This is a genomic window from candidate division KSB1 bacterium (assembly GCA_022562085.1).
Taxonomy (GTDB): Bacteria; Zhuqueibacterota; Zhuqueibacteria; order Oceanimicrobiales; family Oceanimicrobiaceae; genus Oceanimicrobium.
Window position 1 is genome coordinate 1 of record JADFPY010000004.1, and the last position, 46659, is coordinate 46659.

Annotated in this window: 45 protein-coding genes; 32 read left to right on the forward strand and 13 right to left on the reverse strand. The window is 43.0% G+C overall.

Annotated features, from left to right (window positions below; genetic code table 11):
- The 29 genes from recG to rpiB all read left to right on the forward strand — a co-directional run.
- A partial coding sequence (gene recG / locus IH879_00655; GenBank protein MCH7673443.1) for an ATP-dependent DNA helicase RecG occupies positions 1-1501 on the forward strand: 1501 nt, incomplete at its 5' end.
- 18 nt (positions 1502-1519) lie between these two features.
- Complete coding sequence (locus IH879_00660) at positions 1520-1720, forward strand: hypothetical protein (GenBank protein MCH7673444.1); 201 nt, start codon at positions 1520-1522, stop codon at positions 1718-1720.
- The gene (locus tag IH879_00665) at positions 1702-4545 is read left to right on the forward strand and encodes a DUF2723 domain-containing protein (GenBank protein MCH7673445.1); all 2844 of its coding nucleotides are present in this window, start codon (positions 1702-1704) and stop codon (positions 4543-4545) included. Before IH879_00660 ends, IH879_00665 begins: the two co-directional genes overlap by 19 nt.
- Before the next feature lie 20 nt (positions 4546-4565).
- A complete protein-coding gene (locus IH879_00670) occupies positions 4566-5606 on the forward strand; it encodes a glycosyltransferase family 2 protein (protein MCH7673446.1) in 1041 nt (346 codons plus the stop codon).
- 5 nt (positions 5607-5611) lie between these two features.
- Positions 5612-6580 carry a class I SAM-dependent methyltransferase gene (locus IH879_00675; protein ID MCH7673447.1) on the forward strand — a complete coding sequence of 323 codons (969 nt, stop codon included), beginning with the start codon at positions 5612-5614 and terminating at the stop codon, positions 6578-6580.
- Positions 6567-7622, forward strand: a complete 1056-nt coding sequence (locus IH879_00680; protein MCH7673448.1) for a DUF4837 family protein — start codon at positions 6567-6569, stop codon at positions 7620-7622. Before IH879_00675 ends, IH879_00680 begins: the two co-directional genes overlap by 14 nt.
- A gap of 1 nt (position 7623) precedes the next feature.
- A complete protein-coding gene (gene purE, locus IH879_00685) occupies positions 7624-8097 on the forward strand; it encodes a 5-(carboxyamino)imidazole ribonucleotide mutase (protein MCH7673449.1) in 474 nt (157 codons plus the stop codon).
- A gap of 27 nt (positions 8098-8124) precedes the next feature.
- Positions 8125-8529: a carboxypeptidase-like regulatory domain-containing protein gene (locus IH879_00690; GenBank protein MCH7673450.1), complete on the forward strand. Its 405-nt coding sequence runs from the start codon at positions 8125-8127 to the stop codon at positions 8527-8529.
- A gap of 37 nt (positions 8530-8566) precedes the next feature.
- The gene (locus IH879_00695) at positions 8567-9490 is read left to right on the forward strand and encodes a carbohydrate kinase family protein (protein MCH7673451.1); all 924 of its coding nucleotides are present in this window, start codon (positions 8567-8569) and stop codon (positions 9488-9490) included.
- 12 nt (positions 9491-9502) lie between these two features.
- Positions 9503-10435 (forward strand): dTDP-4-dehydrorhamnose reductase, encoded by a 933-nt coding sequence (gene rfbD / locus IH879_00700; protein MCH7673452.1) that lies wholly within the window; start codon positions 9503-9505, stop codon positions 10433-10435.
- 16 nt (positions 10436-10451) lie between these two features.
- Entirely contained in the window at positions 10452-11174 is a 723-nt protein-coding gene (locus IH879_00705) for a polyprenol monophosphomannose synthase (protein ID MCH7673453.1), read from the forward strand.
- A gap of 25 nt (positions 11175-11199) precedes the next feature.
- The gene (locus tag IH879_00710) at positions 11200-13347 is read left to right on the forward strand and encodes a glycosyltransferase (GenBank protein ID MCH7673454.1); all 2148 of its coding nucleotides are present in this window, start codon (positions 11200-11202) and stop codon (positions 13345-13347) included.
- Positions 13340-14296, forward strand: coding sequence for an acetyl-CoA carboxylase carboxyltransferase subunit alpha (locus tag IH879_00715; protein MCH7673455.1), 957 nt, complete (start codon positions 13340-13342; stop codon positions 14294-14296). The genes IH879_00710 and IH879_00715 overlap by 8 nt, the downstream gene beginning before the upstream one ends.
- A 17-nt stretch (positions 14297-14313) precedes the next feature.
- Positions 14314-14478: a Trm112 family protein gene (locus IH879_00720; GenBank protein ID MCH7673456.1), complete on the forward strand. Its 165-nt coding sequence runs from the start codon at positions 14314-14316 to the stop codon at positions 14476-14478.
- Between the two features lie 213 nt (positions 14479-14691).
- Positions 14692-15414 (forward strand): segregation/condensation protein A, encoded by a 723-nt coding sequence (locus IH879_00725; protein ID MCH7673457.1) that lies wholly within the window; start codon positions 14692-14694, stop codon positions 15412-15414.
- Positions 15414-16046 (forward strand): SMC-Scp complex subunit ScpB, encoded by a 633-nt coding sequence (scpB, locus tag IH879_00730; protein MCH7673458.1) that lies wholly within the window; start codon positions 15414-15416, stop codon positions 16044-16046. The genes IH879_00725 and scpB overlap by 1 nt, the downstream gene beginning before the upstream one ends.
- Positions 16030-16737: an rRNA pseudouridine synthase gene (locus IH879_00735; protein MCH7673459.1), complete on the forward strand. Its 708-nt coding sequence runs from the start codon at positions 16030-16032 to the stop codon at positions 16735-16737. Before scpB ends, IH879_00735 begins: the two co-directional genes overlap by 17 nt.
- Complete coding sequence (locus IH879_00740) at positions 16737-18446, forward strand: short-chain dehydrogenase (GenBank protein ID MCH7673460.1); 1710 nt, start codon at positions 16737-16739, stop codon at positions 18444-18446. Before IH879_00735 ends, IH879_00740 begins: the two co-directional genes overlap by 1 nt.
- A gap of 13 nt (positions 18447-18459) precedes the next feature.
- Entirely contained in the window at positions 18460-19140 is a 681-nt protein-coding gene (locus tag IH879_00745) for a (d)CMP kinase (GenBank protein ID MCH7673461.1), read from the forward strand.
- Positions 19141-19322: 182 nt separating this feature from the next.
- Positions 19323-21479 (forward strand): 30S ribosomal protein S1, encoded by a 2157-nt coding sequence (rpsA, locus tag IH879_00750; protein ID MCH7673462.1) that lies wholly within the window; start codon positions 19323-19325, stop codon positions 21477-21479.
- Positions 21480-21529: 50 nt separating this feature from the next.
- Entirely contained in the window at positions 21530-21859 is a 330-nt protein-coding gene (locus IH879_00755; GenBank protein ID MCH7673463.1) for a LapA family protein, read from the forward strand.
- A 9-nt stretch (positions 21860-21868) separates the two neighbouring features.
- Positions 21869-23017, forward strand: coding sequence for a tetratricopeptide repeat protein (locus tag IH879_00760; GenBank protein MCH7673464.1), 1149 nt, complete (start codon positions 21869-21871; stop codon positions 23015-23017).
- Positions 23018-23132: 115 nt separating this feature from the next.
- A complete protein-coding gene (locus IH879_00765) occupies positions 23133-23951 on the forward strand; it encodes an SPOR domain-containing protein (GenBank protein ID MCH7673465.1) in 819 nt (272 codons plus the stop codon).
- An 18-nt stretch (positions 23952-23969) separates the two neighbouring features.
- The gene (locus IH879_00770; GenBank protein MCH7673466.1) at positions 23970-25205 is read left to right on the forward strand and encodes a molybdopterin molybdotransferase MoeA; all 1236 of its coding nucleotides are present in this window, start codon (positions 23970-23972) and stop codon (positions 25203-25205) included.
- Positions 25206-27002: an N-acetylmuramoyl-L-alanine amidase gene (locus tag IH879_00775; GenBank protein ID MCH7673467.1), complete on the forward strand. Its 1797-nt coding sequence runs from the start codon at positions 25206-25208 to the stop codon at positions 27000-27002.
- Between the two features lie 12 nt (positions 27003-27014).
- Positions 27015-27437 (forward strand): hypothetical protein, encoded by a 423-nt coding sequence (locus tag IH879_00780; GenBank protein ID MCH7673468.1) that lies wholly within the window; start codon positions 27015-27017, stop codon positions 27435-27437.
- 27 nt (positions 27438-27464) lie between these two features.
- Entirely contained in the window at positions 27465-28403 is a 939-nt protein-coding gene (locus IH879_00785; GenBank protein ID MCH7673469.1) for a histone deacetylase, read from the forward strand.
- A gap of 109 nt (positions 28404-28512) precedes the next feature.
- On the forward strand, positions 28513-29127 hold the full coding sequence (locus IH879_00790) for a protein-L-isoaspartate(D-aspartate) O-methyltransferase (protein ID MCH7673470.1): 615 nt from the start codon (positions 28513-28515) through the stop codon (positions 29125-29127).
- A gap of 6 nt (positions 29128-29133) precedes the next feature.
- Positions 29134-29778, forward strand: a complete 645-nt coding sequence (gene rpiB / locus IH879_00795) for a ribose 5-phosphate isomerase B (protein ID MCH7673471.1) — start codon at positions 29134-29136, stop codon at positions 29776-29778.
- A gap of 17 nt (positions 29779-29795) precedes the next feature.
- On the opposite strand, the gene ftsZ is transcribed toward rpiB, so the two are convergent.
- The 11 genes from ftsZ to IH879_00850 all read right to left on the reverse strand — a co-directional run bounded on the left by ftsZ (position 29796) and on the right by IH879_00850 (position 42104).
- Positions 29796-30980 (reverse strand): cell division protein FtsZ, encoded by a 1185-nt coding sequence (gene ftsZ / locus IH879_00800; protein ID MCH7673472.1) that lies wholly within the window; start codon positions 30978-30980, stop codon positions 29796-29798.
- Between the two features lie 71 nt (positions 30981-31051).
- Positions 31052-32284, reverse strand: a complete 1233-nt coding sequence (gene ftsA / locus IH879_00805) for a cell division protein FtsA (protein MCH7673473.1) — start codon at positions 32282-32284, stop codon at positions 31052-31054.
- A 35-nt stretch (positions 32285-32319) separates the two neighbouring features.
- Entirely contained in the window at positions 32320-33117 is a 798-nt protein-coding gene (locus IH879_00810) for an FtsQ-type POTRA domain-containing protein (GenBank protein ID MCH7673474.1), read from the reverse strand.
- Between the two features lie 17 nt (positions 33118-33134).
- Positions 33135-34247 carry an undecaprenyldiphospho-muramoylpentapeptide beta-N-acetylglucosaminyltransferase gene (gene murG / locus IH879_00815; GenBank protein ID MCH7673475.1) on the reverse strand — a complete coding sequence of 371 codons (1113 nt, stop codon included), beginning with the start codon at positions 34245-34247 and terminating at the stop codon, positions 33135-33137.
- Between the two features lie 2 nt (positions 34248-34249).
- Entirely contained in the window at positions 34250-35395 is a 1146-nt protein-coding gene (locus tag IH879_00820; protein ID MCH7673476.1) for an FtsW/RodA/SpoVE family cell cycle protein, read from the reverse strand.
- Positions 35396-35403: 8 nt separating this feature from the next.
- Positions 35404-36489, reverse strand: coding sequence for a phospho-N-acetylmuramoyl-pentapeptide-transferase (locus IH879_00825; GenBank protein ID MCH7673477.1), 1086 nt, complete (start codon positions 36487-36489; stop codon positions 35404-35406).
- A gap of 125 nt (positions 36490-36614) precedes the next feature.
- Entirely contained in the window at positions 36615-37997 is a 1383-nt protein-coding gene (gene murF / locus IH879_00830) for a UDP-N-acetylmuramoyl-tripeptide--D-alanyl-D-alanine ligase (protein ID MCH7673478.1), read from the reverse strand.
- A 93-nt stretch (positions 37998-38090) separates the two neighbouring features.
- The gene (locus tag IH879_00835; protein MCH7673479.1) at positions 38091-40259 is read right to left on the reverse strand and encodes a PASTA domain-containing protein; all 2169 of its coding nucleotides are present in this window, start codon (positions 40257-40259) and stop codon (positions 38091-38093) included.
- Positions 40228-40554: a hypothetical protein gene (locus IH879_00840; GenBank protein MCH7673480.1), complete on the reverse strand. Its 327-nt coding sequence runs from the start codon at positions 40552-40554 to the stop codon at positions 40228-40230. The genes IH879_00835 and IH879_00840 overlap by 32 nt, the downstream gene beginning before the upstream one ends.
- Before the next feature lie 7 nt (positions 40555-40561).
- Positions 40562-41518 (reverse strand): 16S rRNA (cytosine(1402)-N(4))-methyltransferase RsmH, encoded by a 957-nt coding sequence (rsmH, locus tag IH879_00845; protein ID MCH7673481.1) that lies wholly within the window; start codon positions 41516-41518, stop codon positions 40562-40564.
- A 139-nt stretch (positions 41519-41657) separates the two neighbouring features.
- Complete coding sequence (locus tag IH879_00850; protein MCH7673482.1) at positions 41658-42104, reverse strand: hypothetical protein; 447 nt, start codon at positions 42102-42104, stop codon at positions 41658-41660.
- 252 nt (positions 42105-42356) lie between these two features.
- Between IH879_00850 and IH879_00855 the strand changes: the two genes are divergently transcribed.
- The 3 genes from IH879_00855 to IH879_00865 all read left to right on the forward strand — a co-directional run bounded on the left by IH879_00855 (position 42357) and on the right by IH879_00865 (position 46105).
- Positions 42357-44399 (forward strand): S9 family peptidase, encoded by a 2043-nt coding sequence (locus IH879_00855; GenBank protein MCH7673483.1) that lies wholly within the window; start codon positions 42357-42359, stop codon positions 44397-44399.
- A 62-nt stretch (positions 44400-44461) separates the two neighbouring features.
- Positions 44462-45145 (forward strand): dienelactone hydrolase family protein, encoded by a 684-nt coding sequence (locus IH879_00860; GenBank protein MCH7673484.1) that lies wholly within the window; start codon positions 44462-44464, stop codon positions 45143-45145.
- 39 nt (positions 45146-45184) lie between these two features.
- The gene (locus IH879_00865; GenBank protein MCH7673485.1) at positions 45185-46105 is read left to right on the forward strand and encodes a hypothetical protein; all 921 of its coding nucleotides are present in this window, start codon (positions 45185-45187) and stop codon (positions 46103-46105) included.
- Here IH879_00865 and IH879_00870 read toward each other — a convergent pair.
- Together IH879_00870 and IH879_00875 are read right to left on the reverse strand one after the other, a co-directional pair.
- Positions 46102-46314 (reverse strand): type II toxin-antitoxin system HicB family antitoxin, encoded by a 213-nt coding sequence (locus IH879_00870; GenBank protein MCH7673486.1) that lies wholly within the window; start codon positions 46312-46314, stop codon positions 46102-46104. The genes IH879_00865 and IH879_00870 overlap by 4 nt on opposite strands.
- A 4-nt stretch (positions 46315-46318) precedes the next feature.
- Positions 46319-46498 (reverse strand): type II toxin-antitoxin system HicA family toxin, encoded by a 180-nt coding sequence (locus IH879_00875; GenBank protein ID MCH7673487.1) that lies wholly within the window; start codon positions 46496-46498, stop codon positions 46319-46321.
- Positions 46499-46659 lie beyond the last annotated feature (161 nt).

Sequence of the window (46659 nt, forward strand, 5' to 3'; positions counted from 1 at the left end):
CGATTTGAGGCAGGCAATTGAAAACGTACATTTCCCGAAGGATAAGGATTTTTTGAGAACTGCACGGAAAAGGCTAAAATTTGACGAACTTTTTTATCTCGAACTGATGCTGGCTTATCGGAAAAAAAGTGTTGAAATCAAACGGAAAGGCATCGAATTTCTCAAAGTTGGCGAGCGGACAAAAAAGCTGATTGAGTCGCTGCCATTTGAACTTACCGCCGCGCAGAAAAAAGTTATTCGGGAGATTCGTGACGATATGAAAAAAGATTCTCCCATGAACCGGTTGCTGCAAGGTGATGTCGGCTCCGGGAAAACCATCGTGGCATTGATTTGCATGATGATGTCTATTGAAAACGGCTACCAGGGCGCGCTGATGGCGCCAACGGAAATCCTGGCCGAGCAGCACTACCTGACTATTCAAAACCTCCTTGAAGAGTTGGGAATAAAAGTGGTCCTCCTTGTCGGCGCGCAAAGAAAAAGTGAACGCGAAGAAGTTTTGAGGTGTATTAAGGCGGGAGAAGCCGAAATCGTGGTCGGAACTCATGCTTTGATTCAGGAGGGGGTGGAATTCAAGCAGCTTGGTCTGGTCGTGGTTGATGAACAGCACCGTTTTGGAGTCATGCAGCGCGCGACTCTGATCGAAAAAGGCTTGACCCCGGACGTTTTGGTTATGACGGCAACTCCGATCCCAAGAACGCTGTCACTGACGCTTTACGGTGATCTCGATTTTTCAATCATCGACGAACTGCCGCCGGGAAGAAAACCGATCAAGACACACTGGCGCAGCGACAAAAAACGCAGCGAGATTTACAAATTTACCAAGGAGAAAATTGAAGAGGGCGCCCAGGTTTATATCGTTTTTCCACTCATCGAGGAGTCGGAGAGAATAGATTTAAAAGCAGCGATTGAAAATTATGAAAACCTGAAAGAAGGAATTTTCTCGAATTTTTCAGTGGGCCTGCTGCATGGTCGCATGAAAAGCGCTGAAAAAGAAGAGGTCATGTCGCAGTTTAAGGCCGGTGAAATTCAGATTTTGGTTAGCACAACAGTCATTGAAGTTGGCGTGGATGTCCCGAACGCGACCATCATGATCGTCGAAAATGCAGAGCGTTTCGGTTTACCGCAAATGCACCAACTGCGTGGACGAGTCGGCCGGGGAGAAAAAGAATCTTATTGTTTTTTAATCGCGACCTACCCAATTTCCAAGGAGGCTAAAACCCGCTTAAGCACTTTAGCAGAAACCAACGACGGCTTCAAAATAGCCGAAGTCGACCTGCAAATTCGCGGTCCAGGCGAATTTTTTGGCACTCGGCAGCACGGCTTGCCGGAACTGCGGATCGCGGATATTGTTAAAGACACCGAGCTTTTGCTAAAAGCCCGCGACGAAGCTTTTGATTTGGCGCGAAAAAACAAGCAAATTCTGAACACGGAAAATATGCCGGCTCGAGTGCAGTTTTTTAAAAATTATCGGGATAAGATGGAATTGTCGCGGGTGGGGTAACTGGATGCTCGATGCTCGATGCTCGATGCTGGATGCTGGATGCTGGATGCTGGATTCTGGATGGTTGTTGTATTTTTCGAGCATCAGGCAACCAGCATCGAGAAACAAGCAACCAACATCGAGAAGAAACAAGCAACCAGCATCAATTACAAGATTGAGGGTTTACCAATACAACTAAGATTTTGGAGGTACTTACCTAAATGGAACATCAGAAACTAAATAAAATAATCGGATTCGCGGTATTGGTCATTTCATTAATTGTTTATGGGAAAACCGTTGCACCGACAACCTCTTATTGGGACTGCGGCGAATTTATTAGCAGCTCATATATTCTGGGGGTTCCACATCCCCCCGGAGCGCCGCTTCATGTATTAGTGGGTCGAGTGTTCACTATGATTCCGGATTGGCTAATTTCAGACATCGGTTTGCGGGTAAATATAATTTCTGTTTTAGTGAGCGCCCTTTCTGTAATGTTTGCTTATTTGATCATCGTGCGCTTGATTAGAGAATTTAAAGGCATCCCCGAAACAGTTGATCAGAAAATCAATATTTATACCGCCGGTGTCATTGGGGCCTTAGGCTTTGCCTTGACCGACTCGCAGTGGTTTAACGCGGTTGAAGCTGAAGTTTATGCAGTTTCCATATTTTTTACAACTATTGTTGTCTGGCTGATTTTGGTCTGGTTGGAGAAAGCCGAAAACCCAGTGAGTGACAAAATTTTAGTGTTAATCGCTTATTTGATCGGCTTAGCTACCGGCGTGCATTTGCTCAATATTTTAGCAATTCCCACCTTGTTTTTGATTGTTTATTTTAAAAAAGCGGAGTTAAATATAAAAACATTCTCTCTTTGGGCGGCGGGTGCTATCGCTGCTTTTGCCGCCATTTACCCAGGCATCGTCAAAGGAATACCATGGCTGCTGAATAAGTTCTCCTTTCTGGCGATTGGATTGGTCACGCTTGGTGTCTTATTTGCCATCGTTTATGCCGTCCAAAATCAAAAGCGGTTAGTAAGTCTGGCCTTAATGAGCATCTTACTTGTCACTGTTGGCTATTCTACCTACACGGCTCTCTACATCCGTTCAGACATGCATCCGGCGATCAACGAAAACCATCCTAATACTCCTAAAAAATTTGTTAGTTACCTCAACCGTGAGCAGTACGGTGAGTTGACTTTTTTCCCCCGTCGATATCCAGGTCTTCCATCGAAACAAGCTTTTGAAGCTACTCGATCCGGTAGCTACGCCAAACATGATTTTGGCAAGCAGGTGAAGCATTTGTGGAATTACCAGATTAAGAAGATGTATATCCGTTACTTTGGCTGGCAATTCATTGGAAAGGGCACAACGCTTGGGCCTGACAATTATATCGTTGAAGTCCTTTCTGGCAAAGGTTTAATGGGTTGGCCATTTTTGATCGGTTTAATCGGCATGTTTTTTCACTTTCGCCGGGATTGGAAGCGTGCGTCCTCGATTCTGACTTTATTCATTATGACCGGTATCGCGATCACAATTTACCTCAATCAGGAGGACCCGCAGCCGCGGGAACGAGACTACGCTTATGTCGGCTCGTTTTTCGCTTTTTCAATTTGGATTGGCATGGGCGTAAGTGCGATTCTGGAATTGGTACAAAACGCATTTAGACAAAACTCTCCTTTGAGAAAAGTGGGAATTGGCCTGACTATTCTTCTTTTAATTATGGCAGTACCATCCAACTTGTATTTACATAACGCCCACCCGCATGACCGAAGCGGGAATTACGTTGCCTTTGACTATTCTTACAATATTCTACAGTCTTGCGAAGCCAATGCAATTCTTTTTACAAACGGGGATAACGATACCTTTCCTTTGTGGTATTTGCAATACGTGGAAGACATTCGCCGGGACGTTCGTGTGGTCAATTTGAGCCTGCTGAACACCCCCTGGTATATAAAACAGCTTCGTGATGAAGAGCCGAAAGTTCCGATTGCTTTAACCAATACTCAAATAGATCAGTTGGGACCGGCATTGTGGTCTGAACCAAAGATGGCGAGAATCGAGGTGCCGCGTGACAAATTAATTGGACAGTTCGAAAAGGCCGAAGACAATGCCTCTTTCTTAATTGAAAATGTTCCTCAAAACCCGGCTATCGAGTTTGAACTTGTACATACCAAAATTATCCAGGGCCACAAGGTTCTACTGGTGCAAGATCGCATGATTATTCATATTCTCGCTGCCAATAAATTTAAGAAGCCGGTTTATTTTGCAGTGACAGTTTCGCCGACAAATATGCTCAACCTGGATAATCGTCGAAATGTCAAAGATTCGAAGAACTATTTGCGTATGGACGGACTGGCTTTTCGGGTTATGCCTTATGGAGGCCCCAAGAATGATTTTATCTCGCCGGTAAAACTCGAGGCCAATTTATTCGAGCATTTCAAATATCGCAACTTAGACAATCCGGAAGTTTATTTTAATAATAATATCCTTGGCCTCTTGCAAAATTATCGCTCTGCGTTTTTGAGACTCACCAATTATTACCGGACTCAAGGTCTGACTCAAAATAACAAAGAAAAGGCTTTAGCCGTTTTACAAAAAATGGATGAAGTTATGCCTGAAGAAGTCATTCCACTAAGGGACTTCCGTCTCTCGTTAAATTTTGGCCAGATGTATTCGGATTTCGGCAACCCCCAGGGTTTGGAAGATCGTCTTGACAAGATTTCGAAAATTTATAACCTGCGGACGATTGACCAACTTTACATAGCGGAATTTTATGCCCAGATTTTGAAAAACGATGCCAAGGCGGAATCACTTGCGGTTTCATTGAGGGAAGAAAACCCGGAGACCAGAGAGATCTATCTCTGGCTGGCCAGCCATTATACAAGATCCAGGCGTTTTGATGACGGAATTCAGGTCTTGGAAAAATGGATGAATGATCACCCGGAAGATCTTATTGTGAAAAAGGAACTAACAGAATTGCAGGCTTTTGCCAGCGCAAATGACAGTTTGAATATTTCGAATAGCAGCAGCGATTCCAGTTCTGCAAAAGATTCAAATGATAACCCTTAAATTGCTTTGAAGCTTTTTCTATGACGGGGAAGCCGCTGGTTTCTATAATCATACCTCATTTTAAGGGGAGGGAAATTCTTCGTAACTGTTTAGAAGCGGTAGAAAAAACGAAGTACCAAAATAAAGAAGTAATTATTGTAAATAACGCTTCGACCGACGGCAGCGTGGATGATATTCATCACTCTTTTCCCTGGGCGCTACTGGTCAATAATGAAAAAAATCTGGGGTATGCGGGCGGATGCAATTCGGGGCTGGTAAGTGCTTCCGGCGAATATATTCTTTTTCTGAACAACGACACCGTTTTTGAACCCGACTGGCTTTCTGTTCTCGTTGAGGTTTGTGAGGAAGATGAAAAGATTGCTGCCTGCCAGCCGAAAATTCGCTCTTTGGTTAACCGGGAAATGTTTGACTATGCAGGCGCTGCCGGCGGCCTGATCGATATTTTTGGCTACCCGTTTGCAAAGGGAAGACTCTTTTTTACCTTAGAAAAGGATGAACAGCAGTATGATGACACTGGCGATATTTTCTGGGCGTCGGGAACCGCGACTTTGATTCGGAAATCCGTGCTTGATGAGGTGGGTTCTTTTGATGAAGATTTTTTCGCCCACATGGAGGAAATTGATCTGAATTGGCGCATGCATCTTGCCGGTTACCGGGTTGTGGCTGTGCCAGAGGCTATTGTTTATCACAACGCAGGTTCGACGCTGAAGCCGGATTCCCCTAAAAAAATTTACTTGAATCATCGCAATAGCCTGGTCATGATTTTGAAGAATTATGGGCTGAAGAATTTGCTTTGGATTATTCCGGTTCGCGTTAGTCTTGAATTTTTGTCGATAGTTTATGCTCTTCTAAAGTTAGACTTTGTCCGGCTGAAGGGCGGCTTTCTCGCTCTGATTTATGTTCTCTTCAATTTTTTTAGAATTGTTGGAAAGCGCAAGCAAGTTCAGCGTCTTCGAAAAGTTCCGGATTCCGAAATCTTCAAGAAGATGTACCGGGGCAGCATAGTTTTTGAATATTTCGTTCGGGGTATTCGCAGAGCCAGGGATTTGAAACTTAAATAGAATCATTGAGTTTAGAATTTGAAAAGATAAATTGTCCGCTTTGTGGTTGTGAGAAAAACGAATTATTTCTCAAGACTCAGGATCGCTTTAAATTAAATGGTGAATTAAAATTCGAAATTGCAGCCTGTTCTGAGTGTAAGTTTACATTCTTAAATCCGAGACCCAAACCCGAATCGATTTCAGCGTTTTATGAAAGTGAGGATTACCAACCTTTTTTATCGATTCAATCAGGTTTAAATTTCTGGGATAGAATTTACCTCACAGTTAGAAGTTTCACTTTAACGAATAAACGCCGTAAAATTTCCAAGTTAAAACGCGGCGGCCGACTTTTGGACATCGGGTGTGGCACCGGAGAATTTTTGCATGAAATGCAAGACCACGGCTGGCAGGTTGAAGGATTGGAGATGGACGAAAAAGCTGCTGAGTTTGCGAGAACCGAAAATAACCTGAGTGTCCAAACGCTGGAACTGCAGGATTGTGATTTTCCCGATCAGAGTTTTGATGTGATTACATTGTGGCACGTTTTGGAGCATCTTTACGATCCGAAAGAAAGTTTGAAAAAAATGCGAAACTTTTTAAAAGATGGTGGATTTATTCTAATAGCGGTTCCAAATATTTCAAGTTTTGATGCTCGATTTTACAAAACCAATTGGGTCGCTCTGGATGCGCCGAGACACCTTTTTCACTTCACTCCTGAAACGATGAGTGTTTTTTGCAAAAGGGCTGGCTTAGGTATTCAAAAATTTTACCAGTTGCCTTTGGATGCATTTTTTAATTGTTTAATGAGTGAACGAATTATTTTAAAAAACAGAATTTTGGGAACGCTGCTTTTCCCTTTGCATTTTCTCCGTGGGTTTTTGATTGCGAAAATTTCAATTTTTCAATCATTACGTCTGAGCAGACAAAAAAATCGCCTGGGGTCTTCAATTCTATATTTTGTGCAAAAACAGGAAAAATCTCATGACTTTATTTAAGTACGTAAAATGCTATTTGGCACCACTGCTCGCTGTTTTACTCTTTGCATGTTTTGGGAAACCTCCGGCCTCCGGGGAACACAATCAACTTTTTGTAGTGTCCGATCCGGATAATTGGGAGGTTCTGGAGTCATCTATAAAGGATGTTTTTGAAAAAGTGATCAAAACGCCTCAACCCGAAAAATTATTTGAAGTACACTGGATTCCCCCCGAAAAATTTAGCCAATTTGCTACAAGAAAAAATATCGTCATAATTGGCATCTTGAATTCAGAAGGGGAAATTAATGAGAAAGTCTCGGGCATGCTGTCCGCTGAAGTTAAAGCTAGGGTGGAGGATGGGTCCGCGTTTGTGTTTCCAAAAGAAAATCCCTGGGCAGAAAAACAACTATTGGTTGTTCTGGCGAGCACTGGTTTTTCTGAGCTGCAGGAAAAGCTGCAAGACAATAAAGATTATTTGTATCAGCTTTTCAAGAAAAAAGTTCTTGATGAAACCAGCGCTCAAATGTTTAGTCAGTTGGAGCAAACGGAGCTGTCGGATAAGTTGCTGCAGGATTATGGCTGGTCGGTCCGAATTCAACACGATTACATTATAAACATTGAACGAGTTCAAGACCGCTTTGTGATGTTACGCAGGAGTCTTCCGGGCCGCGAACGTTGGTTGTTCGTGCATTGGATTGAGAACGGCGATCCTACTCTCATAAATGAAGAATGGGCTATGAATATCCGGGATAAGCTAACAAAGAAATTTTATGAGAATGATCTTATAGAGCGACAGCATACGGTATCTGAAGAGGTGGATTTTTTAGATAGACCCGCACTTATGCTGGAAGGACTCTGGGGTAACGACGAAAAAATCGCCGGCGGTCCATTTCGGAATTACACTTTCTACGATGAACAATCCGGTAGAATTTACATTATTGACGTTTCGGTTTGGTTTCCTAGAGGCCCAAAAGAACCATTTCTCCGCCAATTGGATATTATGGCACACACTTTTAAAACGGCAGATGAAGTGAGAAGCCAAGCAGAGAATGAGGTAAGTTAAGATGAACTCAAACAAACAACCGCTTGTGGCAATTTTAATGGGGAGCATATCGGATGACAGTGCTGCCGAAGAGTGCAAAAAATATTTTGACTATTTCAATATTCCTTTCGAAAAACACGTGCTTTCAGCACACCGAAACCCAAAAGAAACTTCCGAGTTTGCTGAAAAAGCTGAGGAAAATGGATTTAAAATTATCATTGGCATAGCTGGAATGGCTGCCCATTTACCAGGTGTGATTGCAGCACACACAAAGTTGCCGGTCATTGGGGTGCCAATGCCGGGTTCCCATCTAAACGGCGTTGATGCGCTGTACTCAGTTGTGCAAATGCCAAAGGGAGTTCCGGTTGCGACAGTGGCAATTGGCACGGCCGGGGCCGGCAATGCAGCGATTTTGTGTGCCCAAATTCTGGCGCTCAGCGACCCGGCTCTTAAGGAAAAATTAGCTGAATTTAAGAACCAGGGGTGCGAACTTTAAATTTCTAATTTAAAGTTGAGGTTAATTATGAAAGCAATAAACTTTTTACTCCTCAGTTTAATAATCTCAATAGCATTTTCATGTGTAACGCCACAGCCCAAAAGCAGGGCTAATTTAGTCGCCAAAGGAAGAAATTCTAACCTAAACGGCTTTGGCGAAATCACAGGGCGTGTCATCGACTCGGAATCGAAGTACCTTTTACCGGGAGCGAATGTTATCCTTTTGGACACAAAGTTAGGGGCGGCAACTGATAGGACCGGTACATACAAAATTTCGAATGTACCGCCCGACACGTACACCATGAAAGCTTCTTTCATTGGTTTTATAAGTATTAAACATCAAGTGCAGGTTGAAGAAAACCGGACGATTGCCTTAGATTTTAATTTGGCGGTGGATCCTAATATAGATATCATTATAGATACCATTATCTAAACGTTTCAAAGTCAAAGTATAAGCTGAGAATTTAACCATGAAAATTGGCGTTGTTGGAACATTTAATCGCGACATGATTTTACCCTGGCAGGGCGAAAAGGCCGAAAGCATTGGCGGAATTTATTTTTCAGTTTTATATTTGGCCAATCTGTTAAACCCCACGGATGAGATCTATCCGGTTGCAAATTTGGGGGGAGACTTTTATGATGAGGTCGTAAACGGTCTTTCGGATTATAAAAATCTTCGATTAGATGGTCTTAAACGGCTCGAAGAAAAAAATACCCAAGTCACCTTGACTTACACCAGTCAACATGAGCGGGATGAATTTATTTCAAAACCAATGCCGCCTTTGGGATTTGCAGAATTGGCGATATTACAAGAGGTTGATGCGGTCATCTTTAATTTGATAACCGGAATGGATGTCGATTTAAATGGGTTGCGAAAATTCCGCCAGTCAACAAATGTCCTGATTTACCTTGATTTTCATTCCCGCGCTTTGGGTATAAACGGGAATGGGCGAAGATTCTACCAGCGTCCTGGTGACTGGCGGGAGTGGATTGAATTAGTGGACGTTTTGCAGCTAAACGAGATGGAGGCTCGGACTTTGGCCGGGTATACCCCTGAGCAGCCAAAGGAAATTCTCGTTGAATTTGGTAAAAAGATGTTGCAATTGAATCCATCCATTTGTCATATTACACTCGCAGATAAAGGTTCTTATTTGTTTTATTTTGAAGGGGGACATGTTAAACACAAAAGGTTTAAAGCACTTTCGCTGTCAAATGCTGTCGATGCTATTGGCTGTGGCGATGGCTTTGCTTCGGCCTATTTAGCAAAATATTTTTCTACCCGGGATGAAATAAGAGCAACAGCTTTTGCCAATAAAGTAGCTGCGTTGAATTGCACATTTGTTGGCAGTTCGCGGATTAATGAGATTAAAACTCTAATTAGAGAAGCGAATTAATTTTAAGGCAACATGGAAAACCTAAAACTACTTAAACAAAAAGTTCTTGTCACAGGTGCAAACGGATTGCTGGGACAAAAGATCGTTGAAGCCTTTGTAGAGGATTTCGAAGTTTGTGGAATCGGAAGACGGACAAAGCCAATGTTAGGATTGAAAAGTTTTAACTACGTAATTTGCAATATCACAAAGCGAGAGCAAATTCTTGAATTGGCGCGAACTTTTGAGCCAAACTTTATTATCAATTCCGCCGCTTATACAAATGTAGATGCCTGTGAAGACGAAAAAGAGGAGTGCTGGAAAATAAATGTTGTTGGTGTTGAAAATCTGGCAAATATTGCAAAAAGATTCGGCATTCATGTTGTTCATATTTCAACAGATTATGTGTTTGACGGAGTTGATGGAAACTATGATGAGGAATCCAGGCCAAAACCGCTTGGCTACTACGGTCGCTCAAAACTGGCGAGCGAGAATGCATTGATCCGCAGCGGTATTGAGTGTGCAATCGTGCGAACGATGCTTCTTTATGGAAGCGGAATCAATTTGGGACAAAATTTTGTGACCTGGGTAGTTGAAAAACTCAAAAATGGAGAAAGCATTAATATTGTCGATGATCAATTCGGCCATCCAACTCTTGCGGATGACCTGGCAACGGCAATTCGGAAAATCGTCGAATTGAAACAAACGGGAATCTACAATATCGCCGGCTCCGAATGCATGAATCGTTTTGAATTTGCTCTGAAGGTCGCAGAAGCCTTCAATTTGGATACAACTCTTATTCATCCCATCAAAACTAAAGATTTAAATCAAAAGGCACCCCGCCCGTTAAATTCAAGCTTTAATTTAAATAAAACTCTCAAGGAACTTGGTTTTCAATTGAGCGATGTAGGTACGGGCTTGCAAATTCTCCGACAGCAAATAGACAATTCCAAAGTGTTTGCTTCCTAACCTTTCCAAATTGTGTATGAAAAAAACGTTAATCATTATTCCAACTTATAATGAAGCAGATAATATTAAAAATATTATTTCTAAAGTTGTTAACTTAAACGTTCCGGATCTGGCAATTCTGGTTGTCGATGACGATTCACCTGATGGCACCGGAGAAATTGTAGCAAAAATATGCGAAAAAGATTCACGGGTTCGTATGATTAAAAGAGAGGGCAAATTTGGCCTCGGTACAGCTTATGTAGCGGGCTTTAAATATGCAATAAAAGAAGGCTTTGATTATATCTTTGAAATTGATGCCGACTTTTCTCACAATCCAGGAGATATTCCCAAATTTTTGGAGATGGCAGAGTCGTATGATTTAATAATCGGCTCACGTTATATTGCAGGTGTGAATGTGGTAAATTGGCCGCTTTCACGCCTTTTACTGAGCCTGGGAGCAAATTTGTATACCCGCTTGATTACCGGTTTACCAGTGCAGGACTGCACGGCGGGGTACCGTTGTTACAGAAGAGCAGTCCTGGAATGCATCGATTTAGACGAAATTCACAGCGATGGTTATTCTTTTCAAATTGAGATGACTTTCAAGACCTGGAAAAAAAACTTTCGTATTTTTGAGTTACCGATCGTGTTTACGGACCGGGTAAAAGGAAACTCAAAGATGACCCGAAAAATTATGCGTGAAGCTGCCTGGATAGTTTGGAAGCTCCGGTTTTTGGGTTTGATTGGAAAAATTAATTAATTGGGTTCAAGCTCCAGCTTGAATTATGAGCACAGCAGCAAAAACAAAATCACCTAAAAGACCTTCTGAGCCTAGAGCTCAAATATACCTCTCCATAATCATTGTCAACTACAATGTCAAAGAATTTCTTGAGCAGTGCCTCATTTCTGTTCGAAACGCACTTAAAGGAATCTCTGCAGAAATCTTAGTCATCGATAATTCGTCTTCCGATGGCAGCGCAGAGCTGATTCAAGAAAAGTTTCCAGACATTCAAATAACCGTTAATTCTAAAAATGCTGGATTCGCCAGAGCCTCTAATCAAGGATTGCAAATTGCACAAGGCGAGTTCATCGCTCTTTTGAATCCGGATACACTTGTTCAGGAAGACACCTTCTCAAAGATGCTTGATTTTTTTAAGGCCCAACCGAGAGCCGGAATGCTTGGCTGCAAGATTCTGAACCCGGACGGTTCCATTCAACTTTCTTGCCGTAGAAGTTTCCCAACTCCCTGGGTCGCGTTTACAAAACTCAGCGGCTTGAGTTACCTTTTTCCCGGAAATAGGTTTTTCGGAAAATATAATTTGACCTATCTCGACCCTGACATGTCTTATGAAGTTGAGGCGATTTCAGGATCTTTCATGATGTTACGGCGCCAGGTGCTGGAAGATGTAGGCAACCTTGACGAGTCTTTTTTTATGTACGGAGAAGATCTGGATTGGTGTTTTCGAATCCGTGAACAAGATTGGAGGGTCATCTATTTCCCGGAGACCCAGATTATTCATTTTAAAGGTGAAAGCTCCAAACGGGCTCAATTTGACAACCTTAAGCAGTTTTATATCGCAATGGAGCTGTTCGTCAAAAAGCATTTCAAACGAAAATATTTTTTCATGCCGTATTGGCTGCTTAAGGCAGCAATTTGGTTTAGGGCAGGCATATCTATCTTTATAAAGTTAATGAGCTACTTAGCCATTCCCCTGACCGATTTTGGGTTTTTGAGCCTGAGTTTGACGCTGGGAATTTTGATGCGTTTCGGTGATTTGAGCAAGTTGCCGTCGTTTATTCCGGTTATCATCTCGTACTCCTTAATTTGGCTTTTACTACTGAAACTTTTTGGGTGTTATGACAAAAGCAAATTTTCTTTTTCAAAAGCCGGAATGGCTGTGTTTATAGGATTTCTGGTGAACACCAGTTTGACCTTTTTCTTTAACCAGTATGCGTTTTCAAGAATCGTGGTTCTGGCCGGGAGCGTTTTCAGCCTGATTGCTGTGCCGGGGTGGAGACTTCTGCTCCGAGCCTTGTCACGAAACCGGTTTTTTCCCTTTAGCGAGACCCTTGGTAAAAGGTTCCTTGCCAGAAATACGATCATAGTCGGCGACCTGAAATCAGGTGAAAAGCTAATTGAAAAATTCAATTCACAAATCGACAGCGATTATAGAATTTTGGGTTTGATCAGCACGAATGGCAGGCACACAGGTAAAAATGTTGCCGGAGTGAAAGTTCTGGGCACTTTCGAGGACATAAATTTCATAATCAGAGAAAATAGTGTCCAGGAAGTAATTTTCTCAACCCATAGTCTTTCCTATGACCAAATCCTCAAGGTTATTTCCAGAACCGGAAAACAGCGCGTGAGTTTCAAATTAATTCCCAGTAACCTCGATGTCATTATAGGCAAAGCCTCAATCGACCGAATAAGTGATGTCCCACTTTTGGAGATTGATTACAAGCTTCATCAAACTGCATACCTGGCGGTAAAAAGGATGTTTGACTTTACGTTAGCATTAGTTATATTAACACTTAGTTTGCCCTTGTTTTTATATAAAAAATTTGTAACTTCTCAGGGAATGCAAAAGAAATTTGTTTATGGAGAAAAAAACAAACAAATTTTGCTTCATCAATTTTCCGGACCTGAGTCGCAAGTTACAAATAAGTTTCCGTATTTGTGGGCTGTTTTAAAAGGGGATGTGAGTTTTGTTGGCAAGGAATTGATTGAAGTTTCGGACGATTTTTCAGGAACAGCAGAAAAACCAAATTTGAAACCGGGGCTCACCGGTTTACAGCAAATCAACCGATATAAACTAATTGCCGAAGAAGACAAAGATAAATATTATCTTTACTACATGAAAAATTATTCACCATTATTAGACATCGAAATTCTTTTGAAGGCCTTTTTTCAAAACCGGAATAAACATGACTGATTACGTTTTAGAATTCGAAAAGCCGATAATTGAGCTTGAAAAACGAATCAAGGGAATGAAGGAGTTATCGGAAAACGAAAGTGTTGGGCTCTCAGAGGAAATTGGGCGTTTAGAAGAAAAAGCTTCCAAACTTCGCGAGGAAATTTATTCAAAATTAACCCGGTGGCAGCGCGTACTTTTGGCGCGGCACCCACAGCGCCCGTACACTCGTGATTATATTGAATATATGACTGACAGTTTTTTTGAGATTCACGGTGACCGTGCTTTCGGGGACGATCCGGCAATCGTCGGCGGAATTGCGAGAATAGGAAGCAGAAAAGTGGTGATTATCGGTCAACAAAAAGGCCGGACCACCAAACAGAAGCTGCACCGAAATTTCGGAATGATGCACCCTGAGGGGTATCGAAAAGCGTTGCGAATTATGAACCTCGCAGCAAAGTTTAAACGGCCCATTATTTCACTGATTGATACGCCGGGAGCCTTTCCTGGTATTGGAGCGGAAGAGCGGGGGCAGGCGGAAGCAATTGCGCGTAATTTATTGGAGATGTCTCATCTGCCGGTACCGATTATCATCGCAGTTATCGGTGAGGGAGCGTCCGGAGGTGCTTTGGGCATAGGTATTGGCGATCGCATTTTGATGTTGGAGAATACGTGGTATTCCGTTATCTCGCCAGAGGGCTGTGCCGCAATTTTGTGGCACGACAGCACCAAGGCTGAACAGGCAGCCGAAGCTTTAAAGCCAACGGCGCCCGATTTATTGGAGTTGGGAGTCATCGATAAGGTTGTAAGGGAGCCAATTGGAGGCGCACATCAAAATTATGACGAAGCGGCTAAATTACTGCGTGAGTCAATCGAAGTTGAACTGACGGAATTAGAAAAGTTGTCCCCGGAGCAACTTGTCGATGCACGAATTGAAAAATACTCAAACATGGGTTTTTACGAAGAGTAACTGAAGGGTAGATTGAAATGCTCGATAAAGAACTCCTTGATATTTTAGCCTGTCCAAAATGTAAAGGCGATTTAGAATACGATCAGGAAAATAAAAAACTGATTTGTAATAGTTGCCGTCTTAAGTACGATATCAAAAACGATATTCCAATTATGCTTATTGATGAAGCCGAGAAGTTTTAGGTTGTCCAAACTCCAAATTCGGCTTAACTGTCTTAATTAAAAACAACTTGACTCTTTTTATATTTTATTGTAAATTGGCCAGAATTTTTCGAGTAGGGTTTGAATGAAACGTCATCTGGTTTTTAGGAGTCAAGTCATCTTATTACGTGACTTCAAAATTTTTAAGGTAATTAAAATAAGCCCTATCTTGAATGAAAAACGAGGGCTTTTTTAATGCCGTATCGTGTACAATTACAGAACTTTGAAGGCCCTTTAGATCTGCTTCTGTTTTTGATTAAAAAAAACGAAGTCGAGATCTACGATATTCCGGTTGCGGATATTACGCAACAATATCTGGAATATCTGAATATGATTGAACTCCTAGACTTGGACAATGCCAGTGAGTTCGTATTGATGGCGGCAACTCTTATTCGAATCAAAGCGCAAATGCTGTTGCCAAAACCGGAATTAGAGGATGATGAAGAAGCTGAGGATCCGCGAGAAGAGCTGGTAAGAAGACTACTCGAGTACCAGCGCTACAAAGAAGTTGCCTGGGAGATTTCGGATTTGGAAAAAGAGCAGCGGCAGCATTTTGCAAGAAGCGATTATAGTTTTAACTTTGAAGATGACCAGGATCTTGAAGAAGAAGAGCTGTTGGGCAAGGAGGTCTCGATATTTGATTTAATGTCGGTATTTGCCGAGGTAATAAAAAGGATTCCGCCCCGCACAGAGCACATTGTCGAACAAATTTCGGTAACGATTGAAGAACAGGCGGAAGTGATTATGGCCCTGCTAGAAAAGCAGGAACGAGTCTTATTGACCGAGATGTTGCAGAAAATAAAAGAGAGAATTGTCGTGATTGTGACTTTTATTGCCCTTCTTGACTTGGTGAAAAGTAAACAGTTGCAATTAAATCAGAATAACCCTTTCGCTGAAATTTGGATTAGAAAGATTTGATGGATCATGATTTTCAAAAGCAAATCGTTGAGGCGTTAATATTTGCAAGCGATGTTCCGATTTCAGCGAAAAAGATAGCTGATTTTGAAGAAGCGTTAGATACAAGAAAAATCAAGAAGATAGTCGAGGAGCTCAATTCCGACTATCAAAAAAGTAAAAGAGCATTTTTTATAGCAAACGTCGCCGGTGGATTCCAATTAAACACACGGAAGGATTTTACACCCTGGCTTAAGAAGCTTTTCAAAGGCCGACTCAGGACGAGGTTAAGCCAGGCCAGCTTGGAATCTCTGGCGATTATTACGTTTAAGCAACCCCTAAGCCGGGTTGAGGTTGACGCGATTCGGGGTGTAAACTCAAGCGGTGTAGTAAAAAATCTCCTCGAAAGAAACCTGATTTGCCTTGCCGGACGGTCAGATGGTCCTGGCAAACCGCTACTCTACGGAACCACGAAAGAGTTTCTGCGCTATTTTGGCATCAATGATATTGCCGATTTACCCAAACCCAAGGAAATTGAGGAGATCATGGGTAAGTTGGATCAGGAAGAAGGAATTAGCGAAAGCATTCTGGAGACTTTAACGGAAATGGAGCCCTCTGAGGAGGAAAGCAATCACAAAGATGATTCGACTGAATAAATATTTGGCAGATTGTGGAATAGGCTCCCGGCGTAAATGCGATCAGTTTATTTTCGAGGGTAAGGTCGCGGTTAATGGCAATATTGAAAGCCGCCTCGGAATCAAAATAAATGAAATTACAGACACTATAAAGTTCAACGGTAACTTGCTAAAACCGGTTAAACGCTTCGAATATATTATTTTAAATAAACCGAAAGGGTTTGTAACCACCGCTTCTGATGAAAAAGGACGCAAGACCGTTTTAGAGTTGGTGAATTCAAAAATTAGGCTGTTCCCGGTTGGACGTTTAGATATCGATACAAACGGCCTCCTGCTTCTAACAAACGACGGCGACTTAACTTATAAGTTGACTCATCCAAAATTTGAGGTGGATAAGATTTACGACGTCAGGTTGGATCGCAATTTGGAACCGGCGGATAAGAAAATACTGGAATCCGGAATTGATTTGGAAGAAGGCACAACTTCAAAGTGTACAATTAAATTTCCAACCCCGGGAGATAGAAGCCGGGTAAAAATGACTTTGCACCAGGGATGGAAACGTCAGGTGCGAAGAATGTTTGATAAATTTGATTACAAAGTTTTAATGCTAAAAAGGGTAGGCTTGGCTTTTTTAAACCTTCAGGGTTTGAAGGCAGGAGCCTCACGCAGCCTGGCCCCTAAGGAAGTCGAGCAATTAAAGAGGGTTTGTTAATGGATGTTAAGGGCAAAAAAATCATGGTGCTCGGCGGTTGGGGATTGGTAGGATTTGCCATTTGCCGAAACATTTTAGAAGAAGAACCTGGTGAGCTAATCGTCCATTCTTTAGACGAATGGGAAGCGAATGAGGCTTGTGAGAAACTAAAAAAAAACAATCTTGCCAATACAAAAATAACACCGAATTGGGGTAATATGTTCGTGCGCGAGGCCATGCAAGGGTTGAGTCGCGTAGAAATTTTAGAGAATTCTCAATATCGGGCGTGGTTGATTGAAGACGGTTTGGATGATTTGACTGAGGAAATACTACAGCGGTCTTATCTTTTCCAGGTCGTAAGTAGCGTCCGTCCGGATATTTTGATTGACTGCGTCAATTCGGCAACAGCAGTCGCTTACCAGGACGTCTTTACAGGCTACTACAATTTAAAAGGCGAGTTGAAACAATTTAAAGAAAAGAAGGTTTATTCTGACACGCTTGTTTCCGAAGTTGAGAAGATTCTGTGCACGCTTTACATACCGCAGCTAATCCGGCATGTGCAGATTCTGTACGAGGCAATGCGACGCTCGAAAACCGGATTCTACCTCAAAATCGGAACGAGCGGTACGGGTGGGATGGGTTTAAATATCCCTTATACCCATTCTGAAGAGAAGCCTTCCCGAACTTTGTTAAGTAAATCTTCTGTAGCCGGCGCCCACAGTTTGCTCTTATTTCTCATGGCACGCACACCGGACGCACCGATTACAAAAGAAATTAAACCAACTGCGGCAATTGCCTGGAAAAAGATTGCTTATGGTGAAATAAAACAGGGCAGCCACAGTGTCGAATTGTATGATTGCCCACCTGAAAATGCGCTTACGTTAGATGGCCACCTCGATAAAAATGGACCGCAAAATTGGGTTAAACTCGATGGTAAAGTTCTCAAATCAGTCTACGTTGATACCGGTGAAAACGGCACTTTTTCATACGGTGAGTTTTCCGCGATTTCTTCTTCCGGACAGATGGAGCTTGTGACTCCTGAAGAGATTGCCAAAAGCGTAGTCTACGAAATCAAAGGCGGTAACACCGGGCATGACGTCATTAATGCTTTGGATAATGCGACTATGGGGCCTACATATCGCGCCGGTCTCATGCGCCAACATGCTCTGACGAAAATGCAGAAATTGATGGCAGAAAATAACTGTGACAGCATAGCCTTTGAACTTTTGGGACCACCGCGTTTAAGCAAACTTTTATATGAGGCACATTTGTTTAAAAAGGTTTGCGGTAGCATGGAAAAGTTACGTGACACCGATGCAGCAAGAGTGTCAGGTCAGCTCGAAGATTTGATATCAAATGACGCGGAACTTAGATCGTCCATTTTATCAATTGGTATCCCGATTCTTATGAAGGACGGAAAAAATTTGCTGCGCGGGCCAATTATCAAAATTCCCGCTTACCGGGGAGAAAATAAATTCACGATTAATCCGGAAGCGATTGATATTTGGGCGAAAGATGGCTGGGTTGATTTGAGGCCTAGCAATGTAGCTTTCTGGCAGCAGAGAATGAATCAAATTTTTGATGAAATCGAATCTGTCCCGGCGGATGACACCAGTTCACAATTTGTTAGAGATCGCACTTATTGGCTTGAAGATGACGAGATAGATATTGGTAAGGTCGTTGGATGGATTTTCTCCAATGAGGAACAGGGACTGAGGATGAAAGACTAAATGAGATGCTTTATTGAAAAAAAGAGTAGTCATTGCGATTGATGGGCCAGCGGGGTCAGGGAAGAGCACCATTGCAAGACTGGTTGCGAAAAAACTAAAGATTTTGTATGTTGACTCTGGGGCAATTTACCGTGCTTATACGTTGCAATATTTACGGGAAGGAATTAAACTGGAGGACCAGAAGGCCCTGTCGGCTTTTCTGGAACGGCTGACAATTAATTTGGAAAATGGGGAAACAGGTACTCAGGTATTTGTAAATGGAGAAAACGTCTCAAGAGAAATTCGATCTTCGGAGGTGACTGCAAGCGTTTCTTCAATTTCCGAAAACACGAGCATTCGGGACAGAGTCACACGAAAATTGAGGATTGAAACCGAACATAATTCTGTCGTGATGGATGGCAGGGACATCGGCACAGTGGTATTTCCGGATGCGGAACTAAAGATTTTCTTAACAGCTTCGATAGATGAACGTGCCAGGCGCAGAAAGAATGACTTAAAATCACCAGGTGTTGAAACTGATTTGGGAAAAATTAAGAACGATATTCAAAGAAGAGATAAGCATGATTCGGAACGCAACCTCGCGCCACTACAGAAGCCGGATGCCGCAATTCTCTTAGATACAACGAATTTAACAATTGACGAGTGTGTTGATTTTATTGTAAAAAAGGCAATAGGTTTAGAAAAAAGTGTTTGAGTATGTTCGCATTCAAGTTTTCAAGATAACTCTAAAATGGGTTTTCATTCAGCACTTCAAATATTAACTCTTGAACACGAACCAAACTTTGTCTATAAGCAAAAACAAATACATTAAGGAGGTACTTTTTCATGTCAACTAACACTGATCAATTTCCTGAAAAGGAAAACGAATCAAACCAAATGGAAGGAGGAGAAACTGCGGTAGCGGAAAAGGTCGAAAACAATAAGAAATCAGCTGATTCTAAAAAATCCGCTGAGAAAACTTATACTTTTGAGGAGCTTGCGGATGAGCAAGAATACCCGGAAGATGAATTTAAAGAAATGGTGAATCTCTACGAGCAAACACTCACCGATTTTGTTGAAGGAGAAATGGTCATTGGCAAGGTTCTGGCAGTCAACGATAAAGATGTGGCTGTGGATATTGGTTTTAAATCAGAAGGTATAATCCCAATCGAAGAATTCAACGATCCGAAAGCGATCCAGATTGGAGATGATATCGAGGTATTTCTTGATAACGTCGAAAATAAGGATGGTCAGCTTGTCCTTTCAAAAAAGAAAGCCGATTTTCTACGAGTATGGGAGAAAATTATCCAGTGTCATGACGAAAACGAAATCCTTGAAGGCACTTGCATGCGTAGAATTAAGGGCGGAATTGTGGTTGACTTGATGGGAGTTGACGCTTTTCTCCCAGGCTCTCAAATAGATGTAAAACCAATTCGGGATTTTGATGCGGTAATTGGCAAAACAATGGATTTTAAAATTGTTAAAGTAAACGAGCTCCGCAAAAATATCGTGGTTTCGCACCGGGCTCTGGTCGAGGAAGGCATGAAAGAGCAGCGCGCCCAGATCCTTGAGAATCTCGAGAAAGGACAGGTACTCGAAGGCACAGTTAAAAACATCACAGATTTCGGAGTCTTTATCGATCTGGGAGGGGTTGACGGACTGCTCCACATTAATGATCTCGCCTGGGGTCGCGTAGGTCATCCTTCCGAAGTTGTTGCGCTTGACGAAAAGATAAATATCCAGATTTTGGATTTTAATGAAGATAAAAATCGGATTTCTTTGGGATTGAAACAGCTTCAGCCTCATCCGTGGGACGATGTAAAAGATAAATATAAGGAAGGCGAAATTATCAAAGGAAAAGTTGTGAACATTTCCGATTATGGTTCATTTATCGAGCTGGAAAAAGGAGTGGAAGGTTTAATTCACATTTCCGAGATGTCCTGGACGCAGCATATTAAGCATCCCTCCAAGATTCTTTCTTTGGGTGAAACCGTTGAAGCTAAAATACTTAATCTCGATTTCGAGGGCCGAAAGATTTCCTTAGGGTTGAAGCAGCTTGAGCCCGATCCCTGGAGCGATATCGACGTCAAGTATCCGGTCGAATCGAAGCAGAAAGGAATCGTGCGAAATTTAACTAATTTTGGCGCTTTCGTTGAGTTGGAAGAGGGGATAGACGGATTGATTCACATTTCCGATCTTTCTTGGACAAAAAAAGTTAGGCATCCGGGTGAGGTGGTCAAGAAAGGGGACGAAGTCGAAGTCATGGTTCTAAAAATGGACAAAGGCAATCGCAGAATTTCCCTCGGTTATAAACAGACAATGGAAAATCCGTGGGATAATTTTGAAAAAGCTTATAAGCTGGAAACAATAACCAAAGCCAAGATTGTACGCATGATTGAAAAAGGCGTCATTGTTGAGTTGCCTGAAGTTGTTGATGGATTTGTGCCTCTCTCGCAATTAAAGAAAGAAGGCATTCAAAAACCCTCTGATGCATATCAGGTTGGTGATGAATTAGAGCTTTTTGTAATCGAGTTCAACAAAGAGAATAAAAAGATTATCTTGTCCGAAAAACACGCAGTCCAAGGTGAGAAAGGCAAACCGGAGCTTGCGGTCGATGACAAAGAAGCGATTGCCGAATTTGAGAAGGAGATTTCAGCACCTGGGTCAGCCGGAGTAAAGAGGGATTCCAAAGCAAATTCAAGCAGAGTGCTGGCGGACAAAGCGGCGGCGGCAACAGAAGCCAGGGTTGAAACTCCGGCAGAAGTAACAGAAGCACCTGAAGCAGCAAAGGCTGAAGTTTCGGAGGAGACTGCGGATGAAGCAACTTCCGATGAACCTGAATCCACAAAGGATAAAGCGGAGGCGGCAACAGAAGCCATGGTTGAAACTCCGGCAGAAGTAACAGAAGCACCTGAAGCAGCAAAGGCTGAAGTTTCGGAGGAGACTGCGGATGAAGCAACATTTGATGAAGCTGAATCCACAAAGAGCGAAGAAGAAGCTGAAACTAAATCCGCTAAATCGAAGGAAAAGGAAGGAGAAGAAGAGACGGATTAGCTTGAAAAATAGGTGCTAAGCGCATTTGATACTGAAATAAGGAAAATGCAATGTGGGCAGTTAAGTGGTTTTTAGCCGTTATCTTGATTTTGATGGTTTTCGGATTCGCACTCCAAAATAATAATGTCGACCATAAAGTTTCTGTAAACTTTGTGACCTGGGAGTACACTGCTGTACCGTTGTGGTTGGTAATTTATGCCTCTTTCGGGTTCGGTGTCTTATTCTGGTTGATCGTTTCTGTGTTCCAAGTTCTGCAATTTAAAAGTGAAATTCGCCGTCTGAATAAAAGCCAAAACGAATTGCAGATCGAGCTTGATAATCTCAGGAATCTTCCAATTGGAGAGGATGACACCGGTTTTAATATCAAAGAAGAAACATAGTTGTCTAAAATGGATTTCACCGTAATTTTAATTTTTGTGGTTTTGAGTGCTATTACGGCGCTGATGATGATTTTTGTTTTCAGAAAGAGATCCGCTGCCGGCCTCGAAGATGCATCTTCGGATTATGCAGAAGGCCTGAATTTACTTTTGGCAGGCGACACGGAAAAGGCCTTGAAAAAATTCAAAGAGGCCGTTACAAAGAATAGCCAGAATATTGACGCTTACTTAAAAATTGGTGATATTCTTCGGGAATCGGGTCAATTCGATCGCGCTGTAAACGTCCACAAATATTTGACTGTTCGTACCACACTAACTGCGAAGCAGAAGAGGGAAATTTATCAAAGTTTGGTAATGGATTATCAAGCTGCGCAGGAATACGATAAAGCTTTTGATGTGTTGGGCAAAATTATTTCTGAGGATAAGAATAACACCTGGGCTCATGAAATGAAGTTAAAGCTTTACGAGCAAAAAGAAGAATGGGAGGATGCCTTTCAGGTTTACAAAAATCTCAAAAAAATAAGCAAGGAATTTAAAAACGGTAGATTGGCACTTTACAAAGTTCAGGAAGGGTTGAAGTTGAGTAAGAATGGCAAAGAAAAAGATGCCCAAGCTCGATTTCGCGACGCCATCAAAATTGATTCCCAAAGCCCTCCTGCCTATATTTACCTTGCCGACTCTTATCGGAATGAAGATCGAAAAGAGGATGCGCTAAAAGTTTTGAAGCAATTCGTGGAAAAGGTACCTTCACAATCTTTTCTGGCGTTCGAGCTTATAAAAGAGTTGCTTTATGAGGGTGGCGTTTACGGTGAAATCGAAAATTTTTACCTTGAAATAATCAACAGCCAGCCGGATAACCATGAAGCTAAATTAGCGCTTGCGGAAAATTATAAGAAAAAAGGTGAAATCGAAAAAGCCGTTAATCTATGTTCGAGTATTTTGGAAAGCGACCCCTCAAATAAAGCGGCGAAACAATATTTGATCCGCCTTTATCATCATACTGGCCAAAAAGATGAAGCCCTGAATTTAGCCATAGAGTTAATCGAAGCATCTTCAAAACACAAGGAGAAGTTCAGATGTAGTAAGTGTCGGCATGAATCTGACAAGCCATTTTGGAGGTGCCCCGGCTGTTTTGAATGGGAGACAGCAATTCAAAATTAAGAGTACAAATAGCCTAAGAAGTTAGTTGTGTTATGTAAATAATCTATTTTCCGACTCTCTTTGAACTGATGAATTTAAAGTCAAATTATTCTCGTAAATCTAAGAGATATGTAATTTGACTTTTTCTTTTTCTATGAAAACCGTACTTACTACTACTCTTTTATTCTTCCTGTTTTGTGCAAACTATCTTTTTGCGCAAAAACCTCAATTCGATTTAAATCGGACCCTGAAGTCTTATAAACCTTCTGAAATCAAACAAAAAGTGGCAGCATTCGTTGATGAAAATAAAGGTACGCCTCTGGCTCTTTATTTGGAAGCGCTTACGGAAGCTAATGCACAGCAGGCAGTTGATAAATATATAGAACTCTTCACAAAATTTCCAAGTTCTCTGCAAGCGGAAGAGGCAACATTTAGAGTAGGTCAGTATTATTTTTCCCGGGGATTATATATTGCCGCCAGAAAATATTTCCTGGGACTGATTGAAAAATATCCTCAAACCGAATATGAAGATGATTCTATGTATTTTGCTGCTATATGCTTGATGGCTGCGAGAAAATATGAATCCGTTAGTGCTGAATTGCAAAAGTTTTTAACTAAACATCCCAGATCGCCGTTTTCGAAATTAGCGAAAGAAGACCTTAAGGAAATTAAATCGGCTGCAAAAAACAAAATTGTTAAACAAAAACCAAAAGATTCAAAAGGTCGACTTACTTTGCAAATAGGCGCATTTTCGCAAATTAATAACGCCTTAAATTTCCGTAACGATTTTTCCAAATTAGGGGTTTCCACAGAGATTCGCAAAAAAAAAAGAAACGGAGTCACCATTTACACGGTGACAGTTGGCTCATTTGATACCCGTGAATCTGCCGAGAGGTTTGGTATTAAATTCCAAAAAAAGTACGACAAGCCATACCGGATTATTAGTAAGAATTAAACACCCAACTCTATTTCCATGATCGCTGTAAAAGATGCAATTGAGATGACATTAAACGAGGCCACCCGGTTAGGTGCTGCGGAGGTTGATCTCAAAGATGCATCAGGTTACATCCTGGCTGAAGATATTTTTTCCGATATCGACATGCCTCCTTTTGAAAAATCTTCAATGGATGGTTATGCGTTTAAAGCCGCTGATTGTCAAAATAATTCGACGGTTTTAGACGTAGTGGGTTCTATCCCCGCCGGAGTCTATCCAGATTTTGAAATCGAAAAAGGACAGGCAGCTAAGATTATGACGGGTGCACCGCTGCCGGAAGGTGCCGATAGCGTCCAGATGGTTGAGAAAACTCAAGCCATCGGCGAAAATAAGGTTACAATTTTAGAACCGGTTCCGTTAGGAAGAAACGTCGCCAGAAAAAGTGAGATCATTAAAGCAGACTCTAAGGTGCTCTCAAAAGGAACATTTATTAGTCCGGCCGTCGCCGGTGCCCTGGCAACTGTAGGTAAAGCAACGGTCAGCATTTTTAAGAGACCGAAAGTCGGCATTCTGATTACCGGCGACGAACTGGTCGAAATTAATAGAAAGCCAGAAGCCGGCCAAATCAGAAATAGCAACGGTTATTCGCTACATAGTCAGGTGGTTGAGTCTGGGGCATTGCCTGAGCTGTTCGGAATAGCGCCGGATAATATTGAGTATTTAAATGAAAGCATTGAGCTTGGATTAGAAAAAGATGTGCTGTTGATTTCCGGCGGTGTTTCTATGGGAGATTATGATTTTGTCGAAGATGTTATGCTGAAACATGGTTTAAAAATATTTTATGACAAGGTTAATATCAAACCGGGAAAGCCAACGGTTTTTGGCCGAACCTCCGAGACACTCGTTTTCGGTTTGCCGGGGAATCCGGTTTCGGCCAGCACCATTTTCGAAGTTATCGTCCGGCCTGTCCTGCGTAAGATGATGGGGTTTTCATATTTACACAATGTCAAAACGAAGGCCACATTTGAAAAAAAATATGCCACCAAAACTAAGCGAGAGAACTATCAGCTGGCCTGGACTTTTTTACGAGACAATTTTTTTTGTACAACTGCCATTCAATCGAAGGGCTCTGCAGATGTAGTAGCGTTTGCAAAAAGTAATTCATATTTGATTACCACTCACGAAAAACAAGAATTTAACCCGGGCGATACGGTTGATGTGATGTTGCGTCCTGAATTCTGGAAAAGTGGTGGGATTCAAGGCTTGGTAAATTAAATGCTGAAAATAAAATATCTCATTTTTTTTTTAATTCTCCTGCCTTTTCAAGCACGGGCTCAGCTCACTGTTGATGTTGTTTACCCCCGTCAAGAGCAAGTTGTTAATGCGTCAGATTCTACGTTTATTTTTGGCTCAGCTAGTGATCCGACCGCCCGAGTTTTTGTAAATAATCTACCAATACGGATGTATCCTAATGGCGCCTTCATTGGCGTTGTTCCAGTTACGCCCGGAGATTTTTCATTTAGATGCGTTGCTAAAACACAATCGGATTCGGCGGAAGTTGTTATTAACGTTGTCATTCCCACTTATTTAACCACGAGCCCGGATGATACCATTGCAATTGACAGTACTTACTTTTTACCGAGCCAGTATATTGAACTTCGCGCCGGCGACTATTTTGAAGTTGCATTTAAGGGCACGCCCGGCCTGACAGGTTCTTTTACCATCCCGGGTGTAATTGAAAATGCTGAGATGGTGGAAGCGCCGCCCCGGAAAGGACATGATTGGGGAGAATCTGTATTTGGAGTTGGCAAATCTTCGCCGCTCCCGGAAGTTGCCGGAATATACCGTGGCGGTTTTTTTATCAAGCAAGGAATTGAGATTGACACCGCGGAGGTCGCCTTTGAATTGCGCGGAACCAATGGAATCAATGCAACTGCGATTGCTCCCGGAAGATTGACGGTTCGTATTGACACCATCCCGAATATTGCTGTGCTTACAGAAGAATTGACCGTGGCTCGAGCGGGAGCCGGATTGGGTTATCAAATGTTTTTACCCGATGGCGTGAAATTGTGGATTACCGGCAAGAAAGGAGCTTATTATCGTGCTCATTTAAATAGCTTGGAGGATATCTGGGTCCCTGAAGGTAACTTGAGATTTCTGTCTTCAGGAACGCCGATTCCATCCAGCACGATCGAACTTGTTAGGTCGCGGAGCATGGATAGAAAAGTCAAAGTTACATTTCACTTGCGCGAGAGATTACCATTTAAGATTACTCAACTAAACGATCCTTCTGCGTTAGTTGTTTCCATTTACGGTGCGATTTCAAATACGGATTGGATAAGGTACGACTTCGACGATCCGATGATTCGGGAAATGAGCTGGTCACAACCTGCTAATGGTGTTTATGAAGTAAAAATTCTACTCGACCAAAAGCAGCAATGGGGGTACAATCCGTATTATGACGAAACGAACCTGGAAGTTGAAATAAAAAGACCCCCGACAAAATTTTCACTAAAGAACATGACGATCTGCATTGACCCCGGGCATGGTCCGGATGACGGAGCCGTTGGCCCAAGCCGCTTTAAAGAAAAAGACGCCAACATGCAATTATCTTTAGCCTTGAAAGAAAAATTGGAAAAAAAAGGAGCAAAAGTTTTTTTAACTCGAAAAAATCATCATGGGGCAGGTCTCGGGGTTAGAACAAAATTGGCCGCTTTTGTGCAGGCGGATGTTTTGCTCAGCATTCATCACAATGCGCTCCCGGATGGTGTGAACCCTTTTACAAGCAGAGGCAGCAGCACTTATTATTATCATCCCCAAAGCCATGCTTTGGCGGCGGCGATTCAGAATAGGTTGCTGAAGAAATTAAAATTACCAAACTTTGGCCTTTATTACGATAATTTGTCGGTATGTAGAATTCCGCAAATGCCCGCGGTACTAATAGAGCCCGCTTTTATTATGCACCCGGAGGAAGAAATGGAAATTAGATCTCAGAAGTATAAACAAAATGCAGCGGATGCCATAGTAGGTGGTTTGGAAGATTTTTTAAAACAGGCAAAAAGGAATTTATAAAGAGGTGATACTATGTTTGGCAGTAAATTAGACATTGGCCTGATTTCCTTAGTCGTACTATTTGCGATGTTAAATTGTACAACCTCGAAAAACGGTGTTCCGATGCAAGATTCTGAAAGGCTTGAAAAAATTTATGTCGATAAAGTTGATTCCGGGCCGAGCATTTCTGAAGCTGAAAAGTTACAGGTGAATGTTAGCGGGAATTTGCCCTCGCCTGCCTACACATTTGAGCGCTTCGACGTCAAAGTGAAAGGAAAAGTCGTTGAAATTATACCACTAGCCAAATTTGATGCGGATAAAATGGTGGTCCAGGTCCTGGTGCCATTTCAGGAGGTTTGCTCGGTTGAAAATCTGAAACCCGGGACGTATAACATTCAAGTCCATGGTCGTGGCGACACAGTTGTAAAAGCTGAAAGTATTCATGTTAAGAAGTAAAATTTAATCAAAACAACAGGTGCCCTTTTGAGCAAAGTAGGTTTTTATTTCCACAATGATTACTTGAAACACAAAACGGGCTCCGGCCATCCTGAACGCCCAGAACGACTGCAAGATCTTACCCAGCATTTAAAAGAAACCGATATTTTCGCAAAGTTGACTCATTTTTCTCCCGGTACCTGTGAAGTTGACCGAATTAAAGAAGTTCATCCTGGACATTATATTGAAACTATAAAAAACGCTTGCAAAAACGGATCACATTATTTAGATTCTGATACGGTCGTTTGTGAAGACTCATATGAGATTGCCCTTTTAGCCGCCGGAGCTGCGACAAATGCATGCGATTCAGTCATGAAGGGAAAGGTGGAATGCGCCTTTTGTGCAGTTCGGCCACCAGGTCATCATGCTGAACCTGGCAGGGCGATGGGATTTTGTTTGTTTAATAATGTGGCCATTGCTGCAAAATATTTACAGAATCATCATTCGATTAAGAAAATCTGCATTATTGATTGGGATGTTCACCACGGTAACGGTACTCAAAATGCATTTTATGATGATCCGACAGTTTTTTACATTAGTATTCATCAGCATCCGTTGTATCCCGGCACGGGATTAGCTGAAGAGAAGGGTCATGGTGAGGGAGAAGGAACCACCTTAAACTTTCCTTCACCTGCCGCCTTTAGCGATAAAGAATACTTGCAGATATTTGAGAATGACATCACCAATGCGGTCAGCGAATTTAAGCCTGAATTTATTTTGGTTTCAGCCGGCTTTGATGCACACCGAAACGATCCTCTTGCAAATATGAATGTCTCTGAAGAAGGCTTTGCACGTATGACCCGAGTCATACTGGATTTGTCCAGGGAGTTTTGCAGGGGAAGAATGGTTTCGGTTTTAGAAGGCGGATATGATTTAGATGCTCTGTCGGGAAGCGTAGAACATCACTTGCGAGAAATGTTAGAATAAGATATTGAATTTGTGATTTATAAAGGACTCTTATAGAGTGATTGAATTTGAGAAAAATATTGGACTAAAACCGGGCGACACCTTTGCGCTTCTCGAGGTAAGAAAAGAGATGATAGAAAGTCAAATTATCAATCGAGGCGTGAAAAACCCGGTAGTGCTCAAAGCCTTAGAAAAGGTGCCTCGGCACAGGTTTGTGAATGAGAGTTTAGAAAACTCGGCTTATGACGATGCTCCGTTGCCGATTGGAGAGGGGCAAACGATTTCACAGCCATTTATTGTCGCATATATGACCGCCGCTTTAGAACTCAAGGGCAACGAAAAAATTCTGGAGGTCGGCGCAGGGTCAGGCTATCAAGCGGCGGTTTTATCTGAAATTGTTGAACACGTTTATACAATTGAAATCAATGAAAATCTTACCATTGATGTATCAAGACGGTTGAAAAAAATGGGCTGCAATAACGTTTCACTGAGATTTGGGAATGGCTATAAAGGCTGGCCCGAACACGCTCCTTTTGATGGCATCATTGTAACTGCAGCACCGGACTCGATTCCCCAGTCCTTAATTGAACAACTGAAAATCGGCGGCAAAATGGTTGTTCCTATAGGTAAGACTAATCAGGATTTGATTGTGGTTACTAAATTCCCGGACGGATCTGTTGAAAAAGAATCACGCATTCCAGTCCGATTTGTCCCGATGATTCGTGAAACCGAAAAGGAAGAATAGTGCTAAATGAGCAAATTGATTACGGAGCGTGATGTAATTGATGCCCATAGAAAGCAGAAAACAGAACTGGTCGTTGCGGCAAACGGCATTGTGACTCCTTCTGCGCAAGACGCGGCCGCTATTCGCGGAATTAGGATTTTAAAAAAAGAAATTGCTAAGACTTCTTCGGAACCTCAACTCTCCCCCCAGGTTCAATTCTCAGGAAAAATAATTATTGGCTCAGATCACGGCGGTTTTGAGCTGAAAGAGATACTCAAAGATTATATAACTGAGTTGGGGTTGGAATTCGATGATTTGGGCACGCATTCAACGGAATCCGTGGACTACCCTGACTTTGCTTATGCAGTTGCTGAAAAAGTTACCAATGACGCGGGATTATTAGGTATCATTGTAGACGGAGCGGGTGTCGGTTCGGCAATGGCAGCGAATAAGGTTCGCGGAATTCGTGCTGCATCGTGCCAGGATACCTACACTGCCAGGAATAGCCGCCTTCATAACAACGCAAATGTCTTAACTCTCGGAAGCAGGTCTCTTGGAGTCGATGTTGCTAAAGAAATCGTAAAAGTCTGGCTTGAAACCCGCTTTGAAAGTGGCCGCCATAAAGCCCGGGTTGATAAAATTATGGCAATTGAAAAAAAACTTAAGGTTTGAGTGATTTCAAATTCTCCTTAGTCTGTTCGCCGCCTTAAGTAAGCAGGCACATCGAGATCACCGTTAGTTCTCTTCTCCAAAGCTTCTTCTTTCACAAGTTCAATAGTTTCCGGTTCGTTCTCAGGTTCCGGTTTTTCATGAATGCGCTGATAAGTTGGTATGGCGAGATCTGACAGGGGGTTGTCTGAATATTCAAGGAATTTTTTTCTGCCATTGTTGAGTGAACTCAGTTTGCCATTATGATTAAATCCGGTTGCAATTACCGTAACTCGCATCTCTTCGTCTAACTGTTTATCGACGACTGCTCCAAAGATAATATTTGCTTCTGAACCAACGGCTTCTGAGATCACACTGGTGGCGTCGTTGACTTCATGCAACGTCATATTCTCCCCCCCGGTCACGTTAACCAGCACCCCTAGAGCGCCCTGAATGGAGACGTCTTCAAGGAGGGGGCTGGAGATGGCTTGCTGAGCTGCTTCTAAAGAACGGTTCTCCCCGGAGGCAAACCCGGAACCCATCAACGCGTCGCCCATTTCCGACATGACTGTGCGCACATCCGCAAAGTCGAGGTTAATCAATCCGGGAATGGCAATTAAATCGGAGATACCCTTGGTCGCCTGCAGAAGCACGTCGTCGGCAATTTGAAAGGCGGAATTCAACGGCGTGTCTTTGGGCACAACAGACAGAAGTCTTTGGTTCGGTATCACGATGAGCGTATCTACACGGTCTTTTAATTCAGCGATTCCTTCTTGTGCGCGTTTCATTCGTTTCGGGCCTTCAAACATAAAAGGTTTGGTTACAATTCCAACTGTTAATGCGCCCAGATCTTTGGCAATTTCTGCAACAATTGGCGCGGCGCCGGTTCCGGTGCCGCCACCCATTCCGGCGGTTACAAAAATCATATCAGCATCGGACAATGCTTCAAAGACGGTTTCCCGGTCTTCTTCAATCGCTCTTCTTCCGGTTTCAGGGTTGGCACCGGCTCCGAGGCCTTTGGTTAATGCACAACCGACTTGTATGCGGGAGTTGGCCCGGCACATTTCGAGTGCTTGCAAATCGGTATTGATGGTTAAGAATTCAACGCCGCTTAATTTTGCCTCTATCATGCGGTTGATAGCATTGCCGCCTGCACCGCCAACGCCAACAACTTTCATTTTTGCTGTTGCGGAGTGGCTTTCGTCAAATGCAAATCTTAAGTTCATGGCTTTACTCCCATTTTGTTCAAAGAGTTCAAGTTGTTGTTTTGGGTTTCCCATTATCTCGAGCCAAAATTTTAAGCAATGTACCGACCGTTAAACCACTTGCGCATTCTCCCCATAATCCATGGAAACAAACCCTGTTCATTATCACCAAGAAATTCATCACCTTTGTGTTTGATTCCATAGTGAACCAGCCCGACGCCGGTTGCGTGAATGGGGCTTTGTGCTAAGTCGGTTAGACCGTTAAATTTATTTGGCACGCCCAATTTAACACTCATATCAAAAATTTCTTCTGCAAGTTCAACCGTACCCTCTAATAAAGAGCCGCCGCCGGTGAGGACCAAACCCGCACTCATCAGATGAACATAGTTCGATTTCTTGATTTCGCGATGAGCCAGAGTCAGAATCTCCTCCATTCTCGGTTGGATAATATCGACGAGATAAGCTTTAGAGAGCCGTCTTTCCGGACGTCCGCCGACTCCGGGCACTTCGATTGTTTCATCACGGAAACCCGGTTTTCGAATTGCGCAGCCGTGCTGTATTTTTATGTTTTCCGCCTGGTCAACTGGTGTGCGCAGCCCAAGGGCCAGATCATTGGTGATACTTTTGCCCCCGAGACCAACTACGGCAGTGTGTCGAATACATTCCTCAAAAAACATGGCGATGTCTGTGGTGCCGCCGCCAAGGTCCATCACAATTACACCGAGTTCTTTTTCGTCTTCTCCCAAAACGGAATAGCTTGAGGCTAACGGCTCAAGCACCAAATCCATGGCCCGCATTCCCGCCCTGCTGATACTCCGGTAAATATTTTGGGCGGAAGTGATCGCCCCGGTGACAATATGGACCTCAACTTCTAAACGTACCCCGGACATACCGACAGGATCTTTGATTCCATGCTGGTCATCGACAATAAATTCTTGCGGCAAAATATGTAGAACTTCTCTATCAATCGGCAAGGCTACCGCCTTCGCCGCATCGATAACCCTTCTGATGTCAGCCGGGGTGATCTCATTATTGGGGCCAGCTACCGCAACGACTCCGCGGCCATTTATGCTGCGAATATGGTCGCCTGCGATTCCTGCAAAAACCTCATCGATCTGGACACCTGCCATGCGCTCGGCCTCTTCAATAGCTGCCTCAATAGAGCGAATGGTTTTTTCCAGGTTGACAACGACCCCCTTTCTTAACCCATCGGATGGACTGGTGCCGACGCCAATTATTGTTGGCTCAGGGGAGCCATTTATTTCTGCAATGATGGCAGCAATTTTGGTGGTTCCAATGTCCAATCCAGCTATATACTTTGACATTTCACACCTTCCTTTTTAAGACAATTAGGATAGGGTTAACTTTTCAAGAATTCCTTGACAATGACTTGATCTTTAAATCTTAAGTCGAAGTATTTGACTTTTAAGAGCTTGTTTTCACTTCTTAAAAGATTCAAAACCTTAAGTAAATTTGCGCTTTTTTTTTGAAGATTATCGTTGCCACAAATGACCGGGATGGCTCCTTCGTTAAGATAAAAGTAAATGCCGGTATTTTCCGAGTAAGAAATTTCAGAAACTTCACTATATAGGGTAAAGTATTTTGCTTTGGTAAAGTTTAAAAAGTCGATGACTTGATTCAGCTTGCTATTTTCTTCCAAATTATTTTCAGGCAGTTTGATGTTTGAAATAATCGGATAGTCGAAAAAAAATTCAGTCCGGAACACCGGCATAGGTTGACCTTTTTCATCCAATGCCAGAAGCTCCGAGTTGTTTAAGATTGCAATCGGTTCCTTTTCGTGCACTTTAATGACCAGACTTGAAGGCAACCTGCGACTTACCGTTGCCCGCTGAATGAGCGGGTGCTGCTCCACTTGATTGGCGATTTTTTGGGTATCAAATTCAAGTAAACTCACCGACGGCTCGACTTTAACAAGGTTAAGCAGTTCGGATTTTTTAGCAAACCGGTTGCCCTCGATTTTAATATCTTTTAATGCAAACAATTCCTGTGCATTTAACCAGGTTGCGACTTTCAATAAAATCAGGAGTGAGGTTGTGACAATTAAAACTAAAATCCCTGCTCGTCTGGTTGGGAATGACCTTATTTTCCTAATTTTCTTCCCTATCTTTTTTGAGCTGTATTTTGAATAAACCATCATATCCCGAACCTCGAATGTTAACCTACGTTTTTGAGCGTGGGACCAATTTTAGCAGCGATATCTCCGGCTGCATTTGGTTTGGCTAATTGCTCTGCTGCTTTTGACATCGCCTCTCTCTTTTCCGGATTGTTTAAAAAACCTGAGATAGTGCTGACCAGCGTTTCTTCGTTCAGCGACTTTTCCAAAATCATAATTGCTGCGCCCGCCGTTTCTCGTGCTTTTGCATTAAACTCCTGGTGGCCGCCGGCAGAGTAGGGGTAAGGCACCAGAATGGCCGGCAGGCCGCAGATGGCTATTTCTGCCAAAGTAGTAGCCCCGGAACGGCAAAGTACAAGATCGGCAGTGGCGTATGCTGAAGCCATATCCTCTATAAACTCATGATTTGAGATGCGTTTGTCAGCGCCACATTTTTCGGCTACTATTTTAGAATCGTGAGGCCCGGTTGCCCACAGGATTTGCAAATCTGGCAATGCCTTTAATTTCTCGATGCCGTTTAAGACGGCCTGATTAATTGCGTGTGCGCCCTGGCTTCCGCCAAACACAAACAATGTAAGCTTGTCTTCTTGAAGGTTGAATTTTTTTAAAGCCGTTTTTTTATTCACCTGGTTAAAGTCTCCTCGCACCGGGTTCCCGCTGACAAAAATTTCCGGCTGCCCTTTAAAATAGGGGATAGATTCTTCAAACATGACATGTACCTGACTGACCCATTTGCCGAGCAAGCGGTTTACCAATCCCGGATAACTGTTCTGTTCTTGAATCACCGTCGGGATGCGGAATGTGATCGCCATCATTAAAGCCGGACCGCTGACATATCCTCCGGTCCCGATGACCACGTCCGGCTTAAAAGATAAAATCAAAAAAGCACACTGCACCAAACTTACCAAAAGTCTGAGCGGGAAAATTAGATTGGCTAAACTCAATTTTCGCTGCAAGCCTCTCATCCAAATTTTCTTAAATTCATAAGGGTGCTTTGGCAGTATTTTATTTTCGATGCCATAAGCTGTGCCCACAAACATTATCTTGCTTGACCAGCGTTGTTGGAATTCCTGCGCCAACGCGATACCCGGGTAAAGGTGGCCGCCGGTTCCTCCGCCCGCAATCATCACTTTGAGCACTTTCTTCTTGGACATTTCTAAAATCCTATTTTTCGGTGTCCCGTCTGATTTCTAACCGGAGAAAGTTTTTTTCTGTTTTGCTCGGCAATGTTTAACAAAATGCCGATTCCAAATAGATTGATAATTAACGCCGACCCGCCGTAACTTAAAAACGGCATCGGAATTCCGGTCGTAGGAAGCAGGTTGAGTACAACCGCCGAATTTGTAAACGCGTAAATCGCGATATTGAGAACAATTCCAAAAGCCAGCAGCTTACCTGGTTTTTCAGCGGTCATCATTGCGATTTTAACCCCAATCGAGACGAACGCAATCAAAAGAAAGAGTACGGCTAAAGTACCCAGGATTCCCATCTCTTCACCGACGATCGCATAAATGAAGTCGGTAAACGGATCGGGAAGGAAATGATATTTTTGCCGGCTGCCGCCCAATCCCAGGCCGAAAAAGCCGCCGTTTCCCAACGAAATTAAAGACTGCTGTGTTTGCCAGTGCACTTCTTCACCTTTCAAAGACGCGATAAACTTCATTATGCGAGCCCATTGGTAGCCGTTCTGCAAAAAAATTATTAAAAAGAAAGCCGTCGAGATTATTGCCGGAATGAAAAAATGACGCAATTTTTCACCTGAAACGAAAACAAGTGTAATTGCAATAAACGAAATGAGAATAGCTGTTCCAGCGTCCGGTTGCAGCGTAATCGGCAGAACTATTAAAGCGATGACCCCAAGATGAAAAATAAACCTCTTGCTCGTGTCTGTTCTCATGAGATTGGTTTGTCCCAGTGAGTGGCTCAGAAATAAAATGAGCGCTAATTTCGCTAAATCGGCCGGCTGAAACTGGAAGGAACCGAATGGGATCCATCGTTTGCTTCCCCTGACCGCCGCAACATCCGGAGAAACCAGAAGGTAGATTAAGGCGCCGAAGCTCACCAGCAAAAGCAAAGGAGATATTTTTAACCACACAGTATAGTTTATTCTAGAAACGATCAGCATTAGTATGAGACCGAGCAGTACTTTGTAAAAATGGTTTTTTAAAAAGTGATGACTATCCTCGTAAATTTCCTGGGCTTTAAATGAGCTGGAGCTGTAAACCATAACCACGCCGATAACCAGCAGAACAAGGACGATGAGGAATAAAGTTGAATCGAGTTTTAAGTTTTGGTCTTTCATTGTTGCATTTAACGAATTTTAAATGTACTCAAACTAAACAAGACAAGCAGAATTGCGATTATCCAAAAACGCACTACCACAGTGGATTCAGACCAGCCACTCAATTCAAAGTGATGATGAATCGGCGCCATTTTAAACAGACGCTTCTTCGTCTGTTTGTAGTAGAGCACCTGGAAAATCACTGAAAGGGCCTCGGCTGCAAACACGCCGCCAATAATAATTAACAAAAGCTCTTTTTTTAGTAAGATAGCCAATGTGCCGAGCGCACTTCCCAGCGCCAGCGAGCCAGTGTCACCCATAAATACCTGCGCCGGATGCGAATTGAACCAAAGGAATCCCAGCGATGCGCCAACCAATGCCGCACAATAAACGGTCAACTCGCCAGCGCCCGGCAGGTAAAGGATGTTCAGATAATCGCTGAAATCAGTACGGCCGGAAAAATAGGCGATGATTGCCCAGGCCAAACCCGAGATACCAACCAAACCGATTGCCAGACCATCCAACCCGTCGGTTAAGTTGACCGAGTTTGAGGTAGCAATAATCACAAAGATAACCATTGGAATATAAAAGACGCCGAAATCGATTTCATAGTCCTTGAAGAATGGCAGCGTACTTAAAGTACTGATGTCAGCAAACTGAGGCGCAAAGTAAATAACGCCCCCGACGATTGCTCCGAGCGTTAATTGTCCCAGGAGCTTGTATCGGGCAACCAGTCCCTTGGGAAGCTTTTTAACGACTTTAAGATAGTCGTCTATAAATCCCACGATGCCCATCCAAAGGGTCGCAAACAATATTAGCTGGACATAAATATTCAAGACCTGGGCCCAAAGCAGGGTAGGGATAATCACGGCGGCTAAGATGATCAGTCCGCCCATAGTGGGAGTGCCTGATTTTTGTAAGTGACTCTGGGGACCGTCCTTGCGAATTTCCTCTCTGATCTGTTTTTGCCGCAGTTTCTTGATGATGTAAGGCCCGACCACAAAACTGATAAACAGGGCAGTAATGGCTGCCGCGGCTGATCGAAACGTAATATACCGAAAGATATTAAATCCGGAGACAATCTCTTTTAACGGATAAAGTAGATAATAGAACATGACTTCAATATATTGTTGTTTGGATTAGATGAAGGTACTATATATTGTTATAAAAGTCAAGAAAAAATGGATTTAGGTGTTCCAGATTAAGCTCGGAAACTTCCGATCATTAAAGGCTGAACACCTTATTTTTCAAGTAAAGCCTCGACCACTTCTTCCATTTTCATTCCCTGCGATCCCTTTACTAAGATCGTTTCACTCTCTCTGGGTAACTCACTCAACTCACCAATGAGGGCTTCCTTATCCTCAAAATGTTTTGCGATTAGATTTTCTCCGGACTTTTTGGCCGCCAGTACAGCTTCGGCGGCGAGCTGTCCAAAAGCAAAAAACACATCAATGCCATAATTTTTTAGAGACTCGCCGATTTTTGCATGCTCTGAAAGCGCTAGTTCTCCCAATTCTAACATGTCCGCAAAGATAAAAATTTTTCTCCCGGAAGCCGGAATTGAGTGCAAGGTCTCCAAAGCTGCAAGAGTTGAGTCCGGGTTAGCGTTGTAAGCATCATTTAAAATAAGCATTTTTTTATGCTTTAAAACTTCCATGCGTTTGCCCGGCAGTTTAACATTTTGGAGGGCGGATTTCATCTGACTAAGCTCGATCCCGAATTCAGTGCCAACAGCAATCGCGGCAAGCGCGTTGATTAGATTATGATTTCCCAGGAAGTTGATTTTAATTTCTACTCCATCGACCTGCATGACTGGAAAGCCGTGTTCATTCGTTCCGGGCATTTCACCAGTCACATTTGCTTTTTTACTAAATCCGTAAGTCATGCTTTTTTTAAATTTTTGTGCGTGTTTTACAATCAACGGATCGTCAAGATTTATAAAGGGGGTGCCATTTGGTGAAAGGTATTCAAAAAGCTCCATTTTTGCCTTGGCAACTCCTTCCAAAGTTTTGAGAAACTCAAGGTGTCCACGTCCGATATTTGTAATCAAACCAAAATCCGGCTGCGCAATCTCGCAAAGCCGCGCAATTTCTCCGAAATGATTCATGCCCATTTCTATAACCAGGATTTTGTGGCTGTCATTCAGTTTGAAAAGCGTCAACGGCACGCCAATGTGGTTGTTCAGATTGCCCTCGTTTTTGCAAACCTTACCGGCTTCCGATAAAACCGCCGCGACCATTTCTTTGGTCGTTGTCTTGCCGTTCGTGCCGGTCAGCCCAAGGACCGGAATGTTGAATTTGCTGCGATATTCGTTTGCGGATTCCTGCAACGCTTTAAGCGAATCATCAACAACAAAAATCGGGTAGCTTTCAAATCCAAGTTTGTTTTTTACCCACCATTTCGCCTCGACGACCGCTGCTTTTGCTTGTCTTTTAAATGCACTCAGCACAAAATCATGACCATCATGGTTTTCTCCGCGAAGCGCAAAGTAAACCTCATTAGGTTGAATTGTCCTCGAATCGATTGAGACTCCCGAGATCTGCTGGTGTAATTTTTCTTCAGACCCTCTGTAAGTAAATGAACAATTTCGAGTTCCTAAAAACCGATTTAAAGTTAGATCCATCATTCTGTTTTTTCATCAATCCCTCAATTTCACCTGCCCAAAAAAGGGAAGGCTTCCCTCTCCGAATGGGAGAGGGAAGGGTGAGGAGGTAGTTCAATTGAAAAGAGTCTCGATTTTATTTCTGGGCTTAAATTCCAGCATGCATCTGGCCCCGGCCTTGATTTTTTTCCCGGGCTCAGGATCCTGCCTGTAAACACGACCGCTGCCAAACACTTTAGCGCTCAAGCCTTTAATTGACAATTCAGAGATGGCTCTGCGCATGGATAAACCGGTTAATTTCGGCATGATTACATATTCATTTTCATAGGAAAAATCTGATAGAGTTAAAATTATTTTCTGAAACTCACCCGAATCCGGGTCTGTCTGTAACTTTTGACTTTTGACAATTTGCCCGCTGCCGTTTGTTTGATATTGAATGTTCAAATTTTCTAAAATCTGCTTTGCTGTTTCTACTCTTCTGCCAGTTAAATCAGGAATTGCCTCGATACCCGGCTTTTGAATTTGTTTGGCAGGCGTTTCGTTAGGGGTTGGGTAAATCTTCAAAATGTGCTGAAGAATTTTTTTAAACGCCGGCGCAGCCACGTGCCCCCCGGAGTGAATAGGATAAGGTTCGTCAATTGCGACATAGATCAAATACTCCGGATGATCTGCCGGGTAAAAGCCGCCAAAAGAAGCGATATATTTTGTGTTGGAGTAACCGGACCCGCCATCGAGCGGCTTTTGTGCGGTGCCAGTTTTTCCTGCGACACGTCCACTTGAAATCCGGGCTAAAGTGCCGGTGCCGTCTGCAACAACCTCTTTTAAAATTGAGGTCATTATTTGGGCTGTTTTCGCAGACATAACTCTACGGATGCTTTGGGGCCAAAACTCAGATACGGTTTCCTGGCTTTTACTTTTTATTGTTTTTATAATTACCGGCTTCATGAGTTTTCCACCGTTTGCAATTGCGCCGTAAGCCATGGCCATTTGCAGCGGAGTGACCGCGACTTCATGACCATAAGAAATTGCCAACAGCGAAAACCTCGACCACTCGGTCTGTTTATTTAAAATACCAGAGACTCCTCCCGGCAACTCGACTCCTGATTTAATGCCAAAGCCAAAATTTCTGGCAGCCTTGTACATTTTCTCTTTGCCGATTTCCTGGGCAATCTTAGCTGCACCAATATTGCTAGAATATTTAAAAACATTTTTAAAAGAAAGCCAGGAGCGACTCTCCGGGTCGTTTATGACTTCCCCAAATATTTTATATTTACCGTTTTCACAAAAAACAACGTCATCAAGTTTTTTAACTCCGTTTTCCAGAGCGGCCATCATGGTAACAATTTTAAAAGTTGAACCCGGTTCGAAAATATCCGTTATCGAGCGGATTCTCCAGGTTTCGGGGGAAGTTTTTCCCGCCTGATTTGCATCGAAACCAGGTTGAGAAGCCATCGCCAGAATTTCACCTGTGTGAGGGTTGGTCACAATAACACTGCCGCCTTTGGCGTTAAATCGGGAGACAGTTGCACTTAATTCTTCTTCGGCAATCGTTTGAATCACATGGTCAATGGTCAGGACAACATCGTCACCGCTTTTTTGGTTTTCGCTAGAGGAGCTAATCGGTAAGATTTTTTTGCCCCGGGCATCTTTTTGGAGAACGCTCCAGCCGTCCTCACCTCTCAAATGTTCATCAAATTGCAGTTCAACGCCGCTTAGCCCGTTTCCGTCGATGTCCACAAACCCGAGAACTTGCGCCAGTTTTTCCTTAAAAGGATACACTCTTTCAGTGGACTCAACGATACTGACTCCCTCCAGGTTCATTACATTAATCATCGCCGCTTTCTTTTGATCAATTTTTCTTTCCAGTATAACAAATTTATTCCCTTTCTTAATTTTATTAACAATTTCCGATAAACTTTTCTTTAGAACCACCGCCAGCTTACGGCTTAATTTTTCAGGATCGCCAATCATTCGTTTGTCCACACCAATATCAAAAGAGGGATTACTCAGGGCGAGGGGTTTGTGATTCCGATCAAAAATTAGACCTCTTTGAGCTTTTTGCACGTGCCCTGCGACATACTGCTGTTCAGCCAACCTGGTGTATTTTTCGTGCCCGAAGACTTGGATTTGCACCAGGCGCAAAAATAAAACCCCCGCAACCAGGTATAAGCTAAGCTGTACAAAGCGAAACCTCCAGACCTTTTCCTTTTGCGGTAGTATCCTCGGCCTTTGGGTTCTGACCGCAGAATATTTATTTTTTCGATATTTGGATAATGTCTTCACTTGCAAGGAACTCCAAACCTAAATCCTGAGCTATTTTATATATTCTGCCGAAACTCGACAACCTGATTTTCTCTGTTTTTAGCTTTTTCTTTTCCGCCAGGTTTTGAGCCAAGACCGTCTCCAACCTTTGAATTTCAGCCAACTTCAAGTTTGTCTGGATCTTAAGCCACACAAACAGCAGCATCATGGCGAAAGTTAAAAGCAGAACTCGGACTTGCGGCCAAACCGAACGCTTTTTCTTCTTTTTTAAAACAACCCGGTTTTTGATAACCGGGATTTTTTTTGTCTTTGCCATTATACTCTCACGGAGCCGGGTCTGAGCGTAGCCTAAGGGCTTCACGCTCCTCGAGCATCTCTGCTGTTCTTAGCCGCGCACTACGGCTCCGCGGATTGCGCTGAACTTCTTCTTTCGACGGTTGAATCGATCGTTTGGTCAAAATTTTTAGCCTCCCGGGTTCGCCGCAGACGCAAATGGGCAAATCCGGGGGACAGACACAGCGCCTTGACTCTTGTTTGAAAAAATTCTTTACGATTCTATCTTCCAAAGAATGATAGCTGATAACGACCAATCTGCCACCCGTGGTCAAATAATCTAACCCACTTTCTAAAGCTGCCTTCAGGTTTTCCAACTCTTCGTTCACCGCAATTCGAAGTGCTTGAAAAATTCTCGAAAGAGACTTTATCCGGTTCTGGTAGGGGAGAACCACGCTGATGATTTCTTGCAAATCTGTGGTGGTTTCAATGACATTTTTTTCTCTTTCCTTTATGATAACCCGCGAGATAGCTCGATAGCGTCTTTCTTCGCCATACTTTTTGAAGATTTCACATAACTTTTCTTCGGAAAATGTGTTCGCGATTTCGTGTGCTGTGAGTTGTTGTTTTGAATTCATCCGCATGTCGAGTTTTCCTGAAGCACGATAGCTAAATCCCTTTTCGGCAGTGTCGATCTGATACGACGAGACACCTAGATCGAGCAGGATTCCATGTACGCGGTTTATTTTTAGTTTTTTCAGAACCTCCCCAAGGTTTTTGAAATTCGCCTGTTCTACCAAAAAGTTTTTATGCTTTAAGCGTGTCCGACTAAAATGAATGGCGTCATTGTCGAGATCTAAGGCGATGAGCCGACCGCTTTTGTTGATGTTCTTCAAAATTGCCTCGCTATGACCACCGCCGCCTAAGGTGCCATCCAAATAGATTCCGTTCTTCGCGGTGACGAGAAAGCTCAAAGCCTCTTCCTTTAAAACGGGTTCATGAAACACGAGCGAGACCACCTAAACCCGAATATCGAAATGCGAAATCCGAAACAATAATCAAATCCCAAAACGATTAACTTTTTTCAGAAACCCGGCCATTTTTTGTTTCGTATTTCGTGCTTAGGATTTCGAGTTTTATGTATTGTTAAATTCCAAATTCTTTAAACTCTTCCATCAGAGATTTCTCTTCGGGCGCTTGGGAAACCTGTTCGTACTTCAAAGGATTCCAGACCTGAATCGTATCAACAGAGCCGATAATCCTGGTTTTCTTTTTAATGCCGGCGTGAATGTAGTAGTCGGAGGGAATGTTCACTCTGCCTTGATTATCCAGAGAGGCTTCAGTCATGGTTTGGCCAATCAGGCGGCGGAGTCTGTTGGCGCTTTCACCGCTGTGGGGCAATTCTGAAATTTTATCGCCTATGCGTTCTTTCCATATATTATAAGGGTAAATGGTGATGCAGTTTTTCTGTTCTTTGGAAATAACAAATTCCGTTTGGTCTAACCGCTTCATGACTTTCCGAAACTTGGCCGGAATTTTCAACCGGTTGCTGCCGTCGATTGAATAGTCAAATATGCCGAGGAAATAAGCCATTAGAGGTTAATTTTAATAAGTTTAAGCGTTTAACCAATTCAACCCATATTTGGTCCAAATTAAGCCATATTGACCCAATAATAATCAAAATGTTTCTTAATGTCAAGAGGAATTTTTGTTATTTGATTTTTTTACTTTTGCCTGTTTTTTGAATGAGAAGTATCTTTCTCCAAAGTTTTGCTTGACAAAGTACCATTTTTTTAAAATATTTAAATCCCGCCGGAATTTCTTTTAAAACCAAAGGAGCTTTTCATGGAAAATCTACATTTTCTAAAAAGTTTGATCACATTTACTTCTTTGTTATGCTTGACCGTTGGAATCTCTTTCCCCGAAGAAAAAGAAAAGCAGCCCGAAGACAAATGGACGCCGAAACTCAGCATGAAATACAAATCAATTCTAGGGACTGCAATGTCTCCCGACGGGAAATTGATCGCTTATGTAGTCAGAGAACCGGTGATGGAAGAAGAGAAATCGGAGTATCTGAGCCATATCTGGGTTGTTTCATCAGATGGCAAATCAGATGTTCAGTATACACGCGGCGAAAAATCGGCCTCGAACCCGACTTTCTCACCGGCTGGCAAACACCTCGCTTTTACCTCCTCACGCACTGAGAAAAATCAGGTTTGGGTTATGCGAGTCATGGGCGGCGAAGCCGAGCAGGTGACGGAGGCTAAAAGTGGAGTAGCTTCGTACCAATGGTCGCCCGACGGAAAGTACATTGCTTATACAATGAAAGACCCCGACACTGAAGAAGAGGAGAAGGCGAAGAAAGAAAAAAAAGACGTCATTCTCGTCGATCAGAATTTTAAATACAATCATTTGTACAAAGTGCCTTTAGCGAGAAATTCAGAGGAGAAACGGCAGGCAAAGCGGTTAACCGCCGGTGAGTTTCACATCACGTCCTTCGACTGGTCACCTGATGGAAAAAACATCGTGTTTTCTCATCAAGCCGATCCGCGGATTAATACATCTCGAAGCGGTACTGATATTTCTGTTGTGCCTGCAGATAGCGGAGAGGTTAAACCTTTGGTCGTCAGACCAGGTGCTGACCGCAATCCTGAATACTCGCCAGACGGCAAATGGATTGCTTTTATTTCACATGGCGGCCAGTCCGAAAATATCGGCCTTGGGGACCTGTATCTTGTTTCTGACGCTGGAGGTACACCTGAGAAGTTGACCGAAACACCCGACCGCAATATTCGCTCAATTGATTGGTCGAGCGATGGAAAACGCATTTTTGTAACCGAGTCCTTTCGAACCTCTCGTCATCTGTTTACCATTCCTGTAGACGGAAATGAGCTTGGTTTCATAACAAGCGGCGACGGTATTTTTAGTTCAGTTTCTTTTAATGACAAAACCAATCAGATGGCTGTTACTTATCAAAATTTGGCTTCGCCTGTTGAAGTTTATACCTCTCCAATTAAAGAAATAAACATGAAAAAGCTGACGGCAGTAAATTCAAATGTCCCCAGACCAAAGATGGCAAAAACCGAATTGATTAAGTGGAAATCGAAAGATGGTTTTGAGATAGAAGGCCTGTTAACGTATCCTGTCGATTATGAAAAAGGCCGCGCCTATCCATTGATTTTAAATGTTCACGGCGGGCCTGCGGGGGTTTACAGACAATCGTTCACTGGCAATCCTTCTATTTACATGATTCAATACTTCGCGCAACAAGGCTACGCAATTCTGCGCTCCAACCCGCGCGGCAGCACCGGCTATGGCAAGGATTTCCGCTATGCCAATTTCAAAGATTGGGGATTTGGCGATTACGAGGACATTATGTCCGGTGTCGATAAAGTCATCGACATGGGAGTTGGCCACCCGGACAGCCTTTGCCTGATGGGTTGGAGTTATGGCGGCTACATGACATCTTACGTGGTCACCAAGACCAACCGGTTTAAAGCAGCCAGCATGGGCGCAGGGTTACCAAACCTGGTCAGCATGGTTACTACCACCGACATTCCGGATTATTTAGTGGCCCATATGGGCGGAGAGTTCTGGGAGGATTACGAAACCTACGAAAAACATTCTGCGATTTACCGAATCAAAAATGTCACTACGCCAACACAGGTGATTCATGGCGCTAAAGATCTACGGGTTCCGTTTACGCAAGGCCAGGAATTTTACGTTGCACTTTCACGCCTTGGTGTGCCGACGGAAATGATTGTTTATCCCAGGACGCCACACGGTCCACGCGAGCCCAAGTTTTTGATGGACGTTTCGGAGCGAATCCTGACCTGGTTTGAAAAGCATCTTGGAAGAGGTAAGCCAACTGAATTGACTGCGAAGTAGTTCGTAGTTCAAGGTTTAGTTTGAAAACAACCAGCCTGAAGGCTGGACTACAAGCAAAAATCATGAGCCAAATAAAAACCACCAACCTCCGTTTTGAAGCAACCCAAAGCTCAGGGGAAGTCAGCGCGATTCTCATGCGGCCCGAAAATGCGCGCTGGCTTTTAGTTTTAGGGCACGGCGCAGGAGCCGGTATGCGGCACAGTTTTATGGAGGCTGCGGCACAGCAACTTGCCCAAAATGGCATTGCGACGTTCCGCTACCAATTTCCATATATCGAGCAAGGCAAGAAAAGTCCAAACCCGCTACCCATTCTCATGAAAACAGTGCGTTCGGCTGTTGCGGCCGCTTCGAAAGCAACTGGCGACTTACCATTGGTTGTCGGCGGTAAATCTCTCGGCGGTCGTATGACGTCATCAACCGCTGCACAGGAACCGTTGCCGGGAGTGAGTGGTATTGTTTTTTTCGGCTTCCCTCTACATGCTCCGGGAAGGCCATCCAATGATCGAGCTGCGCATCTTTATGATGTCCACCTGCCAATGCTTTTCTTACAAGGCACCCGTGACAAACTTGCCGACCTTGAGTTTTTAAAACCGGTTTGTGATAAACTCGGTACGCAGGCCACTTTGCACACAATTGAATGGGCTGACCATGGGTTCCACGTACCGAAGAAATCCGGCCGAACGGATGAGGAAGTCATTGAGGAGTTGGGGAAAACGGCTGGGGAATGGATAGCAAAATTGGGATAGGGGCGAAAATTTTATTTTAGTTAAAAAATGGAGGAGCTAATGAGCGTATTAAGAATGGTCATTGCTGACGATCAGCATTATATCTCTAGTGAGCCTCATGGCAGTTGCGCAGAAAAGATTTATGCCCTTTGTGCTCAAGCGCCAATAAATCTCGAAGAACTCGACAAACTGGTTCAGTCTACTTTTGCTGAAAATCTAAAATCCCTTCTCAATGGGCCAGAAAGCATGGATTTAGAACCGTTTGATGCCGGTTTAATCGTGGTTGATCTTGCTAAAAAATGGGTTTTCGCCGACGATACCTATTTCGGGGCCGCCCGCTCCGGCACGTATTTTAAGTTAGGCGATGAAGAATCCAAAATCGAATATGAGTTTTCAGAAGATTGGAAGTTTGTCAGCGAGGCAAAGTGGTTTCGGTATTTGCAGGATTGTGATTTGAAATCTTATTTCAGAAAGGATTCTTTTAATTCAGCACTGGACGAAGTGATTTTTGAAAATGAACCAGGCGAAAAAACTGAAGTGGATTATGAAATGGTTGATAGTGAAGAGGATGACTGGGATGAAGGCATATCATCGATTCATGTGAAGTTTGCAAACCGTATTTGCGGTTTGGTTGATTTTAAAGCAGAGGATGAAGTGGAGCAACGCGACTTGTACACACTGGATCACATTATCAATTACGAAAGAGAGGTCGAGACAACCGAGTACCAAATCAAAAAAGCCAACGAAACTATTGAGAGACTTAATATCCAATTACAGGCAGTTCAGAACTTGTCTAAGCGGTATGACGAGCCAAGGTGGGAGCGTAAGCAAAAACATTTTCAAGTGCGCATTGATGAGCAAAGGAAACGAATTACTCAACTATCCGATGATCATGTTGAAGCTGAAGCTATGTTGGAGGAGCTGCGAAATTTTGTGGTTACAGAAAAGTTTCGGAATGTCTTAAAAAAGTGGGAATCTTAAGCGGCTACCTCAATATATTTAGAATAACTATTTGGCTCAGGAACTTCAAACCCTTCTTGACGCAGTCCGTCTAAGTGAAATTCTATGCCTTCATGCATGGTTTTTTCTACTTCTTCTTTCGTTTCTCCTGTAGCTACACACCCCTCTAAGTCGGGCGAATAAGCAGAAAATCCTGTATTTGTTTTTTCAATAATGATTAAATACTTCATTTCTTTAATCCTGCTTGTTTAAAAATATGTTTAATGTTCCCGGGGCAAGTTCGTCACTGGGTTTGCCAGCGATGGTAACCAAACCATTCTTGTTTTGATGTTTATACTGACGATGACTACCTCGAGTTCTGACCATTTCCCAACCATCATTCTGTATCATCTTAATAGCATCTCGGACTTTCATTTATCAATATGTGCAATCATTTCTTTATGGAGAACAAAATAGATTAGGCATTTTTATTTCTGAGCAGCCACCGAGCTCTTGAGGCTCGCCAGTAGTTCATCCGCTTTACAGCCTTCCTCTTCGGGAACAAGTTCTTGATATTTCCCAAGAACATCAACTGC

What these genes read in the sequence shown, in the direction of transcription:
- IH879_00860 (MCH7673484.1), top strand. Translation starts at nt 44,462, where the DNA reads ATGAGCCAAATAAAAACCACCAACCTCCGTTTTGAAGCAACCCAAAGC.
- IH879_00715 (MCH7673455.1), top strand. Translation starts at nt 13,340, where the DNA reads ATGACTGATTACGTTTTAGAATTCGAAAAGCCGATAATTGAGCTTGAA.
- IH879_00875 (MCH7673487.1), bottom strand. Translation starts at nt 46,498, where the DNA reads ATGAAAGTCCGAGATGCTATTAAGATGATACAGAATGATGGTTGGGAA.
- IH879_00820 (MCH7673476.1), bottom strand. Translation starts at nt 35,395, where the DNA reads ATGAAAGACCAAAACTTAAAACTCGATTCAACTTTATTCCTCATCGTC.
- IH879_00810 (MCH7673474.1), bottom strand. Translation starts at nt 33,117, where the DNA reads ATGATGGTTTATTCAAAATACAGCTCAAAAAAGATAGGGAAGAAAATT.
- IH879_00850 (MCH7673482.1), bottom strand. Translation starts at nt 42,104, where the DNA reads ATGGCTTATTTCCTCGGCATATTTGACTATTCAATCGACGGCAGCAAC.
- rpiB (MCH7673471.1), top strand. Translation starts at nt 29,134, where the DNA reads ATGAGCAAATTGATTACGGAGCGTGATGTAATTGATGCCCATAGAAAG.
- rfbD (MCH7673452.1), top strand. Translation starts at nt 9,503, where the DNA reads ATGGAAAACCTAAAACTACTTAAACAAAAAGTTCTTGTCACAGGTGCA.
- scpB (MCH7673458.1), top strand. Translation starts at nt 15,414, where the DNA reads ATGGATCATGATTTTCAAAAGCAAATCGTTGAGGCGTTAATATTTGCA.
- IH879_00855 (MCH7673483.1), top strand. Translation starts at nt 42,357, where the DNA reads ATGGAAAATCTACATTTTCTAAAAAGTTTGATCACATTTACTTCTTTG.
- murF (MCH7673478.1), bottom strand. Translation starts at nt 37,997, where the DNA reads ATGGATCTAACTTTAAATCGGTTTTTAGGAACTCGAAATTGTTCATTT.
- IH879_00865 (MCH7673485.1), top strand. Translation starts at nt 45,185, where the DNA reads ATGAGCGTATTAAGAATGGTCATTGCTGACGATCAGCATTATATCTCT.
- IH879_00825 (MCH7673477.1), bottom strand. Translation starts at nt 36,489, where the DNA reads ATGTTCTATTATCTACTTTATCCGTTAAAAGAGATTGTCTCCGGATTT.
- IH879_00770 (MCH7673466.1), top strand. Translation starts at nt 23,970, where the DNA reads ATGATCGCTGTAAAAGATGCAATTGAGATGACATTAAACGAGGCCACC.
- purE (MCH7673449.1), top strand. Translation starts at nt 7,624, where the DNA reads ATGAACTCAAACAAACAACCGCTTGTGGCAATTTTAATGGGGAGCATA.
- IH879_00670 (MCH7673446.1), top strand. Translation starts at nt 4,566, where the DNA reads ATGACGGGGAAGCCGCTGGTTTCTATAATCATACCTCATTTTAAGGGG.
- IH879_00735 (MCH7673459.1), top strand. Translation starts at nt 16,030, where the DNA reads ATGATTCGACTGAATAAATATTTGGCAGATTGTGGAATAGGCTCCCGG.
- IH879_00710 (MCH7673454.1), top strand. Translation starts at nt 11,200, where the DNA reads ATGAGCACAGCAGCAAAAACAAAATCACCTAAAAGACCTTCTGAGCCT.
- IH879_00740 (MCH7673460.1), top strand. Translation starts at nt 16,737, where the DNA reads ATGGATGTTAAGGGCAAAAAAATCATGGTGCTCGGCGGTTGGGGATTG.
- ftsA (MCH7673473.1), bottom strand. Translation starts at nt 32,284, where the DNA reads ATGTCAAAGTATATAGCTGGATTGGACATTGGAACCACCAAAATTGCT.
- IH879_00695 (MCH7673451.1), top strand. Translation starts at nt 8,567, where the DNA reads ATGAAAATTGGCGTTGTTGGAACATTTAATCGCGACATGATTTTACCC.
- ftsZ (MCH7673472.1), bottom strand. Translation starts at nt 30,980, where the DNA reads ATGAACTTAAGATTTGCATTTGACGAAAGCCACTCCGCAACAGCAAAA.
- IH879_00660 (MCH7673444.1), top strand. Translation starts at nt 1,520, where the DNA reads ATGCTCGATGCTGGATGCTGGATGCTGGATGCTGGATTCTGGATGGTT.
- IH879_00690 (MCH7673450.1), top strand. Translation starts at nt 8,125, where the DNA reads ATGAAAGCAATAAACTTTTTACTCCTCAGTTTAATAATCTCAATAGCA.
- IH879_00775 (MCH7673467.1), top strand. Translation starts at nt 25,206, where the DNA reads ATGCTGAAAATAAAATATCTCATTTTTTTTTTAATTCTCCTGCCTTTT.
- IH879_00790 (MCH7673470.1), top strand. Translation starts at nt 28,513, where the DNA reads ATGATAGAAAGTCAAATTATCAATCGAGGCGTGAAAAACCCGGTAGTG.
- IH879_00755 (MCH7673463.1), top strand. Translation starts at nt 21,530, where the DNA reads ATGTGGGCAGTTAAGTGGTTTTTAGCCGTTATCTTGATTTTGATGGTT.
- IH879_00705 (MCH7673453.1), top strand. Translation starts at nt 10,452, where the DNA reads ATGAAAAAAACGTTAATCATTATTCCAACTTATAATGAAGCAGATAAT.
- IH879_00870 (MCH7673486.1), bottom strand. Translation starts at nt 46,314, where the DNA reads ATGAAGTATTTAATCATTATTGAAAAAACAAATACAGGATTTTCTGCT.
- IH879_00680 (MCH7673448.1), top strand. Translation starts at nt 6,567, where the DNA reads ATGACTTTATTTAAGTACGTAAAATGCTATTTGGCACCACTGCTCGCT.
- IH879_00780 (MCH7673468.1), top strand. Translation starts at nt 27,015, where the DNA reads ATGTTTGGCAGTAAATTAGACATTGGCCTGATTTCCTTAGTCGTACTA.
- IH879_00665 (MCH7673445.1), top strand. Translation starts at nt 1,702, where the DNA reads ATGGAACATCAGAAACTAAATAAAATAATCGGATTCGCGGTATTGGTC.
- murG (MCH7673475.1), bottom strand. Translation starts at nt 34,247, where the DNA reads ATGTCCAAGAAGAAAGTGCTCAAAGTGATGATTGCGGGCGGAGGAACC.
- IH879_00840 (MCH7673480.1), bottom strand. Translation starts at nt 40,554, where the DNA reads ATGGCAAAGACAAAAAAAATCCCGGTTATCAAAAACCGGGTTGTTTTA.
- IH879_00725 (MCH7673457.1), top strand. Translation starts at nt 14,692, where the DNA reads ATGCCGTATCGTGTACAATTACAGAACTTTGAAGGCCCTTTAGATCTG.
- rpsA (MCH7673462.1), top strand. Translation starts at nt 19,323, where the DNA reads ATGGAAGGAGGAGAAACTGCGGTAGCGGAAAAGGTCGAAAACAATAAG.
- IH879_00760 (MCH7673464.1), top strand. Translation starts at nt 21,869, where the DNA reads ATGGATTTCACCGTAATTTTAATTTTTGTGGTTTTGAGTGCTATTACG.
- IH879_00720 (MCH7673456.1), top strand. Translation starts at nt 14,314, where the DNA reads ATGCTCGATAAAGAACTCCTTGATATTTTAGCCTGTCCAAAATGTAAA.